Genomic DNA, 56,051 nt, shown 5'->3' with positions numbered 1-56,051 from the left:
GGCATGGAACTATCAGCGGCAAAACCGACTCGATGACGCTGGTCACCTAGCTGTCTATGCCGCTGACCGTGTGGAGCACGAGCAAGGGAATACGGCCGAAGGATTGAAGGTTTGGGGCGGACTCATCATGTCCGCTGCCACTTCCGCCGCCCGTTCCGGGGACTACGACACGGCAAACGAAATGATGACGACAGCGGAGGATGCGACCAAGCGACTCGCCGCGCTTCCCCCTCCCGCTGACGGCAAGATGGTGTCGGTATTCAGCAAGTCGTCCGTGCGAATTGAGCGTGTACGCCTCGCTGTTCAGCACGCCCGCCCCGAAGAAGCCCTAGCGCTGGCTAAGGGAATGCGGCTTAGTGCGGACACGCCCCCTTCGTGGCGTACCTGGCTGCTGTTGGACGTGGCGCGGGCACACGCCGACCTAGGGGACGCCGAGGGGGCCGTAAAGGCCCTTGAGAGGCTGCGCCGGATCGCACCGGGTTGGATGCGTCATCACACGCTCGCGGTCGCAATCGTGAGCGATTTGTGGGCCGGGCCGTCGCATCCGCCGGGTCTGCGGAAGCTTGCTGAGTTCCTGGGGGTGGCCAACTAGCGGCGCGAAAGTAGGACGTTGCGTCCCTGTCTCACTCCTGCCTCTCACGGTTCGCTGGCTTGATGCAAAGACCCCCGCGACGCTGCGAACGTCCGGGGGCGTGGACCCCACCTGAGAGGCAGGTAGAGCCATGAACGAGCGTACGGCAGACGCGATGCAAGCGCGCTTGCTCCCCTGGGAGACGGAGACAGGGAAGCCCTGTTTCCTCAGCACGGACGGCAGGCCGAGTGTCCTTTCCCGGCTTGCTGACGAGATGGAGGCCGTCCAACTCTCGATGGGCGCAGACGTGTTGAAGGAAGCATCCAAGGTGCTGGCCGACCCGCTGTCTCCGCACGCTGAGGTGAGGTACGCCGGGGTCCGGCTCGCTGAGTGTCTGCGGGACGCTCTGAGGGTCGCTGAGAGCCGGGGAATGCGCCTCCCGGTGCCAGACTTCGAGGAACCGGAGAACGGCAGCGAGAGCGCCGCTGAGGGCGTTTGATGACTACGGCTCCAGAGCGGCCGACCAAGCGAAAGCCTCGCGCTGGCCGTCGCCCATTCGACCCGCCGCGCGCACGTACCTTGCTGGATTTCCTGGACGCGCTGCCGAAGCTGTGCGGAGTGTGCGCCGGAAAGCGGGTGATCTGGTGCCCCGAGTGTTTCGGTTTCGCGGGCTGTGAAGCCTGCCGGGGCACATGCCAAGTGGCTTGCCCGTCATGCGCTGGCGGAACCCTGGAACCTCTCGGCTGGTGAGACTCCCGCCCCTCCCGTGTCTGCGGCGGTGCAGCGCGGTAGGGGCGGGCTTACGGCCCCGTCTGTGTGCCTCCCCCGTGGCGCATGGGCGGGGCCATTCGTCATCGCTGGCCGAAGGCGGTAAGGAGCGCTCGTTCGAGGGCTTTTGCTGCGGGGGAGTTGAGCCGTTCCCCGCGAAGGTCTGCCACGCTGGCCACATCGTTCACGGCCCCGGCCAACTTGCGAACCAACAGGCACAGATCAGCGCGTGTGGTTTCCGGCCGCTCCACCATGACCAGCGCATAGGCGGCATCGTTTCGCGCTGCCCTGATCAGATGTTCTTCCGTGCGTTCTGCCATAGGCTCAGGCATGCCGACTCCCAACCAGTCGGTAAGCCCCGGTGCGGAAGCTCTCACCCTTCCCGCCGGGGCGTTTTCAGTGACCACAACAGGCTAGGCGTGCGCGGGCTGTCGGTGGGCGTCGTTTTCAGCGCGTGCAAGGGGCGGTGCGGCTGCTGTAGCGGTGCGCTGACCAGGCCGTTTGTGCTAGAACTGGTAGTCCGTTGCTTTCGGATCGTCGAAGATCATGCAGCTGGGCACCGTGGAGAGCAGCCAGCGCACCTGGGGGTCGAGCCACGACTCGTGGTACAGGTGGGTGTACTCCTCGTAGTCCGCGACCTGGTTGCCGGGAGGCTTGCGCAGGTCGCGGCGGGTGGCGAGCCAGCGGCGGGTGGCGTCGGAGGTCTCGTCGGCGTAGACCTGGTCGCCGAGCAGCACCAGGACGTCGGGCCGTTCGCCCGCCGGATCGGCCGCGAGGCGGGCGGCCAGGGTGTCCAGCGCGTCGGGGCCGGCCGGGTCCTTCTCGTCGGCCGGCGGAGCGGCCCAGCGGCAGGAGCCGAAGACGATCCGGACGGCGTCGCCCTCGCCCGGCGTGCGGATCACGGAGGGCGGGAAGCCGGACGGGCGCGCGTCGGGCGGCGGCCACACGGGCGCGCCGTCGAGGAACACCTCGTACGCCGTGGAGGTGCCCGGCGTCAGGCCGGTCACCGGGACCAGGGCGTAGTGGTGGCCCGCGACCTGGAAGGTGCGGGCCGTGCCGCGGGCGCCGTCGGCGCAGCGCACCTCGGCGGTGCACGGGCGGCCCGCCTCGACCCACACGGTCGCGGACGAACCGTCGACGTACCTCAGCAGCGGTCCCAGGCGCAGTGTGGCCATGTGTCCCTGTCCCCTCGGTGTCCCCTCGGTCGCCGTCGCCCCGTACGGTACGGAACGACGGAGGCCGAGGGGCGGGTTCCGGCGGTCCGGTGTCCCGGCGGCCGGTGGGGCGGGCGGCCTCAGCAGCCGGCGAGGTGGTTCTCCAGGGCCGACTTCTCGGCGGAGTCCACCGACAGGTCGTAGTAGTACTTCACCTGCACCCACGCGCGGACGTAGGTGCAGCGGTAGGCGGTCCGGGAGGGCATCCAGGTCGCCGGGTCCTGGTCGCCCTTGGCCTGGTTGACGTTGTCGGTGACCGCGAGGAGCTGGGGGCGGGTCAGGTCGTTGGCGAAGGACTGGCGCCGGGAGGTGGTCCAGGCGTCGGCGCCGGAGTCCCACGCCTCGGCGAGCGGGACGAGGTGGTCGATGTCGAGGTCGGAGGCGGCGGTCCAGGTGGCGCCGTCGTAGGGGGAGTACCAGCTGCCGCTGGTGGCGGCGCAGGAGGAGTCGGTGACGACGTTCTCGCCGTCCCGTTTGAGGACCGTCTCGCGGGTGTTGCAGGCGCCGCTGACCGTGGACCAGTGCGGGAACAGGTCGCGGTCGTAGCCGGTGCGGTCCTCGGGTGCCACGGTGAGGGTGGCGAGGTAGCTGCGGGCGGTGGCGCCGCTGATCGGGGTGGGCAGGGCGGCGGAGGCGGCCGGGCCGTTGAGGAGCGCGGCGGAGGCCGCGAGACCGGTGAGTGCGGCGAGGAGACCGAGCCGTTGACGCGCGTAGAACTTGCGCATGGTGAACTCCCTTGCGGTGTTGGGGTGTCGGTGAGCGGGCGAGGGGAATGCTCGCCACGCTGTGTGGCGCACGTATGTGCGGTCAGTAAGAAGCTAGTGACGTGTACATGTCGCGTCTATGGGTGGGGCGCCCTGTGCGGGAGGACTCGGTGGGGCGGCTGGGGGACGATTTCGCGCCGGGAGCGGCGAGAGAGCGGCGCCGCCGGGATCGCGCCGACCGTGCGTTCCGGCGATCCGGCGTGCCCCGGCGCGAAACGGAGGGGTGTACTCCGGTCCGGTCGGGCGGGTCTTCCGGCCCTTGGGGGCCGCGCCGGGCGTCGCGTAGCATGGACGGCGCAGAAGGGGAGTAGCTCTTCGCCGGACCGTCGACATACTGCTCAGCTCGTCTGAGCCGGCGCCCGGAGGCAGGTCTCGATCGGGAGACCGGCCGGCGAGACCTTCGGCAAGCAGTGCACGCCCGTGCCCGCACGGCAGGGGCGCTCCGTGTGCTGCCGTGCCGAGGTGTCTTGCGTCAAGGCTCAGCACTCTCGGCGGGGCAGCCCCGACCGATTGAGGAATCGTTGATCAGCTTCACTGTGACGGCGCTCGTCTTCGGCGTCGTCTTCCTCGCCGAGCTGCCCGACAAGACCGCCCTCGCCGGTCTCGTCCTCGGCACCCGCTACCGCGCGTCGTACGTCTTCGCCGGTGTCGCCGCCGCCTTCGCGCTGCACGTCGCGCTCGCCGTCGCGGCCGGCAGCGTGCTCACCCTGCTCCCGCAGCAGCTGGTGCACGCGCTCACCGGCGTGCTGTTCCTGGGCGGCGCCGCGATGCTGCTGATGAAGAAGGACGAGGACGACGAGGAGATCCGCAAGCCGGAGAACCAGTCCTTCTGGAAGGTCTCGGGAGCGGGCTTCATGCTCATCCTGGTCGCCGAGTTCGGCGACCTCACCCAGATCATGACGGCCAACCTCGCGGCCCGCTACGACGACCCGCTCTCCGTCGGCCTGGGCGCGGTGCTCGCGCTGTGGGCGGTCGCCGGACTCGGCATCGTCGGCGGAAAGGCGCTGATGAAGCGGGTGCCGCTGCGGCTGATCACCCAGATCGCGGCCCTGCTGATGCTGGGGTTGGGGCTGTGGAGCCTGTGGGAGGCCGTGACCGGATGAGCGCGGGCGGAGGCCGGCCGGGGGGTGGCGGGGGTGACGGGGTGTCGGTCTCCGGGGTCGACGGGGCTGGTGAGGGGGTGTCCGTGTCGGTCTCCGGGGCCGACGGGGCTGGTGAGGGGGTGTCCGTGTCGGTCTCCGGGGCCGACGGGGCTGGTGAGGGGAGGGGCGCGCCGGTCTTCAGGGCCGGTGCGGGCGGCGGGGAGCGCCCGCGCCGGGCCGAAGGGCGGGTGAACGGCCGGGGGTGCCGGTGGCGCGAGGGCGGTCGCGTTTTGTACCGTGGAGGAACAAAGTGGCTCCCGCCCGTTCTCCCTGACCGGCGGGCGGGGCCGCCTTGTACTCGGGGACACACCCGTGAGCCCCTCATTCGCGCCTTGGAGCCCTGCCCATGACGGCCACTTCCGTTCTCACCGCCCGCGCCCTGCTGCTGGACATGGACGGCACCCTCGTCAACTCCGACGCCTCGGTCGAACGCGTCTGGCGGCGCTGGGCGGGCCTGCACGGGCTGGACGGCGACGAGGTCATGAAGGTCGTCCACGGGCGGCAGGGCTACGCCTCCATGGCGCTGCTGCTGCCCGACCGGCCCATGGAGCACAACCGCGCCGACAACGCGCGCCTGCTGGCCGAGGAGACCGCCGACACCGAGGGCGTCGTGCCCATCCCCGGGGCGCCGGAGTTCCTCGCCTCGCTGCGCGGACTGCCGCACGCCCTCGTGACCTCGGCGAACGTCGCCCTGTCCACGGCGCGCATGGCCGCCGCCGGGCTCGGCATGCCCGAGGTGCGCATCACCGCGGAGTCCGTCGGCGCCAGCAAGCCCGACCCCGAGGGCTTCCTCAAGGGCGCCGCCGAACTCGGCGTCGACCCCGCCGACTGCGTCGTCTTCGAGGACTCCGGCGCCGGTATCACGGCCGCGCGCGCCGCCGGGATGCGGGTGGTCGGGATCGGCCCCCGGGCCGGCGCCCACCGCCCCGACGTACTCGTCCCGGACCTGACGCGGCTGCGGGTCGAGGCCGGGCCGGACGGAACGATCCTGCTGCACGTCCGAGCGGCCGGCTGAGCCGAGCGGTCTTCCGGTTCGCGGCCCGGTCTTCCGGTTCGCGGTCCGGTCTTCGGGTTCGCTCCCGGCGTTCCGGTTCGCGGCCCCCTGCCGGCTGCCGTCCCTTACCGCCACCCCGACGTCTCGGCCTCCAGGCGCTGCCGGGTCTCCGGCCCGTACACGCCCAGCTCGTCGGAGCGGACGCCGCGGGCCCACTGGAAGGTGCGGACGGCGTCCTCGACCTGGTGGTTGAAGTTGCCGTTGATGTCACCCATGTAGAGGTGCAGCTGCCGCAGGCGGCCCTGGAGATCGGCGACCTGCGGACCCCGGTCGCCGCGCCGCAGCGCGGAGCCGCCCTCGTCGTGGTCGTCGTGGTCGTCGTGGTCGTCGTCCTCCTGCCACTGCCCCGCCGTCTCGGTGGGGCGGGCGGTCGTCGGCGTCGCCGTCGGTGAGGCCGACCGGGACGGCGACGGCGAGGCGCTGGACGGCGACGGCGACGGCGAGGCCGACGGGCTCGCGCTGGCGGACGGGGACGGCGACGCGGACGTCGGCGGCGTGGACGGGACGGTGCTGCTCGGCGCCGGTGCCACCGAGACCGCGTCGGCCGACGGCTCCGGCACCCCCGCCCGCACCTCCTGCGGCAGCGCCCCGTCCCGCGACGGCGACTCGTAGGAGAACAGCCCGCTGGCGTACCCGGCCGCCGCCACCACCGCGACGGCGGCTCCGGCCACGCTCGGCACCACCCCCCGGCGCCGACGGCGCGGCCGCTCGTCCGCACGCGGCGGTACGGGGCCGGAGACAGGCTCCGGTTCCGGGCCGGCGGCATCGAACAGACGCAGGTCGCTGGGGCTGGGCGCGCCGGCCGGCGGAGCCAGCGGGGAGGGGAGCGCGGAGGTCTGCTCCGCCTGCGCGGGCGGCGTCGCGGAGCCGACGGTGTGCAGCGGCACGGTGGCGTCCGGCTCCGCCGGTGCCTGGGCGGGCGGAACGGGCTCGCCCGAGCCGTCCAGCTCGACGTACGGCCGGATCCGCAGGGGGTCGAAGTCCCCGGCCGCGGCGGCCTGCGCCGACCGCGCCTCGCGCAGGGCGTCGGACACCTGCCGGGCGCAGGCGCAGGAGGGCGTACCGTCGGCCCGGCGCCGCGCCCCGCACTGCGGACACGGGTGATCCCCGGGAATCCTCGGCTGTTCCACGCGATGCGCCCCTCCCCTCGCGAACCCCCTCGCGAACTCCAGAGATTATGCAGATCATCTCCATACTCCTGTGCGCACACCCCCCTGTTTCCGTGCGCACGCCCCCCTGTTTCCGTGCGCACGCCCCCGTTTCCGTGCGTGAGCGACCTCGGAATACCGGCCTTCAGCAGGACTGAACGGGCGATAACTGGTCACACCGACCACGAGGAACGGTGTGACGATACCCTCGGGAGGTTTTCATGGCCGGGGATGCGCGCAGAGCGGCGGACGCGACGGGCCCCACGGGGGTGACGGGCGTGACGGGTCCCACGGGCCCGGCGGACCCCCCGGGCCCCGCGGACGCGACGCGGGCCGCCGCCCCCGAGCACGTGCCCGGCGGTGTCCTCGTCTCGATCGGTGCGCTGCTCCTCGGCATGCTGCTCGCCGCGCTGGACCAGACCATCGTGTCGACGGCCCTGCCCACCATCGTCAGCGAGCTCGGCGGCATGGAACACCTGTCGTGGGTGGTCACCGCGTACATGCTGGCGGCGACGGCGGCCACCCCGCTGTGGGGCAAGCTGGGCGACCAGTACGGGCGCAAGAAGCTGTTCGAGACCGCCATCGTGATCTTCCTGGCCGGGTCCGCGCTGTGCGGCATGGCGCAGAACATGCCCGAGCTGATCGCCTTCCGCGCCCTGCAGGGCCTGGGCGGCGGCGGGCTGATGGTGCTGTCCATGGCGATCGTCGGCGACCTGGTCTCGCCCCGCGAACGCGGCCGGTACCAGGGTCTGTTCGGCGCGGTGTTCGGCGCGACCAGCGTCCTGGGGCCGCTGCTGGGCGGGCTGTTCACCGAGCACCTGAGCTGGCGCTGGGTCTTCTACGTCAACCTGCCCGTCGGCGTCGTGGCGCTCGCCGTGATCGCCGCCGTGCTGCACATCCCGCGCAAGGCCACCCGGCACGTCATCGACTACCTCGGCACCTTCCTGATCGCCTCGGTCGCCACCTGCCTGGTCCTGGTCGCCTCCCTGGGCGGCACCACCTGGGCGTGGGGCTCGCCGCAGATCATCGGCCTGGCGGTGCTGGGCGTGGTGCTGGCCTGCGTCTTCGTGGCCGTCGAGCGCAAGGCGGCCGAACCCGTCCTGCCGCTCAAGCTCTTCCGCGTCCGCACCTTCACCCTCTCCGCCGTGATCAGCTTCATCGTCGGCTTCGCGATGTTCGGCGCGATGACCTACCTGCCGACGTTCCTCCAGGTCGTCCAGGGCGTGAGCCCGACCATGTCCGGGGTGCACATGCTGCCGATGGTGGTCGGCATGCTGCTGTCGTCGACCGTCTCCGGGCAGATCGTCAGCCGCACCGGCCGCTGGAAGGTGTTCCCCCTCGCGGGTACCGCCGTCACCACCCTCGGCCTGCTCCTGCTGCACCAGCTCGACGAGACCAGCCCCACCGCCGAGATGAGCGCCTTCTTCTTCGTCTTCGGCCTCGGTCTCGGCCTGGTGATGCAGGTCCTGGTCCTGATCGTGCAGAACGCGGTGTCGTACGAGGACCTGGGCGTGGCCACCTCCGGCGCGACCTTCTTCCGCTCCATCGGCGCCTCCTTCGGCGTCGCCATCTTCGGCACGGTCTTCGCAAGCCGCCTCGGCGACAAGCTCGCCGACGCCTTCCGCGGCGCCCAGCTCCCGCCCGGCGTCTCCGCGGACACCCTCCAGGCCGATCCGCGCGGCATCGCCGCCCTGCCGCCCGCGCTGCGCCCCGGGGCGCTGCACGCGTACGCCTCCTCCATCACCGACGTCTTCCTGTACGCCGCCCCCGTCGCCCTCCTCGGCTTCGCCCTGGCCTGGCTGCTGAAGGAGGACCGGCTGCGCGGCTCGGTCACGGCCCCCGACGGCACCCAGACCTTCGCCAGCAACCCGGTGGAGCGGTCCTCGCACGACGAGGTGTGCCGCGCGCTGTCCGTCCTCGGCACCCGCGAGGGCCGCCGCGAGGTCTACCGGAAGATCACCGAGCGGGCGGGCTACGACCTGCTGCCCGCCGCGAGCTGGCTGCTGCTGCGGATCAGGCGGTACGGCCGGGTGGAGCCGGCCGTGCTCGCCGAGCGCGGCCCCGTCCCGCTCCAGGTGGTCATGGAGGCCGCCCGGCAGGTCGAGGAGCGGCGCCTGGCCGTCCGCGAGGGCCTCGACCTGGTCCTGACCGACCAGGGGCACGAGGTCGTCCAGCGGCTGGCCCGCGCCCGCGAGGAGTCCCTGGCCGAGCTGCTCGGCGACTGGTGGGGACCGGACCGCCCGACCGACCTGGTGCAGCTGGTGCAGGAGCTCACCGGCGAGCTGTGCGGCTCGGAGCGGGAGCGCCCGCGCGAGGGCCGGGCCCTGGCCCGTGCGGGATGAGGGACTTGCGGAACCAGTGCTCGGCGTACGGGCTGCTGTTGTACGCCTCGGTCTCCGTGTAGCCGAGCCGCGCGTACAGGGCGCGGGCCTCGACGAGGTCACCGCGCGTGTCGAGCACCATCTCCGCCGCCCCGAGCGCCCGCGCCGCGTCCTCGGCGGCCCCGACCAGCAGCGCGGCCCCGCCCCGCCCGCGCAGGCCCTCGGCGACGAACACCCGCTTCAGCTCGGCGGTGGCGGCGTCCAGCAGCCGCACGCCCGCGGTGCCGGCCGGCTCACCCTCGTACCGCGCGACCAGCAGCACCCCGCGCGGCGGGGCGAGATCGGCACCGCTCTCGGCGGCGATCTCCCGCTCCAGCTCGGCGGGGTCGGTCCGCCGTCCCTCGTACCGCAGGTACCAGCGGTCGCTGACCTCGGTGTAGTACGCCCGCCACAGGGCGGCGGCGACAGGGGAGCCGTACGGCTCCGGGGCGATGGTCCAGGACATGGGGGACATTGTCCGGACGGGACCGGACCGGCCCGCAACCGAATAACGAATACCGGCCCGCAACCGAATAACGAATACCGGCTCGCAACCGAACAACGAACAACGAACAACGGACGCGACCGCGCGACGAGGGCCCTCTCGGCGTCCGTCTCCGCGCCCTCCCGCCGATGGCGTACGCCCCCTGCGCCGATCCGCCGACCCGGGGGTCGGCCCTCCGTACCACGCCCGTTGGTTGCCGTTTGGACCATTTCCGCCGGGCTACCCGGAACCCCGAACCGGCCCGCTCCGAGGACCGGTTGGGCCGAGAACCCGGAAGGCATTCATGTCCACAGGCGTGATCATCGCTCTGATCGTGATCGTGGCGGCCGTGCTCCTCGTCGCGGCCGTCCTGACCCTGCGCGCACGCGGACCACGGCACGGCACAAGCCTGAAGCGGCGCTTCGGGCCCGAGTACGACCGGGCCGTGGCCCGGCACGACGGCGACACCAAGGCCGCCGAGCGCGAGCTCGCCCAGCGCGTGGAACGCCACGGCGGCCTGCGCGAGAAGGCGCTGGACCCCGCAGAGCGCGAGCGGTTCGAGGTGCGCTGGACGGCCGCCCAGGAGCGCTTCGTCGACTCCCCGCGGGAGGCGGTCGCCGAGGCGGACCGGCTGCTCGCGGAGCTGGCCGGCGCCCGGGGCTTCCCGGACGGCGGGCAGTACGAGGAGCAGCTCGCCGCCCTGTCCGTGCACCACGCCCGCCACGTCGACGGCTACCGGCGCGTGCACCGCGCCGCGCACCTCGGCACCGACGACGGCACGGGCACCGAGGATCTGCGCGAGGCCATGGTCGAGGCCCGCGCCCTGTTCGAGGACCTGCTGCGCCCGGCCCGCCACGACGGCCGGCACCACACCGCCGCGGACGGCCACCACTCGGCACCGGTCCGCGCCCACACCCCCTGGTCGTTCCACCGGCGCCAGCCGAAGGAGAGCTGAGGCACATGTCCGACGTGACCCGTCCGCCCGGCAGCGTCCCCACCGGGCAGCAGACCCCCGACGCCCGCGGCGAGACGGCGGTGGGCACCGCCCCGGCCGCCGCCGCGCACCGGCCCGCCACCACCTCCGGCGCTGCGAGCGCCCGTCTCCTGCCGCACGAGGAGAGCGACAAGCTGGGGCAGCGGCTGCACCACGCGGTCTCCGGATTCGTCGACGATCCGCGGGCCGCCGTGGAGGAGGCCGACCACGCCCTGGAGGAGATCGTCGCCCGCTTCACCGACGCGGTGAACCGGCGCCGCCACACCCTGCGCGGGGCGTGGCAGGGCACGGACGAGCACGCGACGTCCACCGACACCGAACAGCTCCGCCTGGCCCTGCGGGACTACCGCGAACTGGCGGACCGCCTCCTGCGCCTCTGAGGCGCGGCAGGCCCTACCGCCCCGCCCGGCGCTCCCGCCACCGCCGTACGACCTCGTCGACGTCGTACGGCTTCAGGCCCAGGGGAGGGCCGGGCGGCGGCTTGAACATGACGTCACGGATCTTGACGTTGAGATCCTCGACCATCCTCCGCACCGCGGGCTCGGACGGCGCCCTCAGGGCCGCCTCCAGCACGTCCTCGGCCTCCTTGCGCAGGGCCAGTGCCGGCGGCAGGACCGAGGCGCCCTCGCGGGCCAGCTTCCGCTTGACCCACCACAGCTCGTCGTAGACCGCGTCCACGTCCGCGGGCAGCGGCTTGCCGGCCCCGGGCAACCGGTCGAACTCACCGCGCGCCTCCGCGTCGCGGATCTGTCTGTCGACCCAGGACTCGAAGTCGACACCGGGTGGCTTCCGCTCGGTCATGCCCCTATTGTGCCGAAGACCACCCCCACCCGGCGCCTGTCGCGCGGCGGGCCGCCGCCCCCCGGCCCGGACGTCTCAGGAGGAGCGCACGTGCTCGAACTCACCATGGCCGCCGTCTCCGCGGCGGACGCGGGCGCCACGGCCGGCATGCGGATGGCCGAGGCGCCCAGCGAGCCGGGGGCCGTGCTGCGGGTGGGGCGGGACGCGTCGGTGTGCCGGCTCGTGACGCCCGAGGACTGGCTGTTCGTCTCCCGCGTCCACCTGGAGTTCCGGTGCGGCCCCGACGGGGCCTGGCGGCTGACCTGGCTGCGCGGCTCCCAGCCCGACCCGTCCTCCGAGGTCCGGCTCGTGATCGGCGGGCATGCGCAGCCCGTCGCCTACGGCGGCACCGTGCCGCTGCCTGCCGGGGGCACCGGCGAGGTCGTCGTCCAGGACCGCACCGGCCCGCGCAGCATCGACGTGGGCTTCCACCACGAGGTGTGACCGCCCGGCTCAGGCGAGCACACGCGCCAGCGCGAAGCCGTCGTACCCCTTGCTGCCGACCGTCTGGATCGCCGTACCGCTGAGCCTCGGGTGGCTGCCGATCATCTCGATGGCGGCGCGGGTGCCGCGTACGTCGTCGGCGGTGCTGCCGGGGTCGGCGACGCGCCCGCCGCGGACGACGTTGTCGACGACGATCAGGCTGCCGGTGCGGGTGAGCTTCAGGGCCCACTCGACGTAGTGCGGGTTGTTGGCCTTGTCGGCGTCGACGAAGACCAGGTCGAAGGGGGGCGGATTCTCGTCCGCGAGCTTGGGCAGCGACTCCAGCGCCGGGCCCACGCGCACCTCGACCTGCCGGTCCAGGCCGGCGCGGGCGATGTTGCGGACGGCGACCTCGGCGTGCCTGGCGCTGTGCTCCAGGGAGATCAGGCGGCCGTCGGCGGGGAGGGCGCGGGCCAGCCAGATCGTGCTGTAGCCGCCGAGGGTGCCGATCTCCAGGATGTGCCGGGCGCCCTGGATCTGGGCGAGGAGCTGGAGCAGCTTGCCCTGGGGGGCGGACACGCTGATCTTCGGGAGCTCGGCCGCGTCGCTGTCGCGGAGGGCGGCCCGGAGGGCGTCGTCGTCGCGGGCGAGATGGGTGGTGAAGTAGTCGTCGACGTCGTCCCAGAGCTGCGACTCGCTCATGCGCCTGCGCCTTCCGTATGTCTAGTTAGCCTTCCTAACTAGCTGCGCTAACGAATATAGTCGCCGTCCGGTGACGTGTCAGGGGATTGCCGGATGTGTTTCGGCCGGATGGGGTGGGGTGCCGGTCCGGCGTTCCCGGTCGCCCGGCGTCGGGGTGACCGCCGGGGTGGGTCGCGCGGCCCGGCGCTGCCGGGGCGCCCTGGGGGTACCTCCCAGGCCGTTCGGGCACTGGGGGAGGCGCGATTGCCCGCGGCTGGGTGGCACCGGCTGCCCGCGGCTGAGCGACACCTGCTGCCCATGGCTGGGCGGCCTGGCCGCACCCACCACCCCCGTTGGGACGGAGCCGCGGTCGCCCGCGGCGGGAAGGGGCGTGCCGGGGGGGGGTGTCCGCCCGCAGCGGTTGGCGCGTCAACCCGGGCGCGATGGTGCGCGACCGATTCCGCGCCGTTCCGAGGACGGACACCCCCGGCACGGCCCGACCCGTCCCCGCCGGGAAGGCGCTACGCGCACCCCCACCGGAGCCGCACATGCGCCGCAGGCACCCCCGGCCCCCACCGCCGAAGGCACCCGCACATGCGCCGCAGGCACCCCCGCCCACCGCCGGAGGCGAAAGGCTCAGCGCTCCACGGCAGGCGCCGAGCCCGGCAGCGGACGGCCCGCCGACTCCGCCATGAACCACACCGCCACGCCGCCGACCACGGCCGCGGCCATCATGTAGTACGCGGGCATCATCAGGTTCCCGGTCGCCCCGATCAGCGCCGTCACCACCAGCGGCGTCGTCCCGCCGAACAGCGACACGGACACGTTGAACCCGATCGACAGCGACCCGTACCGCACCCGCGTCGGGAACAGCGCCGGCAGCGCGGCCGGCATGGCGGAGGTGAAGCAGACCAGCAGCAGACCCAGCGCCGCCATGCCCAGCCCCACCGCGAGCAGGCTGCCCTCGCGGATCAGCAGCAGCGCCGGGACCGACAGCAGCAGGAAGCCCGCGCAGCCCGCCGCGATCACCGGCCGCCGCCCGACCCGGTCGGTCAGCGCGCCCGCGAACGGCTGCACGACCATCATCAGCGCCATCACGCCCAGCACGACCAGCAGCCCGTGCGTCTCGTCGTACTTCAGCTCACTGGTCAGATAGCTCGGCATGTACGACAGCAGCATGTAGTCGGTGACGTTGAAGACCAGCACCAGCCCGACGCACAGCAGCAGCGCCTTCCACTGCCCGGTGATCATCTCCCGCAGCGGCACCTTCGGCCGCTCGGACTCCGCCTTCTCGGCCTCGGCCGCGAACGCCGGCGTCTCCTCCAGCCGCATCCGCAGGTACAGCCCGATCAGCCCCATCGGCCCGGCGATCAGGAACGGGATCCGCCAGCCCCAGGACGTCAGGTCGTCCGCCGGCAGCAGCGCGGTCATCAGCGTGACCAGCCCCGCGCCGCCGATGTACCCGGCCAGCGTGCCGAACTCCAGCCAGCTCCCGAGGAATCCGCGCCGCTTGTCCGGCGCGTACTCGGCGATGAAGGTGGACGCGCCCGCGTACTCGCCGCCGGTCGAGAACCCCTGCACCAGCCGCGCGGCCAGCAGCAGCACCGGCGCCCAGACGCCGATCGCCGCGTACGACGGGATCAGCCCGATCGCGAACGTGCCCACCGCCATCATGATCATCGTCAGGGCGAGCACCTTCTGCCGCCCGACCCGGTCGCCGAGCGGCCCGAAGATCATGCCGCCGAGCGGCCGGACCAGGAACGCCGCGGCGAAGGCGCCGAAGGTCGACAGCAGCTGGGCCGTCGGATTGCCCGACGGGAAGAAGACCTTGCCCAGCGTCACCGCGATGTAGCTGTAGACGCCGAAGTCGAACCACTCCATGGCGTTGCCGAGCGCGGCCGCCTTCACGGCGCGCCGGACGAGGGCGGGGTCGGTGACGGTGGCGCCGGGTGCCGCCGTGGCGGACGCGGACGGGACGGACGGGGGAGCGGCGACTGTGGCGGCCGACAAGGCTTCGCTCGCCTACCTTTCGACGGGAACAGGGGCACGACCCGCGCGGCGGCGCTGTCGCCGGGCCGAAAATCGACCATAGGCGGTGATCTGCCCCTTACGCACCGTTCCTCTTTCGCTGCGGAGCGCAGCAAAACCGGGTGCGTCCTGGGGCGTCTGCCCAGCTCGGAACGGTGCACCCCCGCCCGTCTTGTGATCCTTGTCGCTCTCCACCAGCCCCCATGGCCCCCGACGGACTCGCCGGTCCCACCGGCTGCACCGGCCTCCCCGAGCCCCGCGGAGGCGCCCCATTCGTTCCCCCACTATCGTCATCCGGACAAAAGGAGAGCGGCGGACAGGTGAAGACGGGGTTGCCTGCGTCTCTCTCCGGGGGTGGTGCGAGCCTCATAGGGTTCGCAGGAACGACAATCCGCGCAGATCGCGTGGGACGGATGGGGCGGGAGGCCGACGGGGCGTGGCGAATGCGGAGCACAGTGGGCGGCCGGCGGAAGCCTTCGGGGCGACGGCCGTCGGCGAGGCCAGAGCACACCTGCGCGCGGCCCGGCTGGGCCTGTGGCTGGTCGCGGCCGTCCTCGCCGTACGACAGCTGGCGGCCGTTCTCGGCACCCCGCGGGGGGAACGCCTGACGGACCTGGAGACCTGGGTCGGTCCCGCCGGCGTCCTGCACGTCGAGGGCTCCCTGTACGACTCGACCCGCTTCACCGGCACCCCCTTCGCCGGCCTGGTCCTCAAACCGCTCACCCGGGCGGCCGAACAGGCCCTCGGCTGGGGCTGGACCTTCGGGACGCTGCTGCTGGTCGCGGCCCTCGGCGTGGTCGCCGCGCGGGCCCTGCCGCAGCCGGCGGGCCGGCGCACGGCGCTGCTGGCGGCGCCGGTCGCGGTCAGCCTGCTCATGGTCTCCCTGCCGGTGCGCAATACGTTCTGGCTCGGCCAGACCAGCATCATCCCGGTCCTGCTCGTGCTCCTGGGCTGCCTGGCCGTGCGCGGCGAGCGCACCGGCGGCCTGCTCGTCGGCGTCGCCGCGGCGCTCCAGCCGACGGTGCTGCTCTTCGCCCCTCTGCTGTGGTTCACGGGCCGTCGCCGGGCCGCCGTGTCCACCGGCGTGACCTTCGCCGCGTGCACCGCGCTCGCCTGGGCGGCGATGGCGCAGGACTCGTACACGTACTGGGTGCACCACATGGCGGGCGTGGGCCTGGGCGGCGAGGCCGACGACCTGGCCAACCAGTCCCTGCACGGCGCGCTGCTGCGCCTGGGCCTGACCGGCCCGCCGGAGACCGCCCTCTTCCTCGTCCTCGGCACGGCGGTCGCCGTCCTCGGCGTGCGCCGCGCCGTGCGCTACGCCCGCGACGGCCAGCTGCTGCTCGCGGTGGCGATCACCGGCTGCGCGGCGGTCGCGGTGTCGCCCGCCACCTGGCAGCACCAGCTGCTGTGGGTGCTGCTCGCGGTCGTCGGCCGGGTCGGCAAGCGCGCCTCGGACCGGTACGTGTGGCCGGTGGCGGTCGTCCTGGTGATGACGCTGCCCGCGAAGATGATGCTGCCGAACATGTCGGCGCTGTACCCCCTGCGCGACAACCTGGTCCTGCTCGCGGCGCTCGCCGCCGCCACCGCCGTACCGTTCCTGTCCCGCACCTCGCCGTCCTACGAGACCCCGGTCCCCACCCGGTACGCCGCACCCGTCCCGACGCGGTTCCGGCACGTCCCGCTCCTGCCGTTCCTGCGCCGCGTCCTCACCCGCCCGAACCTCCTGCTGGAGCTGCTCCTCATCCGGGTCACCTACGCCGCCTACTCCAAGGTCCGCCTGGCGGCGACCGGCGGCAGCAACTCGGCGGGCCGGGCCCGCGCCGAGGAGCACGGCCACCAGATCCTCGGCCTGGAGCGCTTCCTGCACCTCGACATCGAGCACGCCGTCAACCACGCGGTCGTCAAGGTCGGCTGGCTGCGGGACTTCTTCGACTTCTACTACACCTCGTTCCACTTCGTGATCCCGCTGACCGTCCTCGGCGTCCTGTACTGGCGCCGCCCGGTCGACTACCGCTGGGCCCGCTCCGCGCTCGGCTTCACCACGCTGCTCGCCCTGGTCGGCTTCTGGCTCTACCCGCTGGCCCCGCCGCGCCTGATGCCGACGCTCGGGATCATCGACACCGTGCACGGCGTGCAGGACTTCTCCAAGCCGGACTACGGCACCCTCACGGCCCTGACCAACCAGTACGCGGCGATGCCGTCGCTGCACTTCGGCTGGTCGCTGTGGTGCGGCCTGGTCATCGCGGTCATCGCGCCGAAGGCGTGGATGAAGGCCGTCGGCCTGCTGCACCCCCTCTTCACGGTCTCGGCGATCGTGGCGACCGGCAACCACTGGGTGCTGGACGCGGTGGGCGGCGCGCTGGTCGTCGGCGCCGGCTTCGGTCTGACGTACCTGTTCCAGGGCCCGCGCGCCCGGACGACCACGGCCTTCGCCACCACCCCCGCCACCACCGCCACCGCCGGAACCGAACCCGGAACCACTGCCGCAGCCGGAACCGGAACCACTGCCGCAGCCGAAACCGCCGGAGCCGGAGCCGCAACCGAAACCACCGCCGCAGCCGGAACCACTGCCGCAGCCGGAACCGGAGCCGGAGCCGCAACCGAAACCACCGCCGCAGCCGGAACCACTGCCGCAGCCGGAACCGGAGCCGGAGCCGCAACCGAAACCACCGCCGGAACCGGAACCGGAGCCGCAACCGAAACCACCGCCGGAGCCGCAACCGAAGCCGAGGTCAGCAGCGCTCCCGCTCCCCCCGCGAAGGACCGTACTCCGAGCTGATCCGGTACTCGCCGGGCGCGGAGACGGTCAGCCGGGTGAACTCGCCCTCGCGGGCGAGGCACCCGCCGTCGGACCGCAGCCACGGCGACCAGGCGACCCGCACGGTCACCGCGCCCGGCCGCTCCACGCGCAGCACCAGCTCCGCGCCGGTCGTCCGCACCACGCTGCCGGGCGCGGACACCAGCGGCACGGCGTCCCGCACCCGGTACACCCGCCAGTGGGCGTCCTGCCACACGGGCTCCAGCCAGGCGGGCCGCCGCTCCCGCACCAGGCGCGCCTCCTCCCGCGCGAACCCGTCCGGCTTGCCCAGCGGCAGCACCACGAAGCCGACCGCCCACCGGTCCAGCCAGGCCCGGTAGGTCCGCGCGTCGAAGCTGCCGTCGTAGAAGAGGCGGGCCCGTTCCATGTCGAGCTGCCGGTTCCAGCCGCGGGCGAGGCGGACGTGCGGGGCGAGCAGCGCGGCCTCCCGGTGGTTGCGGGCGGGGACCACCTCCACCCGGGTGCGGTCGGCGCCGAGCTCGTCCAGGGCCCGTACGACCCCGCTCGTCCCGGTGGCCCAGGCGGGCACGGCGGTGTACTCGACCACGTCGTCGGCGGTCTTCTTGCCGACCCAGGCGACGGCGAAGACCAACGTTGCGACCAGCAGGTTCCGCCGCAGCCGCCGCAGCTGCGGCCGGGCGAGCAGCGCGGCCAGCAGCACCGCCGGGGCGAACAGCTCCGCGAACCGCTCCACGTTGGTGCCGACGGGGGAGGGGACGAGGTACGCCAGCACGGTCCCGGCCGCGTACACGGCCCCGCTCCACCGGGCTACCCGCCAGGAGCGCGGGGCGAGCGCGGTGACGGCGAGGCCGAGCAGCACCGGCGGCCATATCCGGGACGGGGGCATGGGCTGCTCGCCGCTGAAGGGGAAGAGGAGGGTGGTCGCGCCGACCACGGCGGCGGGCGGCACCAGCAGCACCAGGGCCCGCCCCCGGTCCCGTACGAGGAGGAAACCGGCCCCGGCGACGGCCAGGAACAGCCCGGCCACCGGGGACGCCATCGTGGCGAGGGCCGCGTAGGAGGCGGCGAGGACCAGGCGCCGCTGCCGCGTCAGCAGCAGACAGGCGGCCAGCCCGAGCGCGACACCGAGGGCGAAGGTGGTGCGCCCCGAGACCACGTTGCACCACAGGGCCAGCGAGGCGAGCAGCGCCGGCCCCAGGGGTCTTCGCACCCCGGCCCGCGCGATCAGCACGGCCGCGAGCCACGAGGCGGCGAGCCCGGAGACGGCGGTGACCGTGCGCACGCCGAACGCGGCCATCAGGTACGGGGAGATCAGGCTGTAGTTGGCGGTGTGCGTTCCGCCGTACCAGAACAGCCCGTACGCCGAGCCGCCGTGCCGGGAGGCGAAGTCCGCCCAGGCGTACTGGGCGGCCAGGTCGCCGCCCCCGGTGGCGAGGACCGTCCACCACAGCACGTACAGCGGCAGGGCGGGGAGGGTGGCGAGGAGGGGGAGCCGGTGGCGCCGCCACAGGGCGTGCAGGGGGCGGGGGCCGCGTCGGGCGGCCGGGCGGTGTTCGGGCCGGGTGGCGGTGAGCTCGGCAGGGACCACGGTGAGAGGCTTCCGTTCGCGTCTTCGGGCGGGCACAGCGGGTGGGACACGGGGAAGACGCGAATTCGAACAGAAACGTTCACCGGCGGGTTGTGGCGCACGTGGACGGGTGGCTCACACGGGCGGGTACGGCGAAGGCGGCGGCCCCGGGGATCGGGGGCCGCCGCCTTCGGCTGTGCGTGGGGCCGGGCGGGCCGTTCGGGCCGGATCAGTACCAGCCGTTGGCCTGCCAGAAGTTCCAGGCGTCGCAGGCGCTGCCGTAACGGTCCTTCATGTAGTCCAGGCCCCACTCGATCTGGGTGGCCGCGTTGGTCCTCCAGTCGGAGCCGGCCGAGGCCATCTTCGAGCCCGGCAGGGCCTGGACCAGGCCGTAGGCGCCGCTGGAGGCGTTGGTGGCGTCGACGTCCCAGCCGCTCTCCCGCTCGACGATCTTCGAGAAGCACTGGTACTCGGCCGTGCTCCCGATCATCTTCTTCGCGGTCGCCTGGGCCGAGGAGGCCGGCGTCGCGGCCTGGGCGGGCGCGGCGGCGATCAGCGTGCCGCAGGCGGCGGCGGCCACGGCGGCACCGGCGAGGGCCTTCTTCGGGGCGGCGGCACGGCGAAGGAAGGAGAGGGAGGAGACGGTCACGGGGAGCCTTTCGACGGGGACGGGGGAGCCGCGGCATGCCGGAACCACGCGGCGCGTACCGGCGCGGGGGGAGGCATACGTCGGCGCCGCGGCCCCTGGGGGCACGTCGGCGCCTGGCGGCCCGTCCAGGGAAACAGCCCGCGAGGGCGCCCGCAATCACCCCTTTTACTAACCCCGTTCGCATACGGGGCCCTGGCTCCCGGTGCGACGGGCCCGGCGCACCGCAGGCCGCGGCGGTAGGCGCCGCCCGTCTCCGGTGCGCGGCGCCTACGACCCCGGTTCGTAGGTGACCCAGGTCATGTGGGCCGGTTCACCGGGGCGGGGTCCTCGAAGGTGACCGGCGTCTCGAACGCGGCCCGGCGGGTGGCCCGGCGCAGCGCCTTGAGGAGCGTGGGGCCGAGGACGAAGGTCAGGACGACCGTGACGAGCGCGCGGCCCAGGTCCCAGCCGAGGGAGGTGGCCAGGTAGTAGGCCACGAAGTGGGCCAGGTTGGCGGGGACGGAGGCCCCCGCGTGAAAGCCGATGTCCGAGCCGAGGCTCATGAAGGGCCAGCCCGCCAGGTTCATCACGGCTCCGTAGGCGAACGCGGCGAGGAAGCCGTAGCCGGCCAGCAGCCACAGCTCCGCGCGCCCGCGCAGCCGGTCGGGGAACGGCAGCAGGCCGGCGCCCATCGTGAACCAGCCCAGCGTCAGCATCTGGAACGGCATCCACGGCCCCACCCCGCCCGTCAGCAGCGCGGACGCGAACATGGTGACCGAGCCGAGGACGAACCCGAACCCCGGGCCGAGGACCCGCCCGCTGAGCAGCATCAGGAAGAACATCGGCTCCAGGCCGGCGGTGCCCGCGCCGAGCGGGCGCAGCGCCGCGCCCGCCGCCGCCAGGACGCCGAGCATCGCCACCGCCTTCGGGCCGAGCCCCGACTCCGCGATGGTCGCCGCCACCACGGCCACCAGCAGCACCAGCAGCCCCGCGAACAGCCACGGAGCGTCCTGGGCGTGCGCGCCGACCTGCGAGTCGGGCGGGGCGAGGAACGGCCAGCCGAAGGCGGCCACCCCGACCGCACCGGCCAGCACGAGGGCGGCGACGGAGCGGGGGCCGAGACGGACGGCCCGGACCCGGCGCCGGCGGGCAGGAGCCGGGGGCGACGCGGGGACCGAGGGCGACGCGGGGTCCGGGGACGGCGCGGGGGTCACGACAGGGCCTTCCGTACCTGGGCCACCGTCAGCCACTTCTGCGGGGCGAGGATCTTGGCGACCTGCGGGGCGAAGGACGGGGAGGCCACCGCCACGTCCGCGGTCGGGCCGTCGGCGATCACCTCGCCCTGCGCGAGCAGCACCACCCGGTGGGCGAGCTCCACGGCCAGCTCCACGTCGTGGGTGGCCAGCACGATGGCGTGGCCCTCGGCGGCCAGGGCGCGCAGGATCGCGGTCAGGCGGGCCTTGGCCGCGTAGTCCAGGCCGCGCGTCGGCTCGTCCAGCAGGAGCAGCGGCGGGCGGGCCGTCAGCACCACGGCCAGGGCGAGCGTCAGGCGCTGCCCCTCCGACAGGTCGCGCGGGTGCGTGCCGTCGGCGACGCCGGGCAGCAGCTCGGACAGCAGGGCGCGGCAGGTGCCGGGCTCCGCGCCCGCGTCCCGGTCGGCGGCCAGGCACTCGGCGGCGACCGTGTCGGCGTACAGCAGGTCCCGCGGCTCCTGCGGGACCAGGCCGACGCGGCGCACGAGGTCGCGGGGCGGCGTCCGGTGCGGTACGGCGCCGGCGGCGCGGACGGAGCCGGCGGACGGCTCCACCAGACCGACGAGCGCCGACAGCAGGGTGGACTTCCCGGCGCCGTTGCGGCCCATGAGGGCGACGGTCTCACCGGGGGAGACGGTGAGGTCGACGCCGTGCAGGGTCTCGGCCCGGCCGCGGCGCACGGCGAGGCCGCGGGCCTCGGCGACGGGACCGGAGCGGGGGACGGGCCCCGGCCCCCGGCGGGGCGGCCTGCGCCGCGGCCACCGGCGCGGGAACGGGACGGACCGGACGGCGGACGCGCCGACGCCCTCCGGGACGACCGCCGGGACGGCCTCCGGAGCACCGTCTTGGGCGGCCTTCGGAGCGGTCTCCGGAGTGCCCTCCTGGGCGGCCTCCAGAGCACTCCCCGGGGCGGCGGCCTCCGGAGCACCCTCCGGGACGGCCTTGGAAGTGGTCTTCCGCGTGCCCTCCGGGGCGCCTTCCGGTCCACCCTCCGGGACGGCCTCCGGCCCACCCTGCGGTTCACCTTCCGGTCCACCCCGCGGTGCCGTCCGCCCGGCGAGCCGCTCCCGCAGGGGTGCCGCCCGGCGCCGGGCGTCCCGGACCGTCAGCGGCAGCGGGGACCAGCCCGCCAGGCGGCCCAGCTCCACCACCGGCGGGCACACCGGGGAGACGGCCATCACCTCGGCCGGGGCGCCGGCGACCGGCGCCGCCCCCGGTTCCGGCAGGAGGACGACCTGGTCGGCGTACTGGATGACGCGTTCCAGACGGTGTTCGGCCATCAGGACCGTGGTGCCGAGGTCGTGGACGAGGCGCTGGAGGACGGCGAGGACCTCCTCCGCGGCGGCCGGGTCCAGGGCCGAGGTCGGCTCGTCCAGCACCAGCACCGCGGGGTGCGGCGTGAGGACCGAGCCGATCGCCACCCGCTGCCGCTGCCCGCCGGAGAGCGTGGCGATCGGGCGGTCGCGCAGGTCGGCCAGGCCGAGCAGGTCGAGGGTCTCCTCCACCCGGCGGCGCATCACCTGGGGCGGCAGGCCCAGCGACTCCATGCCGTAGGCGAGCTCCTCCTCCACGGTGTCCGTCACGAAGTGGGCCAGCGGATCCTGGCCCACGGTGCCGACGACGTCGGCCAGGTCGCGCGGCTTGTGGGTGCGGGTGTCGCGGCCGGCGACGGTGACCCGGCCGCGCAGGGTGCCGCCGGTGAAGTGCGGCACCAGGCCGCTCACCGCGCCGAGCACGGTCGACTTGCCGGCCCCCGACGGGCCGACGAGCAGCACGAGTTCGCCTTCCGGGACGGTGAAGTCCACTCCCTGGACGGTGGGTTCGCTCGCCCCGTCGTACGTCACGCTGACGTCCTCGAAGCGGATCACGACGCCTCCTCGGCGGATACGGGACGGGCGGATACGGGACGGCCGGGGACAGGACGGCCGGGGGCGGGGCGGTCGGGGGCGGGGGTGACGAAGGCGGGCAGCAGCCCGAGGAGGACGGCCGCCGCCGGCCACAGGGGCAGGGCGGGCGCGACCGGCGGGACCACACTCGGGTTCAGCGCGGCCGGGTCGCGGACGGCGGCGAGGGCCAGCAGGGCCGCGACCGCGGCGCCGGACGCGGCGACCAGGCCGGACCGCAGGTCCCAGCGGTCGGGCCGGTAGCGGGTGCGCAGGGAGCGGCGGCCCCCGAGCCACAGGCCCGCGAGGGCGGCGGCGACCCCGGCGAGCAGCACGGGCAGCCCGTACGTGCCGCCCTCGGCGGTGAGCATCCCGTACGTTCCCGCGCAGACGCCGAGCAGCCCGGCCAGGGTGAGGGCGGCGGTCGTACGGCGGACGGCGGCGGGGACCCGCGCGGTACGGCCGTACCCGCGGGCGTCCATCGCGGCGGCCAGGGCCACGGAACGCTCCAGCGCGCCCTCCAGGACCGGCAGCCCGACCTGGAGCAGGCCCCGCACGCCCCGGTCGGGCCGGCCCCGCAGCCGGCGGGCGGCGCGCAGGCGCCGCACGTCGGCGATGAGGTACGGGGCGAAGGTGAGGGCGACGACGACGGCGACGCCCGTCTCGTACAGGGCGCCGGGCAGGGCCTTGAGGAGGCGGGAGGGGCTGGCGAGGGCGTTCGCGGCGCCGACGCAGATCAGCAGGGCGGCCAGCTTCATGGCCTGGTACAGCGCGTAGGCCAGTCCCTCGGCGGTGACCTCGCCGCCCAGGCGGATGCCCTGCGCCCAGTCGGGCAGCGGGACCTCGGGCAGCGTGACGAGCACGTGCGTGCCGGGGACGCCGGAGCCGAAGACGGCCATGAAGACGAGGCGGACGGCGATGACGGCGAGGGCCAGCTTCACGAAGGTGCCGTAGGAGCGGGACCAGGGGGCGTGCGGGCGGCGCGCCGTCACGACGTACGCGGAGACCGCGACGAGCAGGGCGAGGAGGAGGGGGTTGGTGGTGCGGGTGGCGGCGGCTCCGAGGCCGAGCGCCCACAGCCACCAGGCACCGGGGTGCACGGCGGCGCCGTCACGCATGCCCGCGCCTACGCTTTCCTGCGCCGCCGCGCCTGCCACACGGCCGCCCCGCCCAGCACCACCACGAGCCCGACGCCGGCGAGGAGACCGGCCGACGGCCCGCTCTCGTCCTTCTCCGGGTCCCCTTGCTCCTTCTGCTCCTTCTGCTGCTTCTGCTCCTTCCCGCCTTCCGCCACCTGCTCGCCGCACCCCTTCCGCGGGTAACCGGCGATGGCGCACAGCAGGGCGTTGGCGTCGTAGCGCAGCGGTCCGGCGACGGCCGCCAGGGCGTCCGCCGTCGTCGCGCCGGGGGAGACGCGGGCGCAGGCGGTACGGCGGCCGGGCGGGGTCTCGCCGGACGGGGCGTCGGCCGCCGTACCGAAGTCGAGGACGAGCGCGACCCGCTTGCTGCCCTCGTGGGCGGGCGTGCCGCCGCAGACCGACGCGAAGTCGGCGGCGCCGCGCGGCCGGGCCGCGTCCCCGGAGTCCTCGCTCACCGCGAACCGGAAGCCCTGGACGTCGCCGTCGTCGGGGCGGGCGGTGGACGGGCCCTGGGTGGCATACGTCCACCGGTCGCCCTCGCGCTCCCAGAACGACCAGTAGCGGTACCCGGCGGCCTGAGCCTGGCCGGCGCCCGCGAGCAGCACGAGCGCGGTCAGGGCGAGGAGGGCGGCGCGGCGGATCACGGCTGCTGCTTCCGGTTGCGGCCGCTGAACAGGAAGCCGATGCCGATGCCGGCGACGAGGCAGACGCCGACGAACCACCAGACGCCGAGGCCGCCGTCCTCCTCCTTCTTCTCCTTGTCCTTCTCCTCGTCCCCGCTCGCCGTCGTCGCGCTGACCGTCACGCTCGCCGTCGGCACGTCGGGACCGGTCGCCTGCAACCGGGCGACCAGGTCGGTGCCGCCGAAGGCGCGGGGGTCGGTGCCCGTGGCGTGGGCGGCGAGGATCAGCTGGGCCCAGGCGGCCGGGCCGCTCTGCTTCGCCCAGGTCGCGGCGTTCTCCTCCAGCCAGCGCAGCGGCTTCGCGGCCCGCTCGGCGCCGCCCTGCGCGGCGAGCGCGACGACGGCGTCGGCGGTGTTGCCGTAGTCGGGCTGGTCGGCGGCGCCGGCGAGGGCGGAGGTGAGGTGGCCGGTCTTGGCGACGGCCTGGGAGAGATAGGCGGCACCGCCCGCGGCGGCCTCCTGCCGGGTGGGCTTTCCGGAGCCGGCGCACTCGGCGTCGGCCGCCTTGCCCGGCCCGGTCACCAGGCCCTTGCCGAGCGCGCCGAGCACACCGGCGGCGGTGGCGTCGGCGTTGGCGGACAGCTTGCCCTTCTCGTCCGGCTGGAAGGCGAAGGCGCCCTTGCCGTCGCCCTCGCAGGGCAGGGCGAAGGCGAGCAGGGCGTCGTAGGGGGACTTGCCGCCCTTGGTGACCTGCTCCGGCTTCTCGCCGGCGGCGGTCAGGGCGCCGATGACGACGGAGGTGGAGTTGGCGTCGCTGGGGCCGCCCGGCGTGTAGCCCCAGCCGCCGTCCTTGTTCTGCACGGACTTCAGCCAGGTGAGGGCCTTGCCGGTGGCGGCGTCGTGGCCGCCGAGGGCGGCGAGGGCCTGGACGGCGGCGGCCGTGCTGTTGGTGTCGACCGCGGTCTTGGCGTCGCAGGGCTTGGCGGTGTCGGCGCGGAAGGGCGCGAAGGCCCCGTCGGCGCACTGCTGCCGGGTGAGCCAGCCGACGGCCTGCGCCGGAGGCTCGACACCCACCGCGTCCTGCGCGAGCAGGGCGAGGGACTGGCGCCAGACACCGTCGTACGTCGGGTCGGAGGTGCCGTACAGCCCGGCGGTGCCATCCGCCTTGGCCAGGGCCGACGGGGACGGGGACGGGTCGGCGGCGACCGCGGGCGCGGCGGCGCCGATCACGGCTATGGCGGCCAGGGCCGCGGCGCTGCGACGGCGGACGTTCATGATCGGCGGGTGCCTTTCCCTGCGGCGGGCCGGGCAGCACGGGACACCCCCGGGCGGCTCGGCTCCGTATACCTCGACGGTGCCCGTGCACCGGCGGGCGCCGGGCACGTGAGCCGGTCACGGTCCCGCCCGGGGCGATCCGGCTCACCGCCGGGAACGGCGGTTTACGGTTGCGGGTCAGCGCCGGAATTGCACCGGCTTCCCCCCGTACGGGTGTGATGACGACCTGGCTACTTTACCCGGCCGGGGGAGGGCGGCCGGGGTGGCCCGAGGGGGCGGCCCGGGGGCACGGCGCCTCTCCTGCGCCACCGGAATTTTTCTCCAGATTTGCCCCCTTTAGGGGGTTCCATCAGGAGAAGAAAGGTTTATCCTGATGTCAGGCCTACGGGGCGAGTGAGGGAGTCCAACCGGAGTAGCCGACTTCGGCGAGAAGCCTCGGCTTCCGCTGATGCCGACGTCGACGGTCGGGCTGAGAGGCCGGAAGGTCGAGAGACCGGACGGCGACCCCCAGTCACCTGATCCGGGCAATACCGGCGAAGGGAACCCGTCTCGTAGGTCCTTCGCGTGCCGCCGCACCCGTGCGCGTACCTCTACTGCCTCGACGCGTACTTCCGCGTGTGCCCCAGCCCCTTGTCCGGGCCCGTCTCCGGGCCCGTGTCCGCGCCCGCCAGGTCGATCAGCCGGCACGCCGTCTCGATGTCGGCCTTCACCTGCGCGGCCGAGGCCCGCCCGGACAGCCAGGCGATCAGCGCCGAGTGCCAGGTGTGCTCGACGACCCGGATCGCGGAGAGCTGCTCGGGGGTGGGGCCGGCGAGACCCGTCGCGTCCAGGATGATCGCCGTCGTCCGGCGGGAGACCTCCTCGGCCTCCGCGCTCACACTGCGGTCCGCGAACGTCAGCGCCCTGACCATCGCCTCGGCCAGACGCGGCTCGCGCTGCAGGGCGCGGAAGGCCCGCAGCAGGGTCTGCGCCGCCCGCCGGGCCGCCGTGCCGCCCGTCGGCGGCCGCCTGCGCAAGGCGGTGTGCAGATGCTCCAGCCGGTCCTGCATCGTCGCGACCAGCAGATGCACCTTGGAGGGGAAGTAGCGGTACAGCGTGCCGAGCGCCACCTGGGAGGACTCCGCGACCTCCCGCATCTGCACCGCGTCGAAACCGCCCCGCCCGGCCAGCTCGGCGCTCGCCCGCAGGATGCGGCGCCGGCGCGCCTCCTGCCGCTCGGTGAGGGCGGGAGCGGCGGCTCGCGCGCCGGGGGCCGTCACGGCGTCCGCCCTGGTCACTCTGGTCACGTCGGCCCCCTGTCCGCCTCGGCCGCCGTGGCGCGAATCACCCGGTCCACGGGCCACAGCGCCCTTACCTGCCGGTAGATTCAGAGCCTCTGAACGATCAAGTCTGAAACTTGTTCCAGATTAACGTCCCGGCGTAACCTCGCGGGACAGTGCAGGGAGAAGGGGGCCCGGAGTGACCGCTGAGGCCAGTCAGGCGGGTCCCCGCCCGGACCTCGCGAGCGACGGCTCGCGGCCGCTTCGCATCGCACTCCTCACCTACAAGGGAAACCCGTTCTGCGGCGGCCAGGGCGTCTACGTCCGGCACCTCTCGCGCGAACTGGCCCGCCTCGGCCACCACGTCGAGGTGATCGGCGCCCAGCCCTACCCCGTCCTCGACGAGGACGAGGAGTACGCCGGCGGCCTGCGCCTGACCGAACTGCCCAGCCTGGACCTCTACCGCCAGCCCGACCCCTTCCGCACCCCGAAGCGCGACGAGTACCGCGACTGGATCGACGCGCTGGAGGTCGCCACCATGTGGACCGGCGGCTTCCCCGAGCCGCTGACCTTCTCCCTGCGCGCCCGCCGCCATCTGCGCGCCCGCCGCGGGGACTTCGACGTCGTCCACGACAACCAGACGCTCGGCTACGGCCTGTTGGGCGACCTCGGTGCCCCGCTGGTCACCACCATCCACCACCCCATCACCGTGGACCGGCGGCTGGAGCTGGAGGCGGCCCGGACCTGGCAGCGCCGCTGCTCGGTGCGCCGCTGGTACGCCTTCACCCGCATGCAGAAGCGGGTCGCACGCCGCCTGCCGTCCGTGCTCACCGTCTCCGGCAGCTCCCGCCAGGAGATCGTCGACGACCTGGGCGTGCGCCGGGACCGCGTCCACGTCGTCCACATCGGCGCCGACACCGGCCTGTTCTCGCCCGACCCCTCGGTGCCGCAGGTGCCGGGCCGGATCGTGACCACCTCCAGCGCGGACGTGCCGCTCAAGGGCCTCGTCTTCCTCGTCGAGGCGCTGGCCAAGGTGCGCACCGAGCACCCGGACGCCCACCTCGTCGTCGTCGGCAAGCGGCCCGCGGAAGGCCCCGTCGCGCAGGCGGTCGAGCGGTACGGACTCGAAGGCGCCGTCGAGTTCGTCAAGGGCATCTCCGACGCGGAACTGGTCGACCTGGTGCGCTCGGCCCAGGTCGCCTGCGTGCCGTCGCTGTACGAGGGCTTCTCGCTGCCGGCCGCCGAGGCCATGGCGACCGGGACGCCGCTGGTGGCCACCACCGGCGGGGCGATCCCCGAGGTCGCCGGCCGCGACGGCGAGACCTGCCTGGCGGTGCCGCCCGGCGACGCGGGCGCGCTGGCCGCCGCGCTGGGCCGGCTGCTCGGCGACCCGGAGCTGCGGGCCCGCCTCGGCGCCGCCGGACGCGAGCGCGTGCTGCGGCACTTCACCTGGGCCCGGGCCGCCGAGGGGACGGTGGCCCACTACCGGGAGGCGATCGCCCGCGCGGCCACTCCGGGCGCCGCCCCCGCTCCCTCCCCGGCCCCGCCGGGCGCCCCCTCGGCATCGCGGCGGGCCCCGTCCGAGCCCCCCGTTCCCACCAGTGTCACCGGCGTCTACCCCGAAGGCAGGGCCACGTGCTGACCGTCGACTTCTCCCGGTTCCCGCTCGCCCCGGGCGACCGCGTCCTGGACCTCGGCTGCGGGGCCGGCCGGCACGCCTTCGAGTGCTACCGCAGAGGCGCCCGGGTCGTCGCCCTGGACCGCAACGGCGAGGAGATCCGCGAGGTCGCCAAGTGGTTCGCGGCGATGAAGGAGGCCGGCGAGGCCCCCGAGGGTGCCACCGCGACGGCCATGGAGGGCGACGCGCTCGCGCTGCCCTTCCCCGACGAGTCCTTCGACGTCGTCATCATCTCCGAGGTGATGGAGCACATCCCCGACGACAAGGGCGTGCTCGCCGAGATGGTCCGCGTGCTCAGGCCCGGCGGGCGCATCGCCGTCACCGTGCCCCGCTACGGCCCCGAGAAGGTCTGCTGGGCGCTGTCCGACGCCTACCACGAGGTCGAGGGCGGCCACATCCGCATCTACAAGGCGGACGAACTGCTCGCCAAGATGCGCGAGGCCGGCCTGCGGCCCTACGGCACCCACCACGCCCACGGGCTGCACTCGCCGTACTGGTGGCTGAAGTGCGCGTTCGGCGTCGACAACGACAAGGCGCTGCCGGTGCGGGCGTACCACAAGCTGCTGGTCTGGGACATCATGAAGAAGCCGCTGGCCACCCGGGTCGCCGAGCAGGCGCTGAACCCGCTGATCGGCAAGAGCTTCGTGGCGTACGCGACCAAGCCGCACCTGCCGCACCTGCCCCCGGTGGACGCCGCGTGACGACGCCCCGCACGGAACACCTCGTCCTGCCCGGGGTGCTCACCGACGCGCAGGCCGCCGCCACCGTGCGCGGCATCCTCGCCGTCCAGCGCGAGGACGGCGCGCTCCCGTGGTTCCGCGGTCACCACCTCGACCCCTGGGACCACACCGAGGCGGCGATGGCGCTGGACGCGGCCGGCGAGCACGAGGCCGCCGAGCGGGCGTACGCGTGGCTGGCCCGCCACCAGAACGAGGACGGCTCCTGGTACGCCGCCTACGCCGACGGCGACCCCGGCCGGGTCACCGACCGCGGCCGGGAGACCAACTTCGTCGCCTACGTCGCCGTAGGGGTCTGGCACCACTACCTCTCCACCGGCGACGACACCTTCCTGGACCGCATGTGGCCGGTGGTGTACGCGGCGGTCGAGTGGGTGCTGCGGCTCCAGCAGCCCGGCGGGCAGATCGGCTGGCGGCGCGACGACGACGGCACGGCCACGGCGGACGCCCTGCTGACGGGCTGTTCCTCCGTCCACCACGCGCTGCGCTGCGCGCTCGCCATCGCCGAGCAGCGCGAAGAGCCCCAGCCCGACTGGGAGCTGGCGGCCGGCGTGCTGCGCCACGCGATCCGCCGCCACCCGGAGCGGTTCCTGGACAAGGGCCGCTACTCGATGGACTGGTACTACCCCGTCCTGGGCGGCGCGCTGACCGGCGCGGAGGCCAAGGCGCGCATCGAGGAGGACTGGGACCGCTTCGTCGTCCCCGGCCTCGGCGTGCGCTGCGTGGTGCCCAACCCGTGGGTCACCGGCGGCGAGTCGGCCGAACTCGCCCTCGCGCTGTGGGCGACGGGCGAGTCCGACCGCGCCCTGGAGGTCCTCCAGTCGATCCAGCACCTGCGGGACGAGGCCAGCGGCCTGTACTGGACCGGCTACGTCTTCGAGGACGACGCGATCTGGCCGCGGGAGCTGACCACCTGGACGGCCGGGTCCCTCCTCCTCGCGGTCGCCGCGCTCGGCGGCCACGAGGCCACCTGCGCCGTCTTCGGCGGCGACCGCCTGCCGCGGGGGCTGGAAGCGGACTGCTGCGGCTGACCCGGGTGGGGAGCGGGAACGGAAAACGGCCCCCCGCCCGGCAGGGCGAGGGGCCGCACGGCACACTGCGGCGGGCCGGCCGGTCAGCCGCGCTGGATGCCGGAGGTGTCCTGGAGGACGCCGCGACGGCCGTCCTGCGTCTGGGCGACCAGGGCCGCACCCCGCTGCTCGACGGCCAGGTACCAGGTGCCCGGCGCCAGTTCCGCGACCGGCGTCGGGGAGCCGTCCTCCGCGTACAGCGGGCGCGGCACCGGCACGGCGAACCAGAACGGCGAGAAGTCGGCGGCCGGCTGCGGCTGCTGGGCCTGCTGCGGCTGGGCCCCGTACGGCTGACCGGGCTGGCCCGGCTGAGCGCCGTACGGCTGCTGCTGCGCGCCCGGGTAGCCGTAACCGCCTTGCGGCTGGGCGCCGTAGGGCTGCGGCGCGGCCGGACGCGGGGCCGGGACGAGGGCGCCCTTGAGGGCGGGGACCAGCGGGGTGGCGATCGCGGCGACCGCCATGAGCAGCGTGGCGACGAGCGCGAGGATCAGGCCGGTGCCGGCGTCGGGGCCGTCACTGGGGACACCGCCGAAGTTGTCGGCGCCGCCGGCCGGGTCGAAGACGTTGCCGAGCGCGGACCAGGCGGCGAAGACGGTGAAGGCGACACCGAACTGGCCGAGGTCGAGACCTGCGACCTTCCGGGGCTGCGACAGACCACGCGCCACCACGACGAGCGCGGCACCGATGAGGCCCGCCAGGACGACCCCGAGGACGACCGGGCCGCTGCCCCACAGGCTGGGGAATTCGACGTCGTCCGGAGCACCGTCGATCGAGTAGAGATCGAGGAACGAGGCGATGAACAGCAACACCGCTGCTCCGATCACCACGCCGTCGCCTCGAGTGAGGGAGCGGATATTCACTTCAGGTCCTTCGTAGGTCGTCGTCTCGTCGTCGGTAGAGGGCCGGTAGAGGCGTTGCTGCCACCGTGTCGCGGTCAGGCCCGGGTGTGAAGCGCGGGGGTGGCCCCTCATCGTACGGATGACACTATCGTCCGCACGGTCCGCCTGTCCGCCGGGACCGGCACGCGAGCCCTCTGCCCGCCCCTTATCCGCGCAGGAAACCCACGATTCCCTCGGAGATGCCCTGCGCCGCCTTCTGCCGCCAGGCGCCGCTGGTCAGCAGCGCCGCGTCCTGGCTGTCGCGCATGTTGCCGCACTCGATGAACACCTTGGGGACCTGCGACAGGTTGAGACCGCCGAGGTCGGTGCGCGTGACGAGACCGGTGCCGCCGCCGACGTAGTTGGAGGGCGCGCTGCCGGTGGCGCGGACGAAGTGGCCCGCGATGCGCGTGCCCAGGTCGCGGGAGGGGGCGACGATCGGGCGGGTGTCGGCGGCGCCCGCGTGCACCGCGCCCGGCAGGATGACGTGGAAACCGCGGTTGCCGGCCCCCGAGCCATCGGCGTGGATCGAGACGGCGGCGTCCGCCTTCGCCTCGTTGCCGATCCGCGCCCGCTCGTCCACGCACGGCCCGTACGGCCGGTCGCCGTCCTGCGTCAGCCGCACCGTGGCGCCCTGCCGCGTCAGCAGATCGCGCAGCCGGTGCGCCACGTCGAGCGTGAACGCGGCCTCGGCGTAACCGGCGTTGGTGGACGTGCCCGTCGTGTCGCACTCCTTCCAGTTCGTCCCGATGTCCACCTTGCGGTTGATCTCGCTCGGGTACCGGAAGTTGCCCGGGTTGTGCCCCGGATCGATGACGACGACCTTCCCCTTGAGAGGTCCGGAGGCGGCGGGCGCGGACGGTGACGGGGTGCGGCGGCCCGGCGAGGCCGTGGCCGTCGAGGCGGCCGGGGCCGTGGGCGTGGCAGCCGTGGACCCGGACCCGCCGGCGGGCTCCTTTGCGTCGTCGCCGGAGGCGGCGGGCGCGCTGGAGGACGGCACCGGCGGCGTCCGCACGCCGGCCGCCCGGTCCGCCCCGCCCTCGTCCCGCGGCCCGCCGACGGCCGCGTACACGCCCCACCCGAGCAGCGCTCCCGGCACCAGCGCGGCCAGCGCCACGGTCAGCGGGCGGCGCAGCGGGGAACGGCGAGGCCGCGGAGGGTCGAAGTCCGGTCCGGTGTACGACACGCCTGCCACCCTAGCGGCCGTTCCCGGCGCCCACAGGGTGCAGAACGGCCCGACGGGTGACGCGCGCCGGGCCGCCGGGGGAGCGGGCGGTGGTCAGATCCCCGGCCCCGTCCGCCGCAGCACCCGCAGCGAGTCCGTCGCCGAGACCTCGGCGAACGCGCCGGAGGCCAGGGCCCTGAGGTAGATCCGGTAGGGGGCCTGGCCGGTGAACTCGTCCTGCGGGTCCGGGAAGACGTCGTGGATGGCGAGGAGCCCGCCCTTGGCCAGGTGCGGGACCCAGCCCTCGTAGTCGGCGTTCGCGTGCTCGTCGGTGTGGCCGCCGTCGACGAAGACGAAGCCGACGGGGGTGTTCCAGACCGCGGCCACCTGGGGCGAGCGGCCGACGAGGGCCACGACGTGGTCCTCCAGGCCCGCCCGGTGCAGGGTGCGGCGGAAGGCGGGCAGCGTGTCCATCAGGCCGATCTCGGGGTCGACCGTCTCCGGGTCGTGGTAGTCCCAGCCGGGCTGCTGCTCCTCGCTGCCGCGGTGGTGGTCGACGGTGAGCGCGGTGACCCCGGCCCGGCGGGCCGCGTCGGCGAGCAGGATCGTGGACCGGCCGCAGTACGTGCCGATCTCCAGCAGCGGCAGCCCCAGCCGGCCCGCCTCCACGGCCGCCGCGTACAGCGCGAGCCCTTCGTGCGGGGGCAGGAACCCCTTCGCGGCCTCGAACGCGGCCAGGATCTCGGGCGTCGGTGCCGCGGGCATGGGGCCTGCCTTTCCGGAAGAAGACGTATGACGTGTGCGGAGATGCGAGAAATGCACGTGAGGGGCGTACGGGTGTCCGGGCGCCCATGCTGCCGTACCCCCCGTCGGCGGACGACAGGGGGTACGGCGGGCGACGGCAGGGGGCACGGCGGGCGGTGCGCCGCCGGTGCCGGTGGCGTCAGGCGGAGACGGTCTCGCCCGGCAGTGACAGGTCCAGGTCGACCGGGCGGTCGCCGCCGGTGTGCGTCGCCGCGTGGGCGAGCGGGCCGTGGCCCGTGGCGCGGGCGGCCAGGACGTAGGGGCCCTGGGCGGGGACGGCGAGGGCGTAGCCGCCGTCGTCGGCGGAGAGGGTGGCGCCCGCCTGGCGGCCGTGGCGGTCGATCAGGGTGACCTTGGCGCGGGCGACGGGGGCGCCGGTGGCGTCCAGCACTCGGCCGCGGAAGCCGCGCAGCACTTCCTCGGCGCGGGCCAGGCTGGCGTCCTCCTCGCTGCTGGCGCGCAGCTGGGGCCGGGCGGCCGGGCGCTGCCGGGGCAGGAAGAGGGCGAGGACCAGGCCGACGGCGACCGCGGCGGTCGCGATCAGGAAGGAGACGCGGAAGCCCTGCATGGTGGGGACGGCGACGCCGCCCACGTCGTGTGCCGTGTTGGCCAGGACCATGCCGACGACGGCGCTCGACACCGAGGTGCCGATGGACCGCATGAGGGTGTTGAGGCCGTTGGCCGCGCCCGTCTCGGAGGCCGGGACCGCGCCGACGATCAGCGCGGGCAGGGAGGAGTAGGCCAGGCCGATGCCGGCGCCGAGCACCACCGAGGTGATCACGGTCTGCCAGGCGGCGCTCATGAGGCCGAGGCCGCCGCCGTAGCCGACGGCGATGACCAGCAGGCCGATGATCAGCGTGGTGCGCGGGCCGTAGCGGGCGGACAGCCGGGCGTACACGGGCGCCGTGAACATCATCGTCAGGCCCAGCGGGGCCACGCACAGGCCCGCGACGACCATCGACTGGCCGAGGCCGTAACCGGTGGCGGTGGGGAGCTGGAGGAGCTGGGGCAGGACGAGGGAGACGACGTAGAAGCTGACGCCGACCATGATCGAGGCGAGGTTGGTCAGCAGGACCTCGCGGCGGGCGGTGGTGCGCAGGTCGACCAGGGGCGCGGCCAGGCGCAGCTCCATCAGGCCCCACAGCAGCAGGACCACGACGGCCGCGGCGAACAGGCCGAGCGTGGTGCCCGACGCCCAGCCCCAGTCGCTGCCCTTGGTGACCGGCAGCAGCACCAGCACCAGGCCGGCGGACAGGCCGAGCGCGCCCGGCAGGTCGAAGGAGCCCTGGGCGCGCAGCGGGGACTCCGGTACGACGGCCAGGGTGAGGGCGATGGCGACGGCGCCGAGGCCGGCGGCGCCGTAGAAGAGGGCGTGCCAGTCGGTGTTCTGCGCCACCAGCGCCGCGGCGGGCAGCGCGAGGCCGCCGCCGACGCCGATCGAGGAGCTCATCAGCGCCATGGCCGAGCCGAGCCGCTCGCGCGGCAGCATGTCCCGCATCAGGCCGATGCCGAGCGGGATGGCGCCCATGGCGAAGCCCTGGAGCGTGCGGCCGGCGATCATCGTCAGCAGCTCGCTGGTGAGGGCGCTGACCAGCGCGCCGGCGACCATCACGGACAGGCTCAGGACCAGCATGCGCCGCTTGCCGTAGAGGTCGCCGAGACGCCCCATGATCGGCGTGGCCACGGCACCCGAGAGCAGGGTCGAGGTCAGGACCCAGGTGGCGTTGCTGGGGGAGGTGTCCAGCAGCTGGGGCAGGTCCTTGACGACCGGGACGAGCAGGGTCTGCATCACCGCGACAACGATGCCCGCGAAGGCGAGCACGGGGACGACGGCCCCGCTGGCTCGCCGGGCGGGCCGGTCGGTCGTCGTGAGCGTCATGAACATGGCCTCCGGGCCGGAAGAGGTCGGCAGAAGTCGGACGATCGTGATGATCGAGGGACGGGGATACGTGCTGCCTGAACTCCGTGTGTCAGGGCAACTATTCCGTTGCTTTGGCACCCTAACGAATTCTTGACTCTTCCATGGGAATCCGATGCGCCGTCAGGTTCTCCCGCCTCCCGAGCCCGGCGCCCCGCACCCCGAGCCCGGCGCCCGGCCCCCGCTCCGGCCGGGCGGGCCCCGGACGGGCTCCGGAAGGACTCTGGACGGGCTCCGCGCGGCCTGCACCCCGGCCTGGGTCCCGGCCTACGCCCACAGAAGGAGACCCCGGTGCGGCGAAATACCGATGCAAGGACCAAAAGCGGGTTGAGACCATGACCCCCATGCTCGAAGCCGCCGGCACCACCACCCGCATATCCCGCCGCACCGCGCCCCCCACCTGGCTGGTCGTGGCGCTCGCCTGCGCCGGACAGTTCCTCGTCGTGCTCGACGTCTCCGTCGTCAACGTCGCCCTGCCGTCGATGCGGGCCGACCTCGGCCTGAGCGGACCCGGCCTGCAGTGGGTGGTGAACGCCTACGCCATCGCCTTCGCCGGGTTCATGCTGTTCGGCGGCCGGGCCGGGGACCTGTACGGCCGCAAGCGCATGTTCCTGGCCGGGCTCGCGCTGTTCACCCTGGCCTCGCTCGGCGGCGGGCTGGCCCGGGAGGGGTGGGAACTGCTGGCGGCCCGGGCGGTCCAGGGACTGGGCGCCGCGGTGCTGGCCCCCTCGACGCTGACGCTCCTGACCGCGGCCGTGCCGGAAGGGGCGGCCCGGGCCCGGGCCATCGCCACCTGGACCGCGGTCGGGGCGGGCGGCGGCGCCGCCGGCGGACTGGTCGGCGGGGCGCTGGTGGACGGACTCTCCTGGCGCTGGGTGCTGCTGATCAACGTACCCGTGGGCGCGGTGGTGCTCCTCGGCTCCCTGCGGTGGCTCCCGGAGAGCCGCGCAGGTGACGGGCGGCGCCTGGACCTGCCGGGCGCGCTGCTGGTGACGGCGGGCCTGGCGACGCTGGCGTACGGCATCTCGCAGACCGAGACGCAGGGGTGGACGGCCGCCGCCACGCTGGTGCCGCTGGTGGCCGGCCTCGCCCTCGTCGGGCTGTTCCTCGCCGTCGAGGCGCGCACGGCGGCGCCGCTGATGCCGCTCGGGCTGCTGCGGCTGCGGGCGGTGGCCTCGGCGAACGCGGCGATGTTCCTGTGCGGGTCGGCGATGTTCTGCATGTGGTTCTTCATGACGCTGTACGCGCAGAACGTGCTCGGCTACACCCCGCTGGAGGCCGGGTTCGCGCTGGTGCCGAGCTCGCTCGCGGTCGTCCTGGGCTCCAAGCTCGCGCCCCGCCTCATGGCGGTGACCGGGGAGCGGAACCTGGCCGCGCTGGGCACGCTGGTCGCGGCGGCCGGCTTCGGCTGGCAGTCGGCGATGCGCGCGGACGGGGGGTACCTGACCTCGGTCATGTTCCCGGGCATCCTCATGATGCTCGGCGCGGGACTCGCCGCGACCCCGCTGGCCGCGCTGGCCACGTCCGGGGCGGCGCCGGGGGAGGCCGGGCTGGTGTCGGGCCTGGTCAACACCTCCCGCACGATGGGCGGTTCGCTCGGGCTCGCCGTCCTGTCGACGGTGGCGGCGTCGCGGTCGGCGGGGAGCGGCACACCGCAGGCGCTGACGGAGGGGTACGCGCTGGCGTTCCGGGCCGGGGCGGGGGTGCTCGTCGCCGGGGCGCTGCTGATGTGGGTCTGGCTGCCGAGGCGGACCGCCACCGGCGGCGTGGGCGACGGCCGACCGGAGTGAGGGCGGGTCCCCTGGCGTTCCCCAGAGTTCCCGGCGACTCTGGCCCTCCCGGAACCCGCCGACCCCAGGAGCCCCATGCCCGTCGACGCAGCCACGGCGCTCGCCGCCGCCCCCGTCTCCCGGGAGATCGCCTGGGGCCCCGGTGACGTCCAGCTCTACCACCTCGGCATCGGCGCCGGGGTGCCCGCGACCGACCCCCGGGAGCTGCGCTACACCCTGGAGACCCGGCTGCACGTCCTGCCCGGCTTCGCCACCGTCGCGGGCGGCGGCCCGCCCGGCGTCATCCGGGCGCTGTCCGTGCCGGGGGTGGACGTCGACCTGGCCCGCGTCCTGCACGCCGGGCAGTCGCTGACGCCGCACCGCCCGATCCCGGTCCGGGGTACCGCGACCGCCGTCTCCCGCGTCACCGCCGTGTACGACAAGGGCACGGCGGCCCTGCTGGTCCTGCGCACCGAGGCCGCCGACGCCGACGGGCCGCTGTGGACCGAGGAGGCACTCGTCCACGTACGGGGAGAAGGCGGCTGGGGCGGTGACCGCGGGCCGTCCGGCCGCCCCGCACCGCCCGCCGGCCCGCCCGACGCGGCCGTCGAGCGGGCCGTGCGCGAGGACCAGGCCCTCCTGTACCGCCTCACCGGCGACCGGAACCCCCTGCACGCCGACCCGGAGTTCGCCGCGCGCGCCGGGTTCGGCCGTCCCGTCCTGCACGGGCTGTGCACCTACGGCATGGCGCTGAAGGCGGCCGTCGACACGCTGCTCGACGGGGACGTCGGCCGTGTCCGGTCGTACACCACGCGTTTCGCCGGGGTCGTGTACCCGGGGGAGACGCTACGGGTACGCATGTGGCGGCAGGGGCCGGAGGGACGGAAGGAACCGGGAGAACTGGAAGGGCTGGAGGAGCCGGAGGGGCGGATCCGTATGACGGTGACCGCTGTCGAGCGGGACGACGCGTCCGTCCTCACCGACACCGTCGTCGGGTACCGCTGACGTCGTCGTCGGGTACTGCTGACGTCGTCGTCGGGTACTGCTGACTCCCGGCCGCCGGCTCCCCGTCCCGCCGGTCTCCCGGCCCGCCGGCTCCCCGTCCCGCGGGCGAACGGCAACGGCCCCGGCCGTCGCGATGACGGTCGGGGCCGTTGCCCTCTGTCCCCGGCGTGCCTCAGGCCGCCGAGCCGGACTCCTCGGCCGGCTTGCGGTGACGGCCTCGCGGAGCCGTCTCGCGGTCGTGGCTGGAGACCGGGCCACGGTGCCGGCCCCGGCCGGCGGCGATCTTCTGAACGTCGGCACCGTCGGCCGTCATCGGCTGGTCCGTGCTGGCGTTGCTCATCGGAAGGAACTCACCCCGTCAACATGATCTTTCCTACGGCCGGGCGAGTGTAACCGGCACACCTCGGGCCGAATCCAGACGGCCGCGCCAACCGGCATTACTTCGTTACAAGCCGCCCCAACGGCGCTTGTTGCAACGGCACCGGGCGCGTTGCCGCGGCGGACACCGGAGGATCAGCTTCCGTGTCCGGGACCGGTTCCGCGTACCCGCCCGGGACCGGTTCCGCGTACCCGCCCGGTGACGCCGGTTCCGAGGGGCCGCCCGGCGCCGCTTCCGCGGACCCGCCCGGCGCGGGGGGCGAGGCCGCCGGCGCCGGCGCCGGCTCCGTACCGTCCCGGGCCGGAACCCCCGGGCGCGCGTCCTGGGCCCGGCCCGCGTCCCCGGCCCGGTCCTCCCAGGGCGCGGGCACCGCCGGCCGGGCCAGGCCGCACGGCACCGCGGCCGTGGCGTACGGCAGGCACAGCGCCCCGCCCGCGGTCCACCTCCCGGCGCCCGCGAGCCACCCCGCGGGTGCCGGGAGGTGGTGCACCCGCCGCTCCGCGGGCCGCCACACCCCGACCCAGCTGCCGAACGCGCCGTCGATGCGCAGCGCCACCGCGCACCCCTCCGGCGTCAGCGCCTGGCCGGGCTGGATCGCGAACGGCGTCACCGCGCAGTCCGGCAGCAGCAGGCACTCCGGGAAGCGCACCGGCAGGGTGCTGCCCAGCACCCCCCAGCCCAGCCGGGGCCGCCCGGGCGAGGGGGCGTCCGAGCGGATCAGCAGCAGCCCGCTGTCCGGGTCGGCCAGCAGCACCCGGTCGTCGCTGCCGGGGGCGATCTGCAGCAGCGGGGAGACCTCGCCGCCGCGGGCCAGGTCCACGACGACCGCCTTGGTGTGCCCGCCCGTCTCCCGGTTCACGGCCAGCATCCGCCCGGTGTGGTCCAGCCACACGCCGCCCGAGCAGCGCCCGTGGATCTCGGCGAGCCGCTCGGGCCCGTCCGCGCCGCCCGCCACCAGCCACACCGACGTCGTGTGCCGGCCGGTGGCGAGGGCGTACGCCCGCGTGCCGCCCGGGGCCGGCGGCAGCAGCCGCAGCCGGGCGCTCTCCTCCGCGCACGCCACGGCACCGAGCGGCAGCTCACCGGTGCCGGGGCCGGCCGGGTACAGCAGCGCGAAGACGTGCCGTCCGGCCGCCGTCCGGTGGACGAGGACCCGGCCGTCGCTCATCGGCTGCACCTCGGTGCCGGGCTCCTCCGGCTGGTGGGAGGGCAGGGGCACGGCGTACGGCTCCGGGCCGTCCAGCGTCCAGCGCTCCGGGTACCAGCAGCCGCCGCTGCGGGCCAGACGGGCGGCGTAGGCACCGTCGGCGGTGATGGCACAGCCCGCCCGTGGCGTTCCGCCGTCCTCAGAGCCCGTCGACGTCTCGATGGCACACGCTGTCATCGCACGGTCACCTCCTGTGAGGAAGCTAGTTTTCGCGCGTGCGGACGTGACGGCGGCGGTCGCGCGCTTCACACATATGGGTGGCACGGCGGCGATTCGTGCGAGGGAACCGGAGCGGCTGTGCTGTGCCGGACCGGCCCGGCGGTACCGGTACAACGGCGCAGAACAGGCAGGTAGCCTTGCTCTCGTGCCCCGTCTGTCAGAAGTCATCGCCGCGCTGGAGAACCTGTGGCCCGCCGAGCGGGCCGAGTCCTGGGACGCGGTCGGCACCGTCGTGGGCGACCCGGACCAGGAGGTCACCCGCGTCCTGTTCGCCGTGGACCCGGTCCAGGAGACCGCCGACGAGGCGGTGAAGCTGGGCGCCGACCTGCTCGTCACCCACCACCCGCTCTACCTGCGGGGTACGACGACGGTCGCGGCCTCCACCTTCAAGGGCCGCGTGGTGCACACGCTGATCAAGAACGACATCGCGCTGCACGTCGCCCACACCAACGCCGACACCGCCGACCCGGGCGTCTCCGACGCGCTGGCCGGCGCCCTGGACCTGCGCGTCGTACGGCCCCTCGTGCCGGACGCGAGCGACCCCGAGGGCCGCCGGGGCCTGGGCCGCGTCTGCGAGCTGGACCATCCGCTGACCGTCCGCGAGCTCGCCGCCCGCGCCGCCGAGCGCCTGCCCGCCACCGCGCAGGGCATCCGGGTCGCCGGCGACCCCGAGGCGCTCGTGCGCACCGTCGCCGTCAGCGGCGGCTCCGGCGACAGCCTCTTCGCTCACGTCCGGGAGGCCGGCGTCGACGCCTTCCTCACCGCGGACCTGCGCCACCACCCGGCCTCCGAGGCCATGGCGGACCTCGCCCCCCGTCCCCTCGCGCTGCTCGACGCGGCGCACTGGGCCACCGAATGGCCCTGGTGCGAGCTGGCCGCGAGCCAGCTCGACGAGATCTCCGACCGCAACGGATGGGACCTGAGGGTCCACGTCTCCAAGACGGTCACCGACCCCTGGACCGCCCACGCGGCGTCCACCCCGACCACTAGCCCCATGGGAGCCCCCAACTGAACGCCGCGCCCGCCGACCAGATCCGACTCCTCGACGTCCAGGCCCTCGACGTCCGCCTCCAGCAGCTCGCCCACAAGCGCAAGTCGCTGCCCGAGCACGAGGAGATCGACTCGCTGACCCGGGACCTCACGCAGCTGCGCGACCTGCTGGTGGCCGCGCAGACCGAGGAGAGCGACTGCACCCGCGAGCAGACCAAGGCCGAGCAGGACGTGGACCAGGTGCGCAAGCGCGCCGCCCGCGACCAGCAGCGCCTGGACTCCGGCGCGGTCTCCTCCCCGAAGGACCTGGAGAACCTCCAGCGCGAGATCGCCTCCCTCGCCAAGCGGCAGAGCGACCTGGAGGACGTCGTCCTGGAGGTCATGGAGCGCCGTGAGTCCGCGCAGGGACGGGTCGCCGAGCTGACCGAGCGGGTCGCCGCCGTCCAGGCCAAGATCGACGACGCGACCGGGCGCCGGGACGCCGCCTTCGAGGAGATCGACGGCGAGGCGGCCTCGGTGACCAAGGAGCGCGAGGTCATCGCGGGCTCGGTCCCCGCCGACCTGCTCAAGCTGTACGACAAGCTGCGCGCGCAGCAGGGCGGCATCGGCGCGGCCAAGCTGTACCAGCGCACCTGCCAGGGCTGCCGCCAGGAGCTGGCCATCACCGAGCTGAACGAGGTGCGCCGGGCGGCGCCCGACACCGTGCTGCGGTGCGAGAACTGCCGCCGCATCCTGGTGCGCACCGCCGACTCCGGGCTGTAGGAGCCGGTGGCGGTGCGGGAGTTCGTCGTCGAGGCCGACGGCGGGTCGCGGGGCAACCCGGGGCCCGCGGGGTACGGCGCGGTGGTGCGGGACGCGGCGACGGGGGAGACCCTCGCCGAGGCGGCCGAGTACCTCGGCGTCGCCACCAACAACGTCGCCGAGTACCGCGGCCTGCTGGCCGGCCTGTACGCCGCCCGTGAACTGGACCCGACGGCCACCGTCCGCGTCCGGATGGACTCCAAGCTGGTCGTCGAGCAGATGTCGGGCCGCTGGAAGATCAAGCACCCCGCCATGAAGCCGCTCGCGGCCGAGGCGGCGCGGATCTTCCCGCCCGGGCGGGTGACGTACGAGTGGATCCCGCGCGAGAGCAACAAGCACGCGGACCGGCTGGCCAACGAGGCGATGGACGCGGGCGGCCGCGGCGAGCGGTGGCGGCCGTCGGAGTCGACGGCGGCACTCGACACGTCCGCGTCCGACACGTCCGCGCTGGACACGTCCGCCTCGCGCGCCGCGGCCCCCGAACCGCCGGGCCCGCCGGGCGACGCGACGGCGGGCGCGGCCCGGGTGCGCGCCGCCCTGGCGGAGGGCCGCCCGGCCACTGCCTCCACCGGGAGCCAGACCGATCCCGGCTCCCGGGCCGATCCCGGCTTCCAAGCCGATCCCGGCTCCCGGGCCGATTCCGGCGCCCGGACCGCTTCCGACGCCCGGACCGAGGCCGGCGCGCGATCCGCGCAATCCCTCCGTACGCCCCGGGCGGGAGAGCCCGCCCAGCCGTCGGACGCCGCTGTCACCGGCCCGGCCGAGGTCACCGGCCCGGCCGAGGCCACTGATGCCACTGAGGCCACTGGCCGGTCCGAGGCCGCCGACCGGTCCGAGGCCGCCAGGGCGGACGTACGGGCCGCCCGGACGGTCGCCACCCCCGGCTGGGGACCCCCCGACATGGGAGCCCCCGCCACCTTCGTCCTGCTGCGGCACGGGGAGACCCCGCTCACCCCGCAGAAGCGGTTCTCCGGCAGCGGCGGCAGCGATCCCTCCCTGTCCGACGCCGGCCGGGAGCAGGCCGAGCGGGTCGCCGCAGCCCTCGCCCGGCGCGGCACGATCCAGGCGATCGTGTCCTCGCCACTGGCCCGCACCCGGCAGACGGCCGCGATCGTCGCCGCCCGCCTCGGGCTGGAGGTGACCGTCGAGGACGGCCTGCGCGAGACCGACTTCGGCGCCTGGGAGGGGCTCACCTTCGCCGAGGTGCGCGAGCGCTGGCCGGACGACCTGAACGCCTGGCTGGCCTCCCCGGACGCCGAGCCGACCGGCGGCGGCGAGAGCTTCGCGGCGACCGGCGCCCGCATCGCCGCCACCCGGGACAAGCTGGTCGCGGCGTACGCGGGCCGCACCGTCCTGCTGGTCTCCCACGTGACGCCGATCAAGACGTTCGTACGGCTCGCCCTGGGCGCCCCGCCCGAGGCCCTGTTCCGCATGGAGCTGTCGGCGGCCTCGCTGTCGGCGGTGGCGTACTACCGGGACGGCGGCGCCAGCGTCCGGTTGTTCAACGACACCTCACACCTGCGCTGAGCGCAGCGCCGCCGCCTCCCGCGCCAGCTCCTCCACCCGCTCCCAGTCCCGGGCGGCGACCGCGTCCTTCGGCAGCATCCAGCTCCCGCCGACACAGCCGACGTTGGGCAGCGCCAGGTACGCGGGCGCCGAGTGGGGGCCGATCCCGCCGGTCGGGCAGAAACGGGCCTGCGGCAGCGGGCCGGCCAGCGACTTCAGGTACGCCGTGCCGCCCGCGGCCTCGGCCGGGAAGAACTTCATCTCCCGCACCCCGCGCTCCAGCAGCGCCACCACCTCCGACGTGGTCGACACCCCCGGGAGGAACGGCACGCCGGAGGCCCGCATGGCCTCCAGCAGCGCGTCCGTCCAGCCGGGGCTGACCAGGAAGCGCGCCCCGGCCGCCACCGCGTCCGCCGCCTGACCCGGCGTGATCACCGTGCCCGCGCCGACCACCGCCTCCGGGACGCCCTCGGCGATCGCCCGGATCGCGTCGAGCGCGGCCGGCGTGCGCAGCGTCACCTCGATCGCGGGCAGCCCCCCGGCGACCAGCGCCCGCGCGAGCGGTACGGCGTCGGCGGCGTCGTCCAGGACGACGACGGGCACGACGGGCGCGAGGTCCAGGACGGAGACGGCCGGGCCGGAACCCGTGGCGGGGTCCGTGGCGGAGGACACGGCGGGGGAAGGGTGGGGCACTGATGAGGTCATGACCTCATCGTGCCCGCCCGCCCACACCCTGCGCAAAGGTCGTTGCGCACAGTGCAACGCATGAGGGTGCCGGTCAGTGGACCTCGGTCACCAGCACGTCCAGCGACCACGGCTTCCCCGCCTTCGCGGGCGCCTCGGCCTCCACCTCGTAGCCGAGGTCCCGCAACACCTCCACCAGCTCGGCCGGGCCCTCGGGCGCCGCCCCGGACGTGAGCAGGCTCCGCACGATCCGCCCCTTGGTCGCCTTGTTGAAGTGGCTGACCACCTTCCGGGTCGGCGCGTGCAGCACCCGTACGGTCGCCGTCCGCCCGGCCACCTCGCCCTTCGGCTTCCACGCCGCCGCGTACGCCGACGACCTCAGGTCCAGCACCGGCCCGTCCCCGGCCGCCTCCGGCAGCACCTGCGCCATCGGCGCCCGCCAGTGCGCGGCCAGCGCGCCGAGACCGGGCAGCTTCACGCCCATCGAGCAGCGGTAGGAGGGGATCTCGTCGGTCACCCGGACCGCGCCCCACAGCCCCGAGAACACCAGCAGGCAGCCGGCGGCCCGCTGCCGGGCCTCCGCGTCGAGGGAGGCCAGGTCCAGCGCGTCGTACAGCACCCCCGTGTAGATCTCCCCGGCGGGACGCGCCCCCGCCGTGCGCAGCTCCGCGTTCTTCGCGACCTCGCCGCGCAGCCCCTCGCTCAGCCCCAGCACCTCGCGCGCCTTGTCCTCGTCGCCGGCGCACAGCTCGACCAGCTCGTCGAGGACCGCCGCGCGGGCCGCGGCCAGCCCCGGCAGCGACAGCGACTCCGGCTTCAGCGGGGCCCCGGAACCGGACGGCGCCTTACCCTCGGACGGCGGCAGCAGGACAAGCACAGGTACTCCTTCGATCGGGCTCCGTGCCAGCGTACGGGGCGCTCACCGGTGGGTGCCGGTCTCCACGGCGAGGGCGCGGACCAGGCCGTCGGCGTCGTCGGCGTGGAAACGGACGGTCCGCACCGGCCGGCGGCGCCCGAAGAGGGACACGTGGGTGACGGGCTCGGTGAGTTCCAGCGTGACGGAGGTCTGGGAACCCACGACCAGGTCGAGCTCGCCGTCGGCCTCCCGGTGCGTGGTCCGCAGCTCCCGGCGGACGGAGGCGATCCGCTCCAGCGGGACGCGCAGGTCCGTATGGAGGCCCTGACGGATCCGCAGGGTGCCGGAGCCGAGCACGTGCGGACGGACCACGGACGCCGCGTGCAGGCCGACGACGAAGAGCAGGGTGTACACGTCCAGGACCAGCATCACCGCGTGCGCGGCCGGCAGGTCCCGCAGCAGCACGGACATCCCCACCGTCTCGAGCGCGCACACGAACGCGAGCCCCCACGTCATCGCGCCCTGCCCCCGCGTGTAGCCGAACGCCCGCCCGCCCTCGGTGCCGTGCGTGCGCCGCGCCGCCCACAGCGCGAGACTCACCAGCATCCGCAGCTCGTGCCGGACGAGCGCACGGGTCACCTTCATGCCCCCTCCCCTTCCCCGGTGTCACCGGTCTCTCGGGTCACCATCTCCAGCGCGCGGCGGAAGGCCTCCGCCTGGGCCGGGGCGAAGTCGGCGTACAGGGCGCGCAGGAAGCCGTCGTCGTGGTCGAGGGCAACCGGGTCCGGGAGCAGGCCGGGCGGAACGCAGCCGGCCAGCGCGCGGGCCGCCTCGTCGACGCGCGGGTCGTCCGGCGCCGCGTCCGCGAGCGCGTCGAGCAGCGCGTACGCCGCACCCGCCCGCGCCACCGCCTCCGGGCTCCCCAGCGCCTCGCCCAGCGCCGACGTCATCCGCTGCCGGGCCTGCTCCGGTGCCGTGGTCTCCAGGAAGGCGAAGATCTCGCGGTCCTTGGCCGCCATGGGGGAGTCCGGCAGGTGGGCCGTCCCGGCGAAGAGCGCGGCCAGCTCCGGCGAGACGGGCCCCTCGGCGGGCAGCCCGCCCTCCGTCTCCAGCAGCGCGCGCAGCCGGGCCCGCCGCGCGCGGAGGGCCTCCTCCTGCCGGGCGAGGTCCTCGTCCAGCTCGGTGAGCACCTCCTCCAGGTCCTTCCCGGCGTCGTCCGCGAGCACGTCCCGCACCTCGGCCAGGCCCAGCCCCAGCTCGGTCAGCCGGCGGATGCGGGCGAGGACGACGGCGTGCCGGAGCGTGTAGTGCCGGTAGCCGTTGGGCCGCCGCTCCGGTTCGGGCAGCAGGCCGAGATGGTGGTAGTGCCGCACGGTCCGCGTGGTGACGCCGACGGCGCCGGCGAGTTCTCCGATCCGCATGCCCCCAGTACAGACGTTGACGTCGCGGCAAGGTCAAGGGGCGGACGGCTCGCCGCCTGACGCCGGTATGCGCTCTGTGCCACGATCGAGGGAACGGTTTCCGATCTCTCGGACAGGTGATCAGCCGATGTCCCAGTCTGGCGAGCGACCGAAGGAGGGGCGTGACATGACTGCCATGGCCCACGAGCCGTTCACGCAGGAAGAGGTCCTGCTGGAGGGCTTTCTCGCCCTGGACGCCCCGGAGGGTTTCCGGGCCGAGCTGATCGAGGGGGAGATCGTCGTGACGCCACCGCCCGATGGAGATCACGAGGACTACATCAATCTGATCATGAAGCAAGTGATCAGGCGTTCCCGGACCGATATGGATTTCTCCGGCAACAAGGGCCTGAAGCTCAAGGGCGGACTCCACTGCCCGAAGGACCGTGTGATCCCCGACGGTACCTTCGCCCCCGCCGAGCTGCGCCTCTACCGAGGCGCCGATCCCTGGATGCCCTGTGACGGCGTCGCCCTGGTCCTGGAGGTGACGTCCAGCAGGCCCCAGGCCGACCGGGAGGCCAAACGCCGTTGCTACGCCCGCGGCGGCATCCCCCTCCACCTCCTCATCGACCGCGACGAGTCCTCGATCACGCTGTTCAGCACCCCGGAGAAGGACGACTACCGGGAACACTGCACCCGCCCCCTCGGCAAACCGCTCACCCTCCCGGAGCCCTTCGCCTTCGACCTGGACACCGCGGACTTCCTCTGATCCCCTGTCGGTGAAGGGGGGAAGGCCGGTGCGCACACAGGAACAGACGAGGCGGACCCGAGCCCGCCTCGGCCACGACGGCCCGCCCGTCGGCCTCCTCACCGCCCTCCCCCACGCTCGGCTTCGCTCGCGCGGGAAGTGCCCCCACCGACCGCCACGTCTACGCCCCCCACGCCCACGCCGAGTTCACCGCCGACGGCACCCTCGCCGCCCTCCCGCACTTCCCCGAGCCCGTCCTGGACGACCCGGAGCTCGCCCGCGCCCTGCGCGCCGCCCACACCGACCTCGCCCGCCACCCGGACCCCCTGGAGGCCGAGTCCCGCCTGCCCTGGCTGCTCACGGCCCTGGCCCGCCGCCACTCCACCGCCCGCGCCGCCGCCGACACCGTGCCCGGCGCCCACCGCGTCGCCCGCGCCGTACGCGACCGCCTCGCCGACGAACTCACCGGCCCGCCCTCCCTCGCCGCGCTCGCCACCGACCTCGGCCTGTCCCGCTACCAGCTCCTGCGCGCCTTCCGTACGGCGATGGGGACACCGCCGTACGCCTGGCTCGCCCAGCACCGGGTCACCCCGGGCCCGTGCCCTGCTGGACGCCGGTCTGCGCCCCGCCGAGGCGGCGGCCCTGGTGGGCTTCGCCGACCAGGCGCACCTGACGCGCTGGTTCCGCCGGGTGCTGGGGGTGACCCCGGCGGCGTACCGCAACAGCGTTCAAGACCGCGGGTGAGGGCGGCGCCGGACTGCCGCCATGACTGCACGCGGCTGGGCTCTGTTCTCCCTGATGGGAGTGGTCGGGGGCATCCCCTGTCTGATGATCAAGGGGGCGGTGGACGACCTGTCCCCGTCCGTGGTCGTGTTCACCCGGTGCGCGCTCGGCGCGGCCCTCCTGCTCCCCTTCGCCCTCCGCCGGGGTGGCCTCGCCCGCACCGTCCGGGCGCACCGGAAGCCCATGCTGGCCTTCGCGGTCATCGAGATCATCGGCCCCTGGTGGACCCTCACCGACGCCGAACGCCACCTGTCCAGCTCCACCGCCGGCCTGCTCATCGCGGGCGTCCCCGCCGTCGGGGTCCTCCTGGCCCGCCCCTCCGCCCTCCCTCCGGGCGAGGTCCTGGCCGCCCTCGCCGGCCTGGGCGTCGTCTGCACCGCGATGGCGTTCGTGGCCTTCCTGGAGCTGATCAAGGAGATCGGCCCGACCCGCGCCGGCGTCATCACCTACGTCAACCCGGCGGTCGCCGTCGCCGCGGGCGCCCTCTTCCTCGGCGAGGACCTGACCCTCGCCATCGGCGCCGCCTTCGCCCTGATCCTGGCGGGCTCGGTCCTCGCGACGGCCGCCGCCGGTCCGAGGCGGGAGGTCCGCCGGGTACCATGGTCGGCACGGCAGACGAGCCGGGCGGACGGCCGCGTGGAGTCCCCCTAGGGGGCTTCCCGAGGAACGTCCGGGCTCCACAGGGCAGGGTGGTGGCTAACGGCCACCCGGGGTGACCCGCGGGACAGTGCCACAGAAAGCAGACCGCCGGGGACCTCGGTCCTCGGTAAGGGTGAAACGGTGGTGTAAGAGACCACCAGTGCCCAGGGTGACCTGGGCAGCTAGGTAAACCCCACCCGGAGCAAGGTCAAAAGGAAACACCCCGGTGTTTCTGCGCGGACGTTCGAGGGCTGCCCGCCCGAGTCCGCGGGTAGACCGCACGAGGCCGGCGGCAACGCCGGTCCTAGATGGATGGCCGTCGCCGGCGGGCCCGCGAGGACCCGCCGGAACAGAACCCGGCGTACAGCCCGACTCGTCTGCCCCCTCTCCACTCCCCCCGGACCAAGGGGACCTCTTCGCGCGCAACTCCCCTTTCGCGGCCGGTCCGTGGCGCTCGCTCACCGCGCCGGGCATGGAATGTGATCATGAATACAGTTGCCGGTGATCACGTAGGGAAACGCCGGTGGGCAACGGGGGGATTGTTAGCATCCTCGTGACGCGATCATGAATTCAGTGTGCATCGGGTGGAGACGTACGGCTCCCCGGCCAGCCACTGGAGGTGCATAAGCGTCGGTTGCACTTCGTTCAAGCGGCGACACGGATCGCCGATCTCCAGAAAGCAGTTGCCGACTTGCAGTGTGTGTCGGACCGTAAAGTCGTGGTGACCGGGCTGGGGGCGATCACACCGCTCGGTGCCGACGTTCCCGGGCTGTGGCAGGGCCTGCTGGCCGGGCGGTGCGGCGTCCGGGGGCTCCACGACGCCGAATTCGCCGGACAGCCGGTGCGGATCGCGGCCACCGTCGAAACGGATCCCGCCGAGCTCCTGACCCGCCCCCGGGCCCGCCGTATGAGCCGCGCCGCGCAGTTCGCCGTGCTCGCCGCCCGGGAGGCGTGGCGGGACGCGGGGTTCGACAGCGGGGGGACCGTGGCCAGCGGGATCGATCCGCAGCGCGTCGGGGTGTCGGTCGGGACCATCATCGGCGGCGCTCCCGTCCTCGTCGAGGGGGACCGCCGGCTGAGGGACAAGGGCGTGCGCGGTGTCTCCCCGCTGACCGCCCCGATGACCGTGCCGTCCCAGCCGGCGTCCCAGATATCGATCGACCTCACCGTCACCGGCGAGGCGCGCACCGTCGTCAGCGCCTGCGCCTCCGGAACCGAGGCCATCGGCAGCGCCGTCGAGCGCATCCGGCGCGGCCACGTCGACATCGTCCTGGCCGGCGGGGCCGAGGCCGTCGTGACGCCCGCCGTGATGGCCTCCTTCAGCGCCATGCGGGCCCTGTCCGCCCGCAACGACGAACCGCACCGCGCGTCCCGGCCCTTCGCCAGGGACCGGGACGGTTTCGTGCACGGAGAGGGCGCCGGTCTCCTCGTCCTGGAGGCCGAGGAGCACGCGCGTGCCCGCGGCGCCCGGATCTACTGCGAGGCCGCCGGGTCGGGGCTCTCCGCGGACGCCCATCACCTCGCCGCTCCCGACCCCTCGGGGAACGGCATCGTCCTGGCGCTGCGGCGGGCCCTGGCCGACGCCGGCGCGCGGGCGGCCGACGTCGTCCACGTGAGCGCGCACGCCACGGCCACCGTCGAGGGCGACCTGGCGGAGGCGAGGGCCCTGAGCGCCGTTCTCGGTGACGCGACGGGCCGTGTGGCCGTTCCCGTCACGGCGGTCAAGGGGAACCTCGGGCACCTTCAGGGCGCCGCGGGCGGCGTCTCGGCGGTCGCCGCCGCGCTCACCCTCCACCACGGCCTGATCCCGCCCACGATCGGCTGCGACGAACAGGACGACGCCGTCGACCTGGACCTGGTCACGGGGCGTGCGCGTCCGCTGCCCGCGCACGGGGACGTCGTGCTGAGCAATGCATTCGGGTTCGGCGGGCACAATGCCGTACTCGCCTTGCGGCGCAGGCCGCAGCCGCCGGGCGAGTGACCGCCGCGCGTTCCCGCCGGCGTGTAAAATGAATTTTCGGAATATGCGCTGGTGGGGGAGACCGCGTCGGCGTGAGAAATGCACGCGGAGGTTGGTTTTCCCGGTGGATACCGACATCGATGCCGGCCCGCATCATGAAGTGACGTCGGACTCCATGAAGCTGTCGGCCCTTTTGCGGGGATGGCGGCAAGAGGCCGGTGAGCGGCTGCGGCGAGGCAGAGCCCTGCCGCAGAAGGAAGTCGCCCACCGGATGGGCGTCAGCGAACGCTGGTACCGCGGCCTCGAAAACGACGAGCCCGTCTCACTTCCGCCGGAAACGCTGACCCGGCTGGCGGACGCGCTGGAGCTCGGCCTGGACGAGCGCCTGGCCCTCTACGCCCGCACCCTCGGCGCGGTCAGGTTCACCCCTTCCGAACAGGAAGGGCTGGACGGGGCGACCGCGCTGTTCAGGGAGCTGTTCGCGGCGCAGAGCCGGCATCCGGCCTACCTCACCGACCGCAGATGGAACGTCATCGGCTACAACAGTGTCATGGCCGCCTGGTTCCCCTGGGTCCTGCGGCCCTCGGCGAACCTGCTGCGCTGGACCCTGGGAGACCCGCAGGCGCGGCAACAGCTCGTCGACTGGCGGGACAACGCCCGCGTCTACCTGGCACAACTGCGGTTCTCCATGGTCAACAACCCCGGTGACGCCGAGCTGGAACACCTGCTGTCCGACGTGCTGGCCGACCCCGAGTGCCGGGCCCTGTGGGAAAAGGACTCCCGTGTGGTCGCCTACCGGCAGGGGCACCCCTTCCGGCTGCGCATCCCCGCGGTGTCGTCCGAGGACATCACGGTCACCTCCGAGGTACTGCTCCCCGCCTATCACGACGGGTTCCGCTTCGTCGTGCTGCTGCCCGCCGAGAAGGCCGCAGAAGAGGCCGTGGAGAAGGCTGCGGAGAAGGCCGCCGAGAAGGAATGAGAAGGCCGGCCCGGTGCGTGATGCGCCCGGCCGCGTTCCGCGTCAGTCTAACAACAGGCCGTCCGGCAAATTCTTGCCGGACGGCGAGCCACGTATTAAAGAGTCCGACCGGCAGACATCTGCCGGTCGGACTCTTTTTTGTGCGGCAAATATCTGCCGCTTGACAGTTTCCGGGGCCGCTGGAAATATCCACGTCTTGCCTGGGCCGTTTCGACCGGCCCGCCATCGGCGCGGCGGTCGGAAGTCCGGCCGTGTATTCCTCGGACACATGGGTTCAAAAAATGGCGCTGAAATTCGCGAGTACGGCTCACCAGACCGTTCTCGCCCGTCGACACCAGAATCGCCTCGACCAGGCGCTGGTGGAAGCGGACTACCGCAGCCGCTTCCGCAACTGGGAGCGGGTGGCCACCGTCCGGAACAGCCCGGTGCGAGAACTGGGCGCCGACGGGGAACTGTTCTTCACTCCCGAACTCGTTCCCGCTCTGTCGCATCCGATCCTGGAGAAGGCCGAACCGCACATCCGTGAAGCCGTGCTGGTCCACCGGCTCTACGAGTACCTGAAATTCACCATCGATCTCGAACAGAGCGCGGTGATCCCGGTGACCGGGCACATCAGCCGGGGCATGTCCGGACTGGACCTGCCCGAGGGAATGCTCCGGGACGCCTTCAAGATCTCCACCGACGAGGCATGGCACGCGCAGTTCACCTACGAGCTCATGCGCGAGGTGCGCGGCCGTACCAGGATCACCCCCGTCCTCCCGGACGCGCCGACCTTCACCGGCGTACTGGCGCGGATCCACGAGGACCTGCCGCAGGAGATCCGGGGGCTGGACGAGATGCTGTTCGCCATCGTGAGCGAGACCCTCATCTCCTCCGTCCTCGACGAACTCCCGCAGGACGAGCGGCTCCCCGGAGGAGTGCGCGACATGGTGGCCGACCACGCGGTCGACGAGGCCAAGCACCACACCTACTTCTCCACACTGCTGCGCCACCTGTGGCCCGCGATGACGCGGAAGGAACGCGAACTGGCGGGCCCCTACATCCCGCAGCTGATCTTCGCGTTCCTCGAACCGGACTACGCGAGCACGGCGCTGGGCCTGCGGGCGGCGGGCCTGGCCGGCCACGAGGTGGAACAGATCATGAGCGACGTCTACGCGCGCGACACGATCGTCGCCGACGTGCGCCGCGGTGCCGCACCCACGCTGCAGTACTTCGTCGAGGCCGGCGCCCTGGAGCACGCCGCGACGCGCGAGGCGTTCCAGGAATCGGGGCTGATCGCATGAACAAGGCCGTGGTCCAGGCGGCCCGCGCGCTGACGCCGACCGTCACCCAGTACCAACTCACCCACGCTCCCGGGGCCCCGCGCCTGCCGGCCGCCGTGCCCGGGCAGCACGTCACGCTCCGCGTCGGCCCCCGGCTGAAGACCCTCACGGTCGTCGCGGCCGACGACGAGGGCTACCGGCTGGCGGTCCGCGAGCGGCGGCGGGACGACCGGCGCGGTCCGCTCGCGGCGCGTCTGCACGTCGGGGCGGCCGTCGGCGTCACGGCACCCGCCGGGCGTTTCACCGCCGACACCCCCGTGCCCTTCACGCACTTCCTGGCCGGCGGGGTGGGGATCAACCCGGTCCTCGCCGTCCTGGCCGGCGGGCGGCTGCGGAACTGGCACCTGCTCTACGTCGACCGGGGCACGGAGGAGTTCCCGTTCCTCGCGACGATCCGGGAACTGGCGCGGGAACAGGGCGGCGTTGTCACCGTCCACGACACCGCGGCCCAGGGGCGCCCGGACTGGGCGGACGTCGTGGCCCGGATACCCGCCGGCGGCGCCGTCGGCGTATGCGGACCGCAGGCCATGGTCGCGGCCGTGCGCGACGCCGCCGACGGGGCGCCCGGCCGGCGGGAGCTGATCGCCGACGGGCCGGTCCCGGCGGCGGCCGGCGACGTGCCCGCCACGGTCGAGGTGCAGTGCGTCAAGAGCGGCGTCTCGTTCCAGGCCGCGCAGAACCGCCCGCTGCTCGACGAACTGAGGCGCAACGGCGTGTCCGTCCCGTCGTCGTGCCGCCAGGGAATCTGCGGGACCTGCGAGATCGAGGTCCGCTCGGGCCGGATCGACCACCGGGACGACGTGCTCACCGAGCAGGAAAAAGCCGAGTCCGACTACATGATCGCGTGTGTCAGCAAGTCGATCGGCACGCGGCTGGTACTCGACGTCTGACGCCCGCGACACCCTACAGAGGACGTACATCTCTTGCTCAGCAAGCTCTCGGCGGTGCCGCGGCCCGTCCTGTTCTATCTCGCCTCGTCGTTCTTCATGGGGCTGTCCAACACCATCTTCGACGTGGTGTTCAACTTCTACCTCGCCGAGCGCGGCATCGACGAGGCTTCGGCGGGCGTGATCTACGCCGTCGCCACCGGGGTCATGGCGGTCGCCGTCGTCCCGCTGCTGCTCCTCGGCCGGGTCGTGTCGCAACGGGCGATCCTCGTCGGCGCGTCCGTTCTCTTCGCCTGCCCGTTCGCCGCCATGCCCTTCGTGACCTCGGTCCCGGCGGCGTCCGCCTTCCTGAGCGTGAACCTCGCCGGCATGCTGGGGCAGCTCTCGGTCGGCAACTCGATCGCCGGAGCGCATGTCTCCCCAGCGGCCCGCACCCGCCTGTTCAGCGGGTTCTTCATCTGCTACCTGGGCGCCGGCGCGGTGGGCTCCACGCTGGTCTCCCTGCTCGGCGGGCTGCTCGACACCAGCGACCTGAGGAAGTACCAGTTCTTCCTGCTCCTGTCCTTCCTGTCGGGCTGCCTGCTGGTCGCCGCGCGGGTGGCGTCGGCCCGGCAGGCGCCGCGCGCCGCCGCGGCCGGAACGGACGCGGCGAGCCGTCCGCCCGGTGAACGGCGCAACTTCGTGGTCCTGTTCGTGGCGGCGGGGTGCCTGGGGGCGTCGATCGCCCTGGTCTTCAGGTTCGCCAACGTCCTGTTCGCCCAGATCTACGACCTCCCGGTCGGCGAGGTCTCGCTGATCCTGGGCGGCGACAAGATCATCAGCGTGATCGGCGCGGTCTCCGCACCCCTGCTGGTCCGGCGCTTCTCCCTGCGGCCGAGCGCGGCCTTCTTCGGGGTGCTCGCCTGCGTCAGCCTGCTCGTGCAGTCCCTGACCGTCCCGCTGGCGGTGTTCACCGTCTTCTACATGGTGCGGCTGCTGGCCAACTACTGCCTCATGCCGCTGCTGGACACGGTGGCGATGTCGGGCTTCGCGCCGGCGCGGCGACTGGTCTCGATCAGTCTCCGGCAGTCCTCGTTCTACCTGGGCGGAGCCGTCGCCGCGGCCGTCTACGGAAACCTGCTGAACCAGGGCGACTGGCGGGCCGCGCTGTGGGTGTCGGGCGGATGCGCCCTGGCCGGGGCGCTCGCGGTGACCCTCGTGCGGGACGCGGAGGCCGCGCCCCCGCCCCCGGATGCAGGCGCGGGCGCGGAAAAGAGCGGCGACAAGGTGGTTCTCGAACATGCGTGATCTCGCGACCGCGAGTGCGCGCGACGGAGGAGGAAAGACGATGACCGGGATACTCGTGGTGGTGGACCCGTTCTCCAGCGGCACGGTGTTCGCGCGGCGCGCGAAGGAACTCCACGGCATGCGTTCCGTGGCCGTGGTGACGTCGGACTCGCTGCCGGCCGCCCTCACCGCGCACTACGCGCCGGACGACTTCATCGGGGAGGTCCGCTTCACCACCGCCGAGGAGACGGCCCGGCGGGTCGAGTCCCTCTGCGGAGGGCGGCCCGACGCCGTCATCTGCGGGTCCGAGCCGGGCGTGGAGGCGTACGACGCCCTGGCGTCCCACTGGGGACTGCGCCCGAACACGGGACCGTCGCAGGTGCGCAGGGACAAGTTCCTGATGCAGGAGCGGCTGCGCGAGGCGGGCATCCGGCACATCCGCCAGCACCGGGCGCCGGACACCGAGGACGCCGTCGCCTGGTGCGCCGGAAGCGGCCTGCGCGAGTTCGTCGTGAAGCCCGTGAAGTCGTTCGCCACCGACGGCGTCTTCTTCTGCTCGGGCCCGGAAGAGGTACGGGCCGCCTGCGAGCGCCTCTTCGCCCGGTCCGACTTCTCCGGCCGGCCCATCACGGACGTACTGGTCCAAGAGCGCGTCATGGGACCGGAGTTCGTGGTGGACTCGGTCTCCCTGGACGGGGCGCACTTCGTCGTCGACATGTTCCAGTACACCAAGGAGAACGTGGACGGCAATCCCGTCTACCGGGCGATGACGTCGGTGGAGCCGGCCGAGCACCCCGGCATCGTCGCCTATGTGGAGCAGGCCCTGACCGCGCTGGGCATCGGCAACGGGCCCGCCCACAGCGAACTCGTCCTGACGGCCGACGGTCCGGTGCTCATCGAGACGGGCGCCCGCATGCACGGGGGCCAGGGACCGAGCCTGGTCGACGCGTCGTCCACCCATTCCCTGATCGACCTGGCACTGGCCTCGCGCGTGGCGCCGGACGACTTCCTGCGGCGGACCGAGGTCCGGCCGTCCCTGCGGCGGGGCGTCGTGGAGTGCTTCCTCTTCGCCCCGGTGACGGGTGTCGTCACCGCCAACCGGGTCCGCGCGATGTGCCGGGACCTGGACAGCTACCTCTACGACACCTGCGACCAGGTCCCGGGCGACCGCGTCGACAGGACGACCGACCTGATCACCTCGTACGGGCGCGTGGTCCTGGCGAACGCCGATCCCGAAGCCCTCGCCCAGGACACGGCGACCGTGCTCGATCTCGACCGGCGCGGCGCGTTCATCGACGTCCGTCCGGTGGGCTGATCCGCGTGGGCGGGATTCTTCTGGCCAGCGGGAACCCCATCAAGATCGAGGAAGTCGGCGACGTCTTCCCCGAGGTGGAGGTGCTGCGCACCGACCTGCTGGAGGTGCAGTCGGTGGACGTGCGGTGCGTGGTGGAGCACAAGCTGGCGCAGGTGGCGGCCCTGGGGCTGCCGGTGCCCGTCCTCGTCGAGGACACGGGCCTCGCCGTCG

Annotated in this window: 49 protein-coding genes, 1 other RNA gene, 4 pseudogenes and 2 riboswitches (2 of these 56 running past the window's edge); of the genes and pseudogenes, 28 read left to right on the top strand and 26 right to left on the bottom strand. The window is 73.9% G+C overall.

Annotated features, from left to right (window positions below; all coding sequences use genetic code 11):
• Together ABZ340_RS07935 and ABZ340_RS07930 are read left to right on the top strand one after the other, a co-directional pair.
• Nucleotides 1-592, top strand: the final stretch of a protein-coding gene (locus ABZ340_RS07935; protein WP_358780880.1) for a helix-turn-helix transcriptional regulator. The gene continues 623 nt to the left of window position 1, outside the view; the window shows 592 of its 1,215 coding nt (coding positions 624-1,215); its start codon lies off the left edge, out of view; the stop codon is at nucleotides 590-592.
• Between the two features lie 130 nt (nucleotides 593-722).
• On the top strand, nucleotides 723-1,070 hold the full coding sequence (locus tag ABZ340_RS07930) for a hypothetical protein (protein ID WP_358780879.1): 348 nt from the start codon (nucleotides 723-725) through the stop codon (nucleotides 1,068-1,070).
• A gap of 352 nt (nucleotides 1,071-1,422) precedes the next feature.
• On the opposite strand, the gene ABZ340_RS07925 is transcribed toward ABZ340_RS07930, so the two are convergent.
• The 3 genes and pseudogenes from ABZ340_RS07925 to ABZ340_RS07915 form a co-directional block, all read right to left on the bottom strand.
• On the bottom strand, nucleotides 1,423-1,659 hold the full coding sequence (locus tag ABZ340_RS07925) for a hypothetical protein (protein WP_358780878.1): 237 nt from the start codon (nucleotides 1,657-1,659) through the stop codon (nucleotides 1,423-1,425).
• Between the two features lie 213 nt (nucleotides 1,660-1,872).
• Nucleotides 1,873-2,514: pseudogene (locus ABZ340_RS07920) on the bottom strand (alkaline phosphatase family protein); the annotation flags it as partial.
• Nucleotides 2,515-2,633: 119 nt separating this feature from the next.
• Nucleotides 2,634-3,278, bottom strand: coding sequence for an HNH endonuclease family protein (locus tag ABZ340_RS07915; protein ID WP_358780877.1), 645 nt, complete (start codon nucleotides 3,276-3,278; stop codon nucleotides 2,634-2,636).
• A 560-nt stretch (nucleotides 3,279-3,838) separates the two neighbouring features.
• Between ABZ340_RS07915 and ABZ340_RS07910 the strand changes: the two genes are divergently transcribed.
• Nucleotides 3,839-4,420: a TMEM165/GDT1 family protein gene (locus tag ABZ340_RS07910; RefSeq protein WP_358780876.1), complete on the top strand. Its 582-nt coding sequence runs from the start codon at nucleotides 3,839-3,841 to the stop codon at nucleotides 4,418-4,420.
• A 385-nt stretch (nucleotides 4,421-4,805) separates the two neighbouring features.
• Entirely contained in the window at nucleotides 4,806-5,474 is a 669-nt protein-coding gene (locus ABZ340_RS07905) for an HAD family hydrolase (RefSeq protein ID WP_358780875.1), read from the top strand.
• A 104-nt stretch (nucleotides 5,475-5,578) separates the two neighbouring features.
• On the opposite strand, the gene ABZ340_RS07900 is transcribed toward ABZ340_RS07905, so the two are convergent.
• Entirely contained in the window at nucleotides 5,579-6,547 is a 969-nt protein-coding gene (locus ABZ340_RS07900) for a peptidoglycan-binding protein (RefSeq protein WP_358780874.1), read from the bottom strand.
• Between the two features lie 335 nt (nucleotides 6,548-6,882).
• Between ABZ340_RS07900 and ABZ340_RS07895 the strand changes: the two genes are divergently transcribed.
• Nucleotides 6,883-9,003 (top strand): MDR family MFS transporter, encoded by a 2,121-nt coding sequence (locus tag ABZ340_RS07895; RefSeq protein ID WP_358780873.1) that lies wholly within the window; start codon nucleotides 6,883-6,885, stop codon nucleotides 9,001-9,003.
• On the opposite strand, the gene ABZ340_RS07890 is transcribed toward ABZ340_RS07895, so the two are convergent.
• Complete coding sequence (locus ABZ340_RS07890) at nucleotides 8,933-9,487, bottom strand: GNAT family N-acetyltransferase (RefSeq protein WP_358780872.1); 555 nt, start codon at nucleotides 9,485-9,487, stop codon at nucleotides 8,933-8,935. The genes ABZ340_RS07895 and ABZ340_RS07890 overlap by 71 nt on opposite strands.
• Nucleotides 9,488-9,809: 322 nt before the next feature.
• Between ABZ340_RS07890 and ABZ340_RS07885 the strand changes: the two genes are divergently transcribed.
• Both ABZ340_RS07885 and ABZ340_RS07880 read left to right on the top strand, forming a co-directional pair.
• Nucleotides 9,810-10,460: a hypothetical protein gene (locus tag ABZ340_RS07885; RefSeq protein ID WP_358780871.1), complete on the top strand. Its 651-nt coding sequence runs from the start codon at nucleotides 9,810-9,812 to the stop codon at nucleotides 10,458-10,460.
• 125 nt (nucleotides 10,461-10,585) lie between these two features.
• Nucleotides 10,586-10,879, top strand: a pseudogene (locus tag ABZ340_RS07880) (hypothetical protein); the annotation flags it as partial.
• A gap of 13 nt (nucleotides 10,880-10,892) precedes the next feature.
• Here the strand turns inward: ABZ340_RS07880 and ABZ340_RS07875 are convergent.
• Nucleotides 10,893-11,300, bottom strand: coding sequence for a DUF1992 domain-containing protein (locus ABZ340_RS07875; RefSeq protein WP_358780870.1), 408 nt, complete (start codon nucleotides 11,298-11,300; stop codon nucleotides 10,893-10,895).
• A gap of 90 nt (nucleotides 11,301-11,390) precedes the next feature.
• Between ABZ340_RS07875 and ABZ340_RS07870 the strand changes: the two genes are divergently transcribed.
• Nucleotides 11,391-11,783 (top strand): hypothetical protein, encoded by a 393-nt coding sequence (locus tag ABZ340_RS07870; RefSeq protein ID WP_358780869.1) that lies wholly within the window; start codon nucleotides 11,391-11,393, stop codon nucleotides 11,781-11,783.
• A 9-nt stretch (nucleotides 11,784-11,792) separates the two neighbouring features.
• On the opposite strand, the gene ABZ340_RS07865 is transcribed toward ABZ340_RS07870, so the two are convergent.
• On the bottom strand, nucleotides 11,793-12,464 hold the full coding sequence (locus ABZ340_RS07865) for an O-methyltransferase (RefSeq protein ID WP_358780868.1): 672 nt from the start codon (nucleotides 12,462-12,464) through the stop codon (nucleotides 11,793-11,795).
• Nucleotides 12,465-13,079: 615 nt separating this feature from the next.
• On the bottom strand, nucleotides 13,080-14,453 hold the full coding sequence (gene proP / locus ABZ340_RS07860; protein WP_358780867.1) for a glycine betaine/L-proline transporter ProP: 1,374 nt from the start codon (nucleotides 14,451-14,453) through the stop codon (nucleotides 13,080-13,082).
• A gap of 454 nt (nucleotides 14,454-14,907) precedes the next feature.
• On the opposite strand from proP, the gene ABZ340_RS07855 reads away from it, so the two are divergent.
• Nucleotides 14,908-17,253 (top strand): bifunctional glycosyltransferase 87/phosphatase PAP2 family protein, encoded by a 2,346-nt coding sequence (locus ABZ340_RS07855; RefSeq protein WP_358780866.1) that lies wholly within the window; start codon nucleotides 14,908-14,910, stop codon nucleotides 17,251-17,253.
• On the opposite strand, the gene ABZ340_RS07850 is transcribed toward ABZ340_RS07855, so the two are convergent.
• From ABZ340_RS07850 to ABZ340_RS07815, 8 genes are all read right to left on the bottom strand, one after another.
• The gene (locus tag ABZ340_RS07850; protein WP_358780865.1) at nucleotides 17,207-18,841 is read right to left on the bottom strand and encodes a hypothetical protein; all 1,635 of its coding nucleotides are present in this window, start codon (nucleotides 18,839-18,841) and stop codon (nucleotides 17,207-17,209) included. The two genes, ABZ340_RS07855 and ABZ340_RS07850, sit on opposite strands and share 47 nt — an antisense overlap.
• A 208-nt stretch (nucleotides 18,842-19,049) precedes the next feature.
• Entirely contained in the window at nucleotides 19,050-19,469 is a 420-nt protein-coding gene (locus ABZ340_RS07845; protein ID WP_358780864.1) for a transglycosylase SLT domain-containing protein, read from the bottom strand.
• Between the two features lie 296 nt (nucleotides 19,470-19,765).
• Nucleotides 19,766-20,542 carry an ECF transporter S component gene (locus ABZ340_RS07840; protein WP_358780897.1) on the bottom strand — a complete coding sequence of 259 codons (777 nt, stop codon included), beginning with the start codon at nucleotides 20,540-20,542 and terminating at the stop codon, nucleotides 19,766-19,768.
• A gap of 116 nt (nucleotides 20,543-20,658) precedes the next feature.
• Entirely contained in the window at nucleotides 20,659-22,569 is a 1,911-nt protein-coding gene (locus ABZ340_RS07835; protein WP_358780863.1) for an ATP-binding cassette domain-containing protein, read from the bottom strand.
• Nucleotides 22,566-23,702, bottom strand: coding sequence for an energy-coupling factor transporter transmembrane component T (locus ABZ340_RS07830; protein WP_358780862.1), 1,137 nt, complete (start codon nucleotides 23,700-23,702; stop codon nucleotides 22,566-22,568). The genes ABZ340_RS07835 and ABZ340_RS07830 overlap by 4 nt, the downstream gene beginning before the upstream one ends.
• Nucleotides 23,703-23,710: 8 nt before the next feature.
• The gene (locus ABZ340_RS07825) at nucleotides 23,711-24,367 is read right to left on the bottom strand and encodes an SCO2322 family protein (protein WP_358780861.1); all 657 of its coding nucleotides are present in this window, start codon (nucleotides 24,365-24,367) and stop codon (nucleotides 23,711-23,713) included.
• A complete protein-coding gene (locus ABZ340_RS07820; RefSeq protein WP_358780860.1) occupies nucleotides 24,364-25,620 on the bottom strand; it encodes a prenyltransferase/squalene oxidase repeat-containing protein in 1,257 nt (418 codons plus the stop codon). Before ABZ340_RS07820 ends, ABZ340_RS07825 begins: the two co-directional genes overlap by 4 nt.
• A gap of 132 nt (nucleotides 25,621-25,752) precedes the next feature.
• Nucleotides 25,753-25,825: riboswitch (cobalamin riboswitch) on the bottom strand.
• A 180-nt stretch (nucleotides 25,826-26,005) separates the two neighbouring features.
• Nucleotides 26,006-26,179: riboswitch (TPP riboswitch) on the top strand.
• Between the two features lie 31 nt (nucleotides 26,180-26,210).
• Entirely contained in the window at nucleotides 26,211-26,897 is a 687-nt protein-coding gene (locus ABZ340_RS07815; protein WP_358780896.1) for a TetR family transcriptional regulator, read from the bottom strand.
• Nucleotides 26,898-27,078: 181 nt separating this feature from the next.
• Here ABZ340_RS07815 and ABZ340_RS07810 point away from each other — a divergent pair, with 181 nt between their 5' ends.
• Genes ABZ340_RS07810 through ABZ340_RS07800 form a run of 3 tightly spaced genes read left to right on the top strand, consistent with a single transcriptional unit; the run spans nucleotide 27,079 to nucleotide 30,325 of the window.
• Nucleotides 27,079-28,521, top strand: coding sequence for a glycosyltransferase family 4 protein (locus tag ABZ340_RS07810; protein WP_358780859.1), 1,443 nt, complete (start codon nucleotides 27,079-27,081; stop codon nucleotides 28,519-28,521).
• Entirely contained in the window at nucleotides 28,515-29,258 is a 744-nt protein-coding gene (locus ABZ340_RS07805) for a class I SAM-dependent methyltransferase (RefSeq protein WP_358780858.1), read from the top strand. The genes ABZ340_RS07810 and ABZ340_RS07805 overlap by 7 nt, the downstream gene beginning before the upstream one ends.
• A complete protein-coding gene (locus ABZ340_RS07800) occupies nucleotides 29,255-30,325 on the top strand; it encodes a prenyltransferase (RefSeq protein ID WP_358780857.1) in 1,071 nt (356 codons plus the stop codon). The genes ABZ340_RS07805 and ABZ340_RS07800 overlap by 4 nt, the downstream gene beginning before the upstream one ends.
• Nucleotides 30,326-30,408: 83 nt before the next feature.
• Here ABZ340_RS07800 and ABZ340_RS07795 read toward each other — a convergent pair whose 3' ends face one another.
• The 4 genes from ABZ340_RS07795 to ABZ340_RS07780 all read right to left on the bottom strand — a co-directional run bounded on the left by ABZ340_RS07795 (nucleotide 30,409) and on the right by ABZ340_RS07780 (nucleotide 35,090).
• Nucleotides 30,409-31,224, bottom strand: coding sequence for a hypothetical protein (locus ABZ340_RS07795; RefSeq protein WP_358780856.1), 816 nt, complete (start codon nucleotides 31,222-31,224; stop codon nucleotides 30,409-30,411).
• A gap of 184 nt (nucleotides 31,225-31,408) precedes the next feature.
• The gene (locus ABZ340_RS07790) at nucleotides 31,409-32,428 is read right to left on the bottom strand and encodes an N-acetylmuramoyl-L-alanine amidase (RefSeq protein ID WP_358780855.1); all 1,020 of its coding nucleotides are present in this window, start codon (nucleotides 32,426-32,428) and stop codon (nucleotides 31,409-31,411) included.
• A 93-nt stretch (nucleotides 32,429-32,521) separates the two neighbouring features.
• Nucleotides 32,522-33,172, bottom strand: coding sequence for a class I SAM-dependent methyltransferase (locus ABZ340_RS07785; RefSeq protein ID WP_358780854.1), 651 nt, complete (start codon nucleotides 33,170-33,172; stop codon nucleotides 32,522-32,524).
• A gap of 178 nt (nucleotides 33,173-33,350) precedes the next feature.
• Entirely contained in the window at nucleotides 33,351-35,090 is a 1,740-nt protein-coding gene (locus ABZ340_RS07780; RefSeq protein ID WP_358780853.1) for an MFS transporter, read from the bottom strand.
• Nucleotides 35,091-35,473: 383 nt separating this feature from the next.
• Here ABZ340_RS07780 and ABZ340_RS07775 point away from each other — a divergent pair, with 383 nt between their 5' ends.
• Both ABZ340_RS07775 and ABZ340_RS07770 read left to right on the top strand, forming a co-directional pair.
• Nucleotides 35,474-36,919: an MFS transporter gene (locus ABZ340_RS07775; protein WP_358780852.1), complete on the top strand. Its 1,446-nt coding sequence runs from the start codon at nucleotides 35,474-35,476 to the stop codon at nucleotides 36,917-36,919.
• Between the two features lie 75 nt (nucleotides 36,920-36,994).
• A complete protein-coding gene (locus tag ABZ340_RS07770; RefSeq protein WP_358780851.1) occupies nucleotides 36,995-37,903 on the top strand; it encodes a MaoC/PaaZ C-terminal domain-containing protein in 909 nt (302 codons plus the stop codon).
• Nucleotides 37,904-38,075: 172 nt separating this feature from the next.
• On the opposite strand, the gene ABZ340_RS07765 is transcribed toward ABZ340_RS07770, so the two are convergent.
• Nucleotides 38,076-38,243 carry a hypothetical protein gene (locus tag ABZ340_RS07765; protein WP_358780850.1) on the bottom strand — a complete coding sequence of 56 codons (168 nt, stop codon included), beginning with the start codon at nucleotides 38,241-38,243 and terminating at the stop codon, nucleotides 38,076-38,078.
• Nucleotides 38,244-38,340: 97 nt separating this feature from the next.
• Complete coding sequence (locus ABZ340_RS07760; protein ID WP_358780849.1) at nucleotides 38,341-39,666, bottom strand: hypothetical protein; 1,326 nt, start codon at nucleotides 39,664-39,666, stop codon at nucleotides 38,341-38,343.
• A 187-nt stretch (nucleotides 39,667-39,853) separates the two neighbouring features.
• Between ABZ340_RS07760 and ABZ340_RS07755 the strand changes: the two genes are divergently transcribed.
• Genes ABZ340_RS07755 through ABZ340_RS07745 form a run of 3 tightly spaced genes read left to right on the top strand, consistent with a single transcriptional unit; the run spans nucleotide 39,854 to nucleotide 43,026 of the window.
• The gene (locus ABZ340_RS07755) at nucleotides 39,854-40,720 is read left to right on the top strand and encodes a Nif3-like dinuclear metal center hexameric protein (protein WP_358780848.1); all 867 of its coding nucleotides are present in this window, start codon (nucleotides 39,854-39,856) and stop codon (nucleotides 40,718-40,720) included.
• Nucleotides 40,717-41,460: a C4-type zinc ribbon domain-containing protein gene (locus ABZ340_RS07750; protein WP_358780895.1), complete on the top strand. Its 744-nt coding sequence runs from the start codon at nucleotides 40,717-40,719 to the stop codon at nucleotides 41,458-41,460. Before ABZ340_RS07755 ends, ABZ340_RS07750 begins: the two co-directional genes overlap by 4 nt.
• Nucleotides 41,461-41,472: 12 nt before the next feature.
• Entirely contained in the window at nucleotides 41,473-43,026 is a 1,554-nt protein-coding gene (locus ABZ340_RS07745; RefSeq protein ID WP_358780847.1) for a bifunctional RNase H/acid phosphatase, read from the top strand.
• Here the strand turns inward: ABZ340_RS07745 and eda are convergent.
• From eda to ABZ340_RS07725, 4 genes are all read right to left on the bottom strand, one after another.
• Nucleotides 43,012-43,710: a bifunctional 4-hydroxy-2-oxoglutarate aldolase/2-dehydro-3-deoxy-phosphogluconate aldolase gene (eda, locus tag ABZ340_RS07740; protein WP_358780846.1), complete on the bottom strand. Its 699-nt coding sequence runs from the start codon at nucleotides 43,708-43,710 to the stop codon at nucleotides 43,012-43,014. The two genes, ABZ340_RS07745 and eda, sit on opposite strands and share 15 nt — an antisense overlap.
• A 73-nt stretch (nucleotides 43,711-43,783) precedes the next feature.
• Nucleotides 43,784-44,566 carry a peroxide stress protein YaaA gene (gene yaaA / locus ABZ340_RS07735; protein ID WP_358780845.1) on the bottom strand — a complete coding sequence of 261 codons (783 nt, stop codon included), beginning with the start codon at nucleotides 44,564-44,566 and terminating at the stop codon, nucleotides 43,784-43,786.
• A 42-nt stretch (nucleotides 44,567-44,608) separates the two neighbouring features.
• A complete protein-coding gene (locus ABZ340_RS07730; protein WP_358780844.1) occupies nucleotides 44,609-45,190 on the bottom strand; it encodes a hypothetical protein in 582 nt (193 codons plus the stop codon).
• Entirely contained in the window at nucleotides 45,187-45,966 is a 780-nt protein-coding gene (locus ABZ340_RS07725; RefSeq protein ID WP_358780843.1) for a MerR family transcriptional regulator, read from the bottom strand. The genes ABZ340_RS07730 and ABZ340_RS07725 overlap by 4 nt, the downstream gene beginning before the upstream one ends.
• 166 nt (nucleotides 45,967-46,132) lie before the next feature.
• On the opposite strand from ABZ340_RS07725, the gene ABZ340_RS07720 reads away from it, so the two are divergent.
• The 11 genes and pseudogenes from ABZ340_RS07720 to ABZ340_RS07670 form a co-directional block, all read left to right on the top strand.
• A complete protein-coding gene (locus ABZ340_RS07720; protein WP_358780842.1) occupies nucleotides 46,133-46,711 on the top strand; it encodes a Uma2 family endonuclease in 579 nt (192 codons plus the stop codon).
• A gap of 28 nt (nucleotides 46,712-46,739) precedes the next feature.
• Nucleotides 46,740-47,434 (top strand): annotated as a pseudogene (locus ABZ340_RS07715) (AraC family transcriptional regulator).
• 21 nt (nucleotides 47,435-47,455) lie between these two features.
• Nucleotides 47,456-47,995 (top strand): annotated as a pseudogene (locus tag ABZ340_RS07710) (EamA family transporter); the annotation flags it as partial.
• 94 nt (nucleotides 47,996-48,089) lie between these two features.
• An RNA gene (gene rnpB / locus ABZ340_RS07705) (RNase P RNA component class A) lies at nucleotides 48,090-48,492 on the top strand.
• 338 nt (nucleotides 48,493-48,830) lie between these two features.
• A complete protein-coding gene (locus ABZ340_RS07700; RefSeq protein ID WP_358780841.1) occupies nucleotides 48,831-50,093 on the top strand; it encodes a beta-ketoacyl-[acyl-carrier-protein] synthase family protein in 1,263 nt (420 codons plus the stop codon).
• Nucleotides 50,023-51,051 carry a helix-turn-helix domain-containing protein gene (locus tag ABZ340_RS07695; protein WP_358780840.1) on the top strand — a complete coding sequence of 343 codons (1,029 nt, stop codon included), beginning with the start codon at nucleotides 50,023-50,025 and terminating at the stop codon, nucleotides 51,049-51,051. The genes ABZ340_RS07700 and ABZ340_RS07695 overlap by 71 nt, the downstream gene beginning before the upstream one ends.
• Before the next feature lie 281 nt (nucleotides 51,052-51,332).
• A complete protein-coding gene (locus ABZ340_RS07690; RefSeq protein ID WP_358780839.1) occupies nucleotides 51,333-52,334 on the top strand; it encodes a diiron oxygenase in 1,002 nt (333 codons plus the stop codon).
• Complete coding sequence (locus tag ABZ340_RS07685) at nucleotides 52,331-53,263, top strand: iron-sulfur cluster-binding domain-containing protein (RefSeq protein WP_358780838.1); 933 nt, start codon at nucleotides 52,331-52,333, stop codon at nucleotides 53,261-53,263. Before ABZ340_RS07690 ends, ABZ340_RS07685 begins: the two co-directional genes overlap by 4 nt.
• Before the next feature lie 33 nt (nucleotides 53,264-53,296).
• Nucleotides 53,297-54,547 carry an MFS transporter gene (locus tag ABZ340_RS07680; RefSeq protein WP_358780837.1) on the top strand — a complete coding sequence of 417 codons (1,251 nt, stop codon included), beginning with the start codon at nucleotides 53,297-53,299 and terminating at the stop codon, nucleotides 54,545-54,547.
• Between the two features lie 40 nt (nucleotides 54,548-54,587).
• Nucleotides 54,588-55,841: an ATP-grasp domain-containing protein gene (locus ABZ340_RS07675; protein WP_358780836.1), complete on the top strand. Its 1,254-nt coding sequence runs from the start codon at nucleotides 54,588-54,590 to the stop codon at nucleotides 55,839-55,841.
• A gap of 5 nt (nucleotides 55,842-55,846) precedes the next feature.
• Nucleotides 55,847-56,051 carry the start of a non-canonical purine NTP pyrophosphatase gene (locus ABZ340_RS07670; RefSeq protein WP_358780835.1) on the top strand. The gene runs 344 nt beyond the window's last position, so 205 of the gene's 549 nt are visible here — the first part of the coding sequence; the start codon lies at nucleotides 55,847-55,849; its stop codon lies off the right edge, out of view.

Origin of the sequence: Streptomyces sp. NPDC006134 (assembly GCF_040628835.1) — a bacterium.
Taxonomy (GTDB): domain Bacteria; phylum Actinomycetota; class Actinomycetes; order Streptomycetales; family Streptomycetaceae; genus Streptomyces.
Note: the sequence above shows the minus strand (reverse complement) of the source record. Positions and strands in the feature narration are given on the sequence as shown.

What these genes read in the sequence shown, in the direction of transcription:
- ABZ340_RS07885 (WP_358780871.1), top strand. Translation starts at nt 9,810, where the DNA reads ATGTCCACAGGCGTGATCATCGCTCTGATCGTGATCGTGGCGGCCGTG.
- ABZ340_RS07770 (WP_358780851.1), top strand. Translation starts at nt 36,995, where the DNA reads ATGCCCGTCGACGCAGCCACGGCGCTCGCCGCCGCCCCCGTCTCCCGG.
- ABZ340_RS07830 (WP_358780862.1), bottom strand. Translation starts at nt 23,702, where the DNA reads ATGCGTGACGGCGCCGCCGTGCACCCCGGTGCCTGGTGGCTGTGGGCG.
- ABZ340_RS07765 (WP_358780850.1), bottom strand. Translation starts at nt 38,243, where the DNA reads ATGAGCAACGCCAGCACGGACCAGCCGATGACGGCCGACGGTGCCGAC.
- ABZ340_RS07915 (WP_358780877.1), bottom strand. Translation starts at nt 3,278, where the DNA reads ATGCGCAAGTTCTACGCGCGTCAACGGCTCGGTCTCCTCGCCGCACTC.
- ABZ340_RS07785 (WP_358780854.1), bottom strand. Translation starts at nt 33,172, where the DNA reads ATGCCCGCGGCACCGACGCCCGAGATCCTGGCCGCGTTCGAGGCCGCG.
- eda (WP_358780846.1), bottom strand. Translation starts at nt 43,710, where the DNA reads ATGACCTCATCAGTGCCCCACCCTTCCCCCGCCGTGTCCTCCGCCACG.
- ABZ340_RS07780 (WP_358780853.1), bottom strand. Translation starts at nt 35,090, where the DNA reads ATGACGCTCACGACGACCGACCGGCCCGCCCGGCGAGCCAGCGGGGCC.
- ABZ340_RS07690 (WP_358780839.1), top strand. Translation starts at nt 51,333, where the DNA reads ATGGCGCTGAAATTCGCGAGTACGGCTCACCAGACCGTTCTCGCCCGT.
- ABZ340_RS07895 (WP_358780873.1), top strand. Translation starts at nt 6,883, where the DNA reads ATGGCCGGGGATGCGCGCAGAGCGGCGGACGCGACGGGCCCCACGGGG.
- ABZ340_RS07865 (WP_358780868.1), bottom strand. Translation starts at nt 12,464, where the DNA reads ATGAGCGAGTCGCAGCTCTGGGACGACGTCGACGACTACTTCACCACC.
- ABZ340_RS07720 (WP_358780842.1), top strand. Translation starts at nt 46,133, where the DNA reads ATGACTGCCATGGCCCACGAGCCGTTCACGCAGGAAGAGGTCCTGCTG.
- ABZ340_RS07760 (WP_358780849.1), bottom strand. Translation starts at nt 39,666, where the DNA reads ATGACAGCGTGTGCCATCGAGACGTCGACGGGCTCTGAGGACGGCGGA.
- ABZ340_RS07730 (WP_358780844.1), bottom strand. Translation starts at nt 45,190, where the DNA reads ATGAAGGTGACCCGTGCGCTCGTCCGGCACGAGCTGCGGATGCTGGTG.
- ABZ340_RS07725 (WP_358780843.1), bottom strand. Translation starts at nt 45,966, where the DNA reads ATGCGGATCGGAGAACTCGCCGGCGCCGTCGGCGTCACCACGCGGACC.
- ABZ340_RS07905 (WP_358780875.1), top strand. Translation starts at nt 4,806, where the DNA reads ATGACGGCCACTTCCGTTCTCACCGCCCGCGCCCTGCTGCTGGACATG.
- ABZ340_RS07775 (WP_358780852.1), top strand. Translation starts at nt 35,474, where the DNA reads ATGCTCGAAGCCGCCGGCACCACCACCCGCATATCCCGCCGCACCGCG.
- ABZ340_RS07685 (WP_358780838.1), top strand. Translation starts at nt 52,331, where the DNA reads ATGAACAAGGCCGTGGTCCAGGCGGCCCGCGCGCTGACGCCGACCGTC.
- ABZ340_RS07890 (WP_358780872.1), bottom strand. Translation starts at nt 9,487, where the DNA reads ATGTCCTGGACCATCGCCCCGGAGCCGTACGGCTCCCCTGTCGCCGCC.
- ABZ340_RS07930 (WP_358780879.1), top strand. Translation starts at nt 723, where the DNA reads ATGAACGAGCGTACGGCAGACGCGATGCAAGCGCGCTTGCTCCCCTGG.
- ABZ340_RS07820 (WP_358780860.1), bottom strand. Translation starts at nt 25,620, where the DNA reads ATGAACGTCCGCCGTCGCAGCGCCGCGGCCCTGGCCGCCATAGCCGTG.
- ABZ340_RS07695 (WP_358780840.1), top strand. Translation starts at nt 50,023, where the DNA reads ATGCATTCGGGTTCGGCGGGCACAATGCCGTACTCGCCTTGCGGCGCA.
- ABZ340_RS07875 (WP_358780870.1), bottom strand. Translation starts at nt 11,300, where the DNA reads ATGACCGAGCGGAAGCCACCCGGTGTCGACTTCGAGTCCTGGGTCGAC.
- ABZ340_RS07675 (WP_358780836.1), top strand. Translation starts at nt 54,588, where the DNA reads ATGACCGGGATACTCGTGGTGGTGGACCCGTTCTCCAGCGGCACGGTG.
- ABZ340_RS07925 (WP_358780878.1), bottom strand. Translation starts at nt 1,659, where the DNA reads ATGGCAGAACGCACGGAAGAACATCTGATCAGGGCAGCGCGAAACGAT.